This is a genomic window from Streptomyces sp. NPDC001137, assembly GCF_040298885.1.
Classification (GTDB): Bacteria; Actinomycetota; Actinomycetes; order Streptomycetales; family Streptomycetaceae; genus Streptomyces.
In genome coordinates, this window is sequence record NZ_JBEPBA010000005.1 from 283,247 (window position 1) to 340,917 (window position 57,671).

The 57,671-nt window shown below is 72.3% G+C and carries 50 protein-coding genes (2 of these 50 running past the window's edge); 31 read left to right on the plus strand and 19 right to left on the minus strand.

Features of this window, described 5'->3' with window-relative positions; translation table 11 throughout:
• The 4 genes in view from ABT254_RS12545 to ABT254_RS12560 are tightly spaced (at most 57 nt apart) and all read left to right on the plus strand, a layout consistent with a single transcriptional unit that may run on beyond the window.
• Positions 1-1,579: the final stretch of a sensor histidine kinase gene (locus tag ABT254_RS12545; RefSeq protein WP_351467570.1), read on the plus strand. It extends 1,634 nt beyond the left edge of the window; the window shows 1,579 of its 3,213 coding nt (coding positions 1,635-3,213); its start codon lies beyond the left edge, outside the window; it ends in the stop codon at positions 1,577-1,579.
• Entirely contained in the window at positions 1,576-2,034 is a 459-nt protein-coding gene (locus tag ABT254_RS12550) for a roadblock/LC7 domain-containing protein (RefSeq protein ID WP_351467573.1), read from the plus strand. The genes ABT254_RS12545 and ABT254_RS12550 overlap by 4 nt, the downstream gene beginning before the upstream one ends.
• Positions 2,035-2,091: 57 nt before the next feature.
• Positions 2,092-2,508 (plus strand): DUF742 domain-containing protein, encoded by a 417-nt coding sequence (locus tag ABT254_RS12555; RefSeq protein WP_351467576.1) that lies wholly within the window; start codon positions 2,092-2,094, stop codon positions 2,506-2,508.
• Complete coding sequence (locus ABT254_RS12560; protein WP_351467579.1) at positions 2,495-3,097, plus strand: GTP-binding protein; 603 nt, start codon at positions 2,495-2,497, stop codon at positions 3,095-3,097. The genes ABT254_RS12555 and ABT254_RS12560 overlap by 14 nt, the downstream gene beginning before the upstream one ends.
• An 89-nt stretch (positions 3,098-3,186) precedes the next feature.
• Here the strand turns inward: ABT254_RS12560 and ABT254_RS12565 are convergent, their stop codons facing one another.
• From ABT254_RS12565 to ABT254_RS12575, 3 genes are read right to left on the minus strand one after another with little or no spacing between them, the layout of a single operon-like run.
• A complete protein-coding gene (locus ABT254_RS12565) occupies positions 3,187-3,858 on the minus strand; it encodes an ABC transporter permease (protein WP_351467582.1) in 672 nt (223 codons plus the stop codon).
• Positions 3,855-4,565 carry an ABC transporter permease gene (locus tag ABT254_RS12570; protein WP_351467585.1) on the minus strand — a complete coding sequence of 237 codons (711 nt, stop codon included), beginning with the start codon at positions 4,563-4,565 and terminating at the stop codon, positions 3,855-3,857. The genes ABT254_RS12565 and ABT254_RS12570 overlap by 4 nt, the downstream gene beginning before the upstream one ends.
• Positions 4,562-5,689, minus strand: a complete 1,128-nt coding sequence (locus tag ABT254_RS12575; RefSeq protein ID WP_351467588.1) for an ABC transporter ATP-binding protein — start codon at positions 5,687-5,689, stop codon at positions 4,562-4,564. Before ABT254_RS12575 ends, ABT254_RS12570 begins: the two co-directional genes overlap by 4 nt.
• 310 nt (positions 5,690-5,999) lie before the next feature.
• Between ABT254_RS12575 and ABT254_RS12580 the strand changes: the two genes are divergently transcribed.
• From ABT254_RS12580 to ABT254_RS12590, 3 genes are read left to right on the plus strand one after another with little or no spacing between them, the layout of a single operon-like run.
• Positions 6,000-6,956 (plus strand): ATP-binding cassette domain-containing protein, encoded by a 957-nt coding sequence (locus ABT254_RS12580; RefSeq protein WP_351467591.1) that lies wholly within the window; start codon positions 6,000-6,002, stop codon positions 6,954-6,956.
• Complete coding sequence (locus ABT254_RS12585; RefSeq protein ID WP_351467594.1) at positions 6,953-7,750, plus strand: ABC transporter permease; 798 nt, start codon at positions 6,953-6,955, stop codon at positions 7,748-7,750. The genes ABT254_RS12580 and ABT254_RS12585 overlap by 4 nt, the downstream gene beginning before the upstream one ends.
• A gap of 35 nt (positions 7,751-7,785) precedes the next feature.
• On the plus strand, positions 7,786-9,015 hold the full coding sequence (locus ABT254_RS12590; protein ID WP_351467596.1) for a cytochrome P450: 1,230 nt from the start codon (positions 7,786-7,788) through the stop codon (positions 9,013-9,015).
• On the opposite strand, the gene ABT254_RS12595 is transcribed toward ABT254_RS12590, so the two are convergent.
• The 4 genes from ABT254_RS12595 to ABT254_RS12610 form a co-directional block, all read right to left on the minus strand.
• Positions 9,005-12,103 carry an ATP-binding protein gene (locus tag ABT254_RS12595; RefSeq protein WP_351467599.1) on the minus strand — a complete coding sequence of 1,033 codons (3,099 nt, stop codon included), beginning with the start codon at positions 12,101-12,103 and terminating at the stop codon, positions 9,005-9,007. The genes ABT254_RS12590 and ABT254_RS12595 overlap by 11 nt on opposite strands.
• Positions 12,104-12,233: 130 nt before the next feature.
• Entirely contained in the window at positions 12,234-12,971 is a 738-nt protein-coding gene (locus ABT254_RS12600) for an FAD:protein FMN transferase (RefSeq protein WP_351467602.1), read from the minus strand.
• Positions 12,972-12,976: 5 nt separating this feature from the next.
• Complete coding sequence (locus ABT254_RS12605; RefSeq protein ID WP_351467604.1) at positions 12,977-13,678, minus strand: FMN-binding protein; 702 nt, start codon at positions 13,676-13,678, stop codon at positions 12,977-12,979.
• 19 nt (positions 13,679-13,697) lie between these two features.
• Complete coding sequence (locus ABT254_RS12610; protein WP_351467607.1) at positions 13,698-15,035, minus strand: ferredoxin reductase family protein; 1,338 nt, start codon at positions 15,033-15,035, stop codon at positions 13,698-13,700.
• A 152-nt stretch (positions 15,036-15,187) separates the two neighbouring features.
• Here ABT254_RS12610 and ABT254_RS12615 point away from each other — a divergent pair, with 152 nt between their 5' ends.
• The 4 genes from ABT254_RS12615 to ABT254_RS12630 all read left to right on the plus strand — a co-directional run bounded on the left by ABT254_RS12615 (position 15,188) and on the right by ABT254_RS12630 (position 18,892).
• Entirely contained in the window at positions 15,188-15,877 is a 690-nt protein-coding gene (locus ABT254_RS12615; RefSeq protein WP_344401905.1) for a response regulator transcription factor, read from the plus strand.
• Complete coding sequence (locus ABT254_RS12620) at positions 15,874-17,313, plus strand: sensor histidine kinase (RefSeq protein ID WP_351467611.1); 1,440 nt, start codon at positions 15,874-15,876, stop codon at positions 17,311-17,313. Before ABT254_RS12615 ends, ABT254_RS12620 begins: the two co-directional genes overlap by 4 nt.
• An 88-nt stretch (positions 17,314-17,401) precedes the next feature.
• Positions 17,402-18,403, plus strand: coding sequence for an NAD-dependent epimerase/dehydratase family protein (locus tag ABT254_RS12625; RefSeq protein WP_351467614.1), 1,002 nt, complete (start codon positions 17,402-17,404; stop codon positions 18,401-18,403).
• 183 nt (positions 18,404-18,586) lie between these two features.
• Complete coding sequence (locus ABT254_RS12630; RefSeq protein WP_351467617.1) at positions 18,587-18,892, plus strand: hypothetical protein; 306 nt, start codon at positions 18,587-18,589, stop codon at positions 18,890-18,892.
• A gap of 4 nt (positions 18,893-18,896) precedes the next feature.
• Here ABT254_RS12630 and ABT254_RS12635 read toward each other — a convergent pair whose 3' ends face one another.
• Positions 18,897-20,009, minus strand: a complete 1,113-nt coding sequence (locus ABT254_RS12635; RefSeq protein ID WP_351467619.1) for a sensor histidine kinase — start codon at positions 20,007-20,009, stop codon at positions 18,897-18,899.
• Between the two features lie 2 nt (positions 20,010-20,011).
• The gene (locus tag ABT254_RS12640; protein WP_351467621.1) at positions 20,012-20,749 is read right to left on the minus strand and encodes a response regulator transcription factor; all 738 of its coding nucleotides are present in this window, start codon (positions 20,747-20,749) and stop codon (positions 20,012-20,014) included.
• 164 nt (positions 20,750-20,913) lie between these two features.
• Between ABT254_RS12640 and ABT254_RS12645 the strand changes: the two genes are divergently transcribed.
• From ABT254_RS12645 to ABT254_RS12655, 3 genes are read left to right on the plus strand one after another with little or no spacing between them, the layout of a single operon-like run.
• Positions 20,914-21,591 (plus strand): glycosyltransferase family 2 protein, encoded by a 678-nt coding sequence (locus tag ABT254_RS12645; RefSeq protein WP_351468072.1) that lies wholly within the window; start codon positions 20,914-20,916, stop codon positions 21,589-21,591.
• Positions 21,588-22,199 (plus strand): TIGR04282 family arsenosugar biosynthesis glycosyltransferase, encoded by a 612-nt coding sequence (locus ABT254_RS12650; RefSeq protein WP_351467624.1) that lies wholly within the window; start codon positions 21,588-21,590, stop codon positions 22,197-22,199. The genes ABT254_RS12645 and ABT254_RS12650 overlap by 4 nt, the downstream gene beginning before the upstream one ends.
• Positions 22,196-23,095 carry a methyltransferase domain-containing protein gene (locus tag ABT254_RS12655; RefSeq protein ID WP_351467627.1) on the plus strand — a complete coding sequence of 300 codons (900 nt, stop codon included), beginning with the start codon at positions 22,196-22,198 and terminating at the stop codon, positions 23,093-23,095. The genes ABT254_RS12650 and ABT254_RS12655 overlap by 4 nt, the downstream gene beginning before the upstream one ends.
• Positions 23,096-23,411: 316 nt before the next feature.
• Here ABT254_RS12655 and ABT254_RS12660 read toward each other — a convergent pair whose 3' ends face one another.
• The gene (locus ABT254_RS12660; protein ID WP_351467630.1) at positions 23,412-24,650 is read right to left on the minus strand and encodes a molybdopterin-dependent oxidoreductase; all 1,239 of its coding nucleotides are present in this window, start codon (positions 24,648-24,650) and stop codon (positions 23,412-23,414) included.
• 114 nt (positions 24,651-24,764) lie between these two features.
• Here ABT254_RS12660 and ABT254_RS12665 point away from each other — a divergent pair, with 114 nt between their 5' ends.
• The gene (locus ABT254_RS12665) at positions 24,765-26,117 is read left to right on the plus strand and encodes a hypothetical protein (protein ID WP_351467633.1); all 1,353 of its coding nucleotides are present in this window, start codon (positions 24,765-24,767) and stop codon (positions 26,115-26,117) included.
• A 97-nt stretch (positions 26,118-26,214) separates the two neighbouring features.
• On the opposite strand, the gene ABT254_RS12670 is transcribed toward ABT254_RS12665, so the two are convergent.
• Positions 26,215-29,073 carry an ATP-binding SpoIIE family protein phosphatase gene (locus tag ABT254_RS12670; RefSeq protein WP_450748295.1) on the minus strand — a complete coding sequence of 953 codons (2,859 nt, stop codon included), beginning with the start codon at positions 29,071-29,073 and terminating at the stop codon, positions 26,215-26,217.
• Positions 29,074-29,280: 207 nt separating this feature from the next.
• Positions 29,281-30,045 carry a sugar isomerase domain-containing protein gene (locus ABT254_RS12675; RefSeq protein WP_351467638.1) on the minus strand — a complete coding sequence of 255 codons (765 nt, stop codon included), beginning with the start codon at positions 30,043-30,045 and terminating at the stop codon, positions 29,281-29,283.
• A 161-nt stretch (positions 30,046-30,206) separates the two neighbouring features.
• Between ABT254_RS12675 and ABT254_RS12680 the strand changes: the two genes are divergently transcribed.
• The 6 genes from ABT254_RS12680 (at position 30,207) to ABT254_RS12705 (ending at position 39,543) form a co-directional block, all read left to right on the plus strand.
• The gene (locus tag ABT254_RS12680; protein ID WP_123968103.1) at positions 30,207-31,091 is read left to right on the plus strand and encodes a MurR/RpiR family transcriptional regulator; all 885 of its coding nucleotides are present in this window, start codon (positions 30,207-30,209) and stop codon (positions 31,089-31,091) included.
• A gap of 110 nt (positions 31,092-31,201) precedes the next feature.
• The gene (locus ABT254_RS12685) at positions 31,202-35,425 is read left to right on the plus strand and encodes a glycoside hydrolase family 38 N-terminal domain-containing protein (RefSeq protein WP_351467642.1); all 4,224 of its coding nucleotides are present in this window, start codon (positions 31,202-31,204) and stop codon (positions 35,423-35,425) included.
• Positions 35,422-36,129: a peptidyl-prolyl cis-trans isomerase gene (locus ABT254_RS12690; RefSeq protein WP_351467645.1), complete on the plus strand. Its 708-nt coding sequence runs from the start codon at positions 35,422-35,424 to the stop codon at positions 36,127-36,129. Before ABT254_RS12685 ends, ABT254_RS12690 begins: the two co-directional genes overlap by 4 nt.
• Before the next feature lie 143 nt (positions 36,130-36,272).
• Positions 36,273-37,646: an extracellular solute-binding protein gene (locus ABT254_RS12695; protein ID WP_351467647.1), complete on the plus strand. Its 1,374-nt coding sequence runs from the start codon at positions 36,273-36,275 to the stop codon at positions 37,644-37,646.
• 2 nt (positions 37,647-37,648) lie between these two features.
• Positions 37,649-38,668 (plus strand): carbohydrate ABC transporter permease, encoded by a 1,020-nt coding sequence (locus ABT254_RS12700; RefSeq protein ID WP_502971964.1) that lies wholly within the window; start codon positions 37,649-37,651, stop codon positions 38,666-38,668.
• Positions 38,665-39,543: a carbohydrate ABC transporter permease gene (locus ABT254_RS12705; RefSeq protein ID WP_351467650.1), complete on the plus strand. Its 879-nt coding sequence runs from the start codon at positions 38,665-38,667 to the stop codon at positions 39,541-39,543. The genes ABT254_RS12700 and ABT254_RS12705 overlap by 4 nt, the downstream gene beginning before the upstream one ends.
• Here ABT254_RS12705 and ABT254_RS12710 read toward each other — a convergent pair.
• Together ABT254_RS12710 and ABT254_RS12715 are read right to left on the minus strand one after the other, a co-directional pair.
• Positions 39,533-41,803: a glycoside hydrolase family 3 N-terminal domain-containing protein gene (locus ABT254_RS12710; RefSeq protein WP_351467653.1), complete on the minus strand. Its 2,271-nt coding sequence runs from the start codon at positions 41,801-41,803 to the stop codon at positions 39,533-39,535. The two genes, ABT254_RS12705 and ABT254_RS12710, sit on opposite strands and share 11 nt — an antisense overlap.
• A gap of 179 nt (positions 41,804-41,982) precedes the next feature.
• Positions 41,983-43,158, minus strand: a complete 1,176-nt coding sequence (locus ABT254_RS12715; protein WP_351467656.1) for an N-acetylglucosamine kinase — start codon at positions 43,156-43,158, stop codon at positions 41,983-41,985.
• A 15-nt stretch (positions 43,159-43,173) separates the two neighbouring features.
• Between ABT254_RS12715 and ABT254_RS12720 the strand changes: the two genes are divergently transcribed.
• Positions 43,174-44,445: a glycoside hydrolase 5 family protein gene (locus ABT254_RS12720; RefSeq protein ID WP_502971965.1), complete on the plus strand. Its 1,272-nt coding sequence runs from the start codon at positions 43,174-43,176 to the stop codon at positions 44,443-44,445.
• Between the two features lie 66 nt (positions 44,446-44,511).
• Here the strand turns inward: ABT254_RS12720 and nagZ are convergent, their stop codons facing one another.
• Entirely contained in the window at positions 44,512-46,011 is a 1,500-nt protein-coding gene (gene nagZ / locus ABT254_RS12725) for a beta-N-acetylhexosaminidase (RefSeq protein WP_351467659.1), read from the minus strand.
• A 145-nt stretch (positions 46,012-46,156) separates the two neighbouring features.
• On the opposite strand from nagZ, the gene ABT254_RS12730 reads away from it, so the two are divergent.
• The 3 genes from ABT254_RS12730 (at position 46,157) to ABT254_RS12740 (ending at position 49,145) form a co-directional block, all read left to right on the plus strand.
• A complete protein-coding gene (locus ABT254_RS12730; RefSeq protein WP_450748302.1) occupies positions 46,157-47,146 on the plus strand; it encodes a lysylphosphatidylglycerol synthase transmembrane domain-containing protein in 990 nt (329 codons plus the stop codon).
• Between the two features lie 201 nt (positions 47,147-47,347).
• The gene (locus tag ABT254_RS12735) at positions 47,348-48,505 is read left to right on the plus strand and encodes a hypothetical protein (RefSeq protein ID WP_351468084.1); all 1,158 of its coding nucleotides are present in this window, start codon (positions 47,348-47,350) and stop codon (positions 48,503-48,505) included.
• A gap of 100 nt (positions 48,506-48,605) precedes the next feature.
• Entirely contained in the window at positions 48,606-49,145 is a 540-nt protein-coding gene (locus ABT254_RS12740) for a hypothetical protein (RefSeq protein WP_351467662.1), read from the plus strand.
• A gap of 5 nt (positions 49,146-49,150) precedes the next feature.
• Here ABT254_RS12740 and msrB read toward each other — a convergent pair whose 3' ends face one another.
• The 4 genes from msrB to ABT254_RS12760 form a co-directional block, all read right to left on the minus strand.
• Entirely contained in the window at positions 49,151-49,558 is a 408-nt protein-coding gene (gene msrB, locus ABT254_RS12745) for a peptide-methionine (R)-S-oxide reductase MsrB (RefSeq protein WP_351467664.1), read from the minus strand.
• A gap of 14 nt (positions 49,559-49,572) precedes the next feature.
• Positions 49,573-50,961, minus strand: coding sequence for a UDP-N-acetylmuramate--L-alanine ligase (gene murC, locus ABT254_RS12750; RefSeq protein WP_351467667.1), 1,389 nt, complete (start codon positions 50,959-50,961; stop codon positions 49,573-49,575).
• Positions 50,962-51,113: 152 nt separating this feature from the next.
• Positions 51,114-51,569, minus strand: a complete 456-nt coding sequence (locus tag ABT254_RS12755) for an indole-3-glycerol phosphate synthase (protein ID WP_351468087.1) — start codon at positions 51,567-51,569, stop codon at positions 51,114-51,116.
• A 151-nt stretch (positions 51,570-51,720) separates the two neighbouring features.
• Positions 51,721-52,551, minus strand: a complete 831-nt coding sequence (locus tag ABT254_RS12760) for a pyrimidine reductase family protein (RefSeq protein ID WP_351467670.1) — start codon at positions 52,549-52,551, stop codon at positions 51,721-51,723.
• A gap of 37 nt (positions 52,552-52,588) precedes the next feature.
• On the opposite strand from ABT254_RS12760, the gene zapE reads away from it, so the two are divergent.
• From zapE to ABT254_RS12790, 6 genes are all read left to right on the plus strand, one after another.
• A complete protein-coding gene (zapE, locus tag ABT254_RS12765) occupies positions 52,589-53,695 on the plus strand; it encodes a cell division protein ZapE (RefSeq protein ID WP_351467672.1) in 1,107 nt (368 codons plus the stop codon).
• A gap of 153 nt (positions 53,696-53,848) precedes the next feature.
• Positions 53,849-54,241: a hypothetical protein gene (locus ABT254_RS12770; protein ID WP_351467675.1), complete on the plus strand. Its 393-nt coding sequence runs from the start codon at positions 53,849-53,851 to the stop codon at positions 54,239-54,241.
• A gap of 82 nt (positions 54,242-54,323) precedes the next feature.
• Positions 54,324-54,902, plus strand: coding sequence for a carbonic anhydrase (locus ABT254_RS12775; protein ID WP_351467677.1), 579 nt, complete (start codon positions 54,324-54,326; stop codon positions 54,900-54,902).
• Between the two features lie 8 nt (positions 54,903-54,910).
• Positions 54,911-56,368, plus strand: a complete 1,458-nt coding sequence (locus tag ABT254_RS12780) for a SulP family inorganic anion transporter (protein WP_351467680.1) — start codon at positions 54,911-54,913, stop codon at positions 56,366-56,368.
• Positions 56,369-56,479: 111 nt separating this feature from the next.
• The gene (locus ABT254_RS12785; RefSeq protein WP_351467683.1) at positions 56,480-57,292 is read left to right on the plus strand and encodes a slipin family protein; all 813 of its coding nucleotides are present in this window, start codon (positions 56,480-56,482) and stop codon (positions 57,290-57,292) included.
• Positions 57,293-57,386: 94 nt separating this feature from the next.
• Positions 57,387-57,671, plus strand: the 5' end (the start) of a protein-coding gene (locus ABT254_RS12790; protein ID WP_351467685.1) for a PhoX family protein. 1,107 nt of this gene lie beyond the right edge of the window; the window shows 285 of its 1,392 coding nt (coding positions 1-285); it begins with the start codon at positions 57,387-57,389; its stop codon lies beyond the right edge, outside the window.

Below are 57,671 nucleotides of genomic sequence, written 5' to 3' on the forward strand. Positions count from 1 at the left end.
GCCCGCGGGCAGCCCGGTCGAGGTGTACGTGCGGGACACCTCCGGCGAGGAGGCAGCCCTCTCGGGCGGTGCCACCATCGTCATCTCCGACCACGGCCTCGGTATGAGCGCCGAGCGGCTCGCCGAGGAGAACGCCCGGCTGATCCGCCGCGAGCGCCTCGACGTGGTGCCGACGAAGGTGCTCGGCCTGTTCGTGGTCGGCACCCTGGCGCGCCGCTGGGACGTCAGCGTCCTGCTGTCCCGCACACCGGGCGGCGGCCTGACGGCGGAGGTGACGGTCCCGTCGTCACTGCTGCTGACGATGAGCCCGGTGGAGGCCGCCTCCGGCAGGTCCGCGGGGCACCGGGGAGACGTGACGGCAGGGCCGGCGAAGGCTCTGGGCGAGGTTGCGTCGGGGTCGGCGGAGGCACGGGGCGACGCCACGACCGGGTCGGCGGGGCGGACTGCCGCTGAACGGCCGCTGTCCGGTGCCGTGTCCGGCCCGCGCCGGTCCGCTGCCGCCGAAGCCGCCGGAACGTCGTCCGAGGCCATGCGCCCCGGCGGACCGCTCCCGCGCCGGGTGCCCCGCCGGGAGACGGACCCTGCCGAGACTCCGCGCTCGACCGCCGCGGCCCCGGACGAGGCATCCACCGCGCCTGCACCGGACCCGACCTCGAACCCCGCACCGGCCACGCCCGCCCTGAACACAGCAGCGGACGTGACACCGACCACGGTCGCGCCGGGCGGAACCGCGGACACGGCACCCATCGCACCCACCACGGGAGCGGCACGGGACGCCACGAGCCCCGCACCCGCGCCGAGCACAGCCGCGGACGCGACAGCAGCCGCAGCCGCTGCGGGGACCACACCGGACGCCACATGGAGCGCACCAGCCATGGGCCCCACCACGGACACAACACCGAGCGCACCCACGCCAGGCACGCCCTCGAACGCGGCACCAGCCGCACCCTCCGCCGGGGCGGCACCGGACACAACACCGAGCGCACCCACGCCGGGCACAGCCGCGGACGCGACACCGAGCGCACCCGGGCGGGGCACGGGCACGGCCCCCATCGCACCCACGACAGGGACCGCACCGGACGCCACGCGCGCCGCGTCGGCCGCGGGCACGACCCCGGACGTGGCGGCGAGCGCGCCGGTGTCGGGCGTCGGGAGCGGTTCTTCCTCGCCGTTCGGCTCCGGGCAGGTCCCCCAGGACGTGAGTCACTCACGGTCCGATGACGCAACACCCGGCGGTTCCTCGGGCGTTGGCCCGGAGGTATCGTCTTCCCAGGCCACCCCGGGCGCGACAGCGCCGTCCGCCCCCGGCGGGACCGGCCAGGCGCCCTCGGGCGACGGCTCCTCGCGGCCCCTGCGTCGCCGCGTCCGCGGTGCCACTCTCCGTACGACCGTCGACGCCGCTGCCCAGCAGGCGGCACGGCAGGCCCCTCGGCTCGCCGACGCCGACGCCGTGCGGGACGCGCTCGACGAGTTCGAGGCGGCCGTGGAGCGCGCGCACCGCGACAGCGCCGCCGGCAGCCGGCCCGCGACCACCCACCCGCACGACCAGAAGCACCTCCCGGAAGGAGCCGAGCAGTGAGTACGCCGACTGGCGCCACGCCCGCCGAACTGCAGGCCGCCGCAGCCGACTTCACCTGGCTGCTCAACCGTTTCGCGACGGAGACCGCGGGCGTCGTCGACGCCATCGCGGTCTCGTCCGACGGGCTGCTCATCGCCGTCTCCGAGCTGCGCGAACCCGCGGACTCGGAGCGGCTGGCCGCGATCGTCTCCGGCATCACCAGCCTGGCCGCCGGCGCGTCCGGCAACTACGGCCTGGGCGCCCTCAACAAGGTCATCATCGACCTGGAGGGCGGCCATGTCCTGGTCTCCGCGATCGGCAGCGGCGCCGTGCTCGGCGTCGTCACCGACAAGGAGGCCAAGCTGGGCAACATCGCCTACGAGATGACCCTGTTCGCCAACCGGGCCGGCAGCGCCCTCAACCCGCAGCTCGTGCTCCAGCTCAAGAACAGCGTCGGCTCCGCGTCGGCACGCTGACCGGTCGCCACCCGGACCCGGGCTCCACGGGCCCGGCCGAGCAGGAAGACTTCACCCATGGCGGACGGCTCCCCACCTCCGGGCCGGGACCCGGTCGGTCCGGCCCCCGCCGTACGGCCGTTCCTGGTCACCGCCGGCCGGGTGGCGCCGACGGCGTCCGGCCGGCCGATGCCGGTCGAGACCCAGGTGGTGGCCACCGCCGAGGGCCTCGCCGTCCTCGACGGGCTCTCCTTCGAGCAGCACGACATCGTCGCCGCCTGCCGGCTGCCGCAGTCCGTCGCGGAACTGGCGGCCCGGCTGCGGCTGCACCTCAACGTCGTGCGGGTCCTCGCCGAGGACCTGCGCGCCGCCGGGCATCTGACGGTGTACGTGCCCGACGTCGACGTCACCCACGACGCATCCGTCCTGCGCAGGGTGATCGATGGCCTGCGGGCCATCCCGAACTCCCGAGGGGTACTGCGTGACACCGACTGAACCGGCCACCCTCGCCCCGGCCGACCAGGGGGCCGCCGTACGACCGCCGCTGCCGGTCAAGATGGTGATCGCGGGCGGTTTCGGCGTGGGCAAGACCACCGCCGTGGGGGCGATCTCCGAGATCGAGCCGCTGACCACCGAGGCCGTCATCACGGAGGTCGCGGCGGGCGTGGACGACCTCAGCCACACCCCGGCGAAGACCACGACCACGGTGGCGATGGACTTCGGGTGCATCACCATCGACCCGACGCTGAAGCTGTACCTGTTCGGCACGCCCGGCCAGGAGCGGTTCGGGTTCATGTGGGACGACATCGTGGAGGGCGCGGTCGGCGGCCTGGTCATCGTGGACACCCGCCGCCTCGACGACTGCTACGCCGCCGTCGACTACTTCGAGCACCGGCAGATCCCGTTCGCGGTCGCCGTCAACGCCTTCGACGGCAAGGTCGAGCACGGGCTGGACGAGGTCCGCTGGGCGCTGGATGTCTCCGACGGTGTGCCGGTCGTGGTGTTCGACGCCCGGGAGCGGGGCTCCGTGCGGGATGCTCTGCTGGTTGTGCTGGAGCTTGCGCTGGCGCGCACGGAGGGCTGACGCCCCCACCGGCCCCCGTTCGGCTGCGGGTCGGTGGGGGCTGATCGCGTCCCGCGGCGGAGCCGCTGATCGATACAGCCCCGCGCCCCTCAAGAGGCGCTTCTGCGTACCCCTGGTGACACTGTGAACCGCGCCACCAGCCCGAAGAACCCCAGCGTCAGCAGCGCCAGCACGGCCACCAGCGTCGCCCCGCCCACCACCTTCTCGTAGTTGCGCTGGTAGAGGCCGTCCACGATGTAGCGCCCAAGACCGCCCAGTGAGACGTACGCCGCGATGGTGGCCGTCGAGACGATCTGGATGGCCGCCGAGCGGAGGCCGCTGAGGATCAGGGGGAGGGCGACCGGGAGTTCGACCTGGAAGAGGATGCGCGGCTCGGCCATGCCCATGCCGCGGGCCGCGTCCACCGGGGACGGGTCCACGGAGCGCACCGCCTCGTAGGTGGTGACGAGGATCGGCGGGACGGCGAGGACGACCAGCGGGATCATCACCGGCGTCAGACCGAGCCCGAGCAGCACGAACATCAGCACCAGCAGGCCGAAGCTGGGCAGCGCCCGGCCGGCCGTGGCGACGAACGCCACGGTGTTGCCGCCGCGCCCGGTGTGCCCGGTGAGCAGACCGGCCGGCAGCCCGATCGCCGCGGCGATGGCGAGCGCGGTGAGCGAGTACTGGAAGTGCTCGCGCAGCCGGGTGGGGATGCCGTCGTAGCCGTGCCAGTGGGCGCTGTCGCTGAAGAAGGCGTTGATGAAGTGGAGGACGTTCATCGGGCGGCATCCTCCAGTGCGGCCTGCATCGGTTCGGGTTCGTCCACGGGACGGGGTTTGCGGGTGCCGCGCGGCATCCAGGGGGTCACGAGGACGCGGACGAGGACCAGCAGGGCGTCCGCGAGGATGGCGAGGACGGCCGTGCCGACGACGGACAGCCAGACCAGGCGCGGCTGGTGGTAGATCATGCCGTCGTTGAGCAGATTGCCCAGACCGCCCTGGTTGCCGATCAGCATGCCGACGCTGACCAGGGAGATGCTGGAGACGGTCGCGACCCGGAGCCCGGCGATGATCGCGGGCGCCGCGATCGGCAACTGGACCTGGAAGTAGCGGCGTACGGGCCCGAGGCCCATCGCCGTCGCCGCGTCCATGGTCTCCTGCGGCACGGACCGGACGCCGTCCACGATCGCCGGGACGAACACCACCAGGCTGTAGACGCCGAGCGGGATCATCACCGTCGTCTCGGTCTGGCCGGTGTAGTCGATGAGGACGACGAAGAAGGCGAGCGAGGGAATCGCGTACAGGATCGTCGTCACCCACAGCACGGGCGGGTACAGCCAGCGCAGCCGTACGCAGAGCTGGGCGACGGGCAGGGCCACCACCAGGCCGGCCACGACCGGGATCAGCGCCTCGCGCAGATGCAGCCCCACCAGACCCCAGTAGGTGTTCTGCAGGTCGCTCGGGATGTCGAAGAAGCCGCCGCTCATCCGACGACCTTCTCCGTACGGCCTTCCGCGTGGGCGGTGCGGATCGCCTCGGCGATGGTCTGCTGCGAGACGACGCCCGCGACCCGGCCGTCGGCGCCCACCGCCACGGCCCACCCGGTGGGCGAGAGCACGGCGCAGTCGAGCGCGGCGCGCAGCGAGTCCTTGCCGTGTTCGAAAGGACGCCCGAACGCGAGGAGCCGGGCGGGGTCGACGTCCCCAGCGGTCAGGGCGCCCGGCTCGCTCCAGCCGAGCGGCTTGCCGTCCACATCGGTGACGAGCAGGTACGGCGCTCCGTTCGCGCTGCGCTCGGCGATCTGCTCGGCGGTGGCGTCGACGGCCACGATCGGGGTGGTGAGCAGGTCGAGTCCCGCGGAGGAGAAGAACGACAGCCGCCGGATGCCGCGGTCCGCGCCGAGGAAGTCCTCGACGAACGCGTCCGCGGGGTTCGACAGCAGCTCGGCGGGCGGCGCGAACTGGGCGAGGTGACCGCCGGTGCGCATCACGGCGACCATCGTGCCGATCTTGACGGCCTCGTCGATGTCGTGGGTGACGAAGACGATGGTCTTGCCCAACTCCTCCTGGATTCGGAGCAGTTCGTCCTGCAAGCCCTTGCGCACCACGGGGTCGACGGCCGAGAACGGCTCGTCCATCAGCAGCACCGGCGGATCCGCGGCGAGCGCCCGGGCCACGCCGACGCGCTGCTGCTGGCCTCCGGACAGCTGGTACGGGTACCGCTTGGCGAGCGCGCCGTCCAGTCCGACCCGCTCCATCAGCTCCCGGGCCCGCGCCCGTGCCTTGTCCTTGCTCCAGCCGAGCAGCCGGGGCACGGTGGCGATGTTGTCGACGATCGTGCGGTGCTGGAAGAGGCCGGCGTTCTGGATGACGTAACCCATGGACCGCCGCAGCGAGTTGACCGGCTGCTGGGTGATGTCCTTGCCGTCGAGGGTGATCGTGCCCTCGCTGGGCTCGATCATCCGGTTGATCATGCGCAGGGTCGTCGTCTTGCCGCAGCCCGACGGTCCGACGAAGACGGTGATCGAGCGGTCGGGGATCTCCAGGGAGAGGTTGTCGACCGCGACCGTACCGTCGGGGTAGCGCTTGGTGACTGAATCTATGCGTATCAAGACGCCGTACACCCTTCGGTCTGGGCCGTTGCAGGCAGAGTCTAGACCTCTTGTGTTTCACGTTTCCTTCGGGAGTTTGGCCGGATCCGGTCCCAGCCTCGGCGTCCGTCCTCTCCCGACTGTGCCCGGGCTGTGAATCCGCTGATTCTCACCCTTCGCCCCGCACGCGCTCAGTGCTCCCACGGGCACGGCCCCGATCATCTCCCCCTTCCGGCGGCCCGCCCTTTCCCATGCCCGGGTTTCAGTCCGTCCGGCCCGCTGAAACCGCCGTGAAGCCGCCCTGAATCCGGCGTCCCGCACGCTCTGCGGCATGAACCAGACGACACCACCGGCCATCGAGGCCACCGGCCTGCGCAAGGCGTACGGCGACAAGGTCGTCCTCGACGGCATCGACCTGCACGTCCCGCGCGGCACGGTCTTCGCGCTGCTCGGCCCGAACGGGGCCGGTAAGACCACCACCGTCCAGATCCTGTCCACCCTGATCCGCGCCGACGGCGGCGGGGCCCGGGTCGCCGGCCACGGTGTCGCCGCCGCACCGCAGTCCGTACGGGCCGCGATCGGCGTCACCGGCCAGTTCTCCGCCGTCGACAACCTGATCACCGGCGAGGAGAACATGGCGCTCATGGCGGACCTGCACCATCTGCCCCGCCCCGAGGGCAGGCGCGTCGCCGCCGAACTCCTGGAGCGCTTCGACCTGTCGGACGCCGCGAAGAAGCCCGCCGCCACCTACTCCGGCGGTATGCGACGGCGCCTCGACCTCGCGATGACGCTGGTCGGCTCCCCCGAGGTGATCTTCCTCGACGAGCCGACCACCGGTCTCGACCCGCGCTCCCGGCACACCATGTGGCAGATCGTCCGCGATCTCGTCGACGACGGAGTCACCGTCTTCCTCACCACGCAGTACCTGGAGGAGGCCGACCAGCTCGCCGACCGCATCGCGGTCCTGAGCGGCGGCCGGATCGTCGCCGAGGGCACGGCGGAGGAACTCAAGCGTCTGGTCCCCGGCGGCCATGTCCGGCTCCGGTTCCTCGACCCGTCCCAACTCGCCCGCGCCGCAGCGGTGTTGGGCTCGGGGCTGCGCGACGACGAGGCGCTGACCCTCCAGGTCCCCGGCGACGGCGGCGTGCACACCCTGCGTGCCCTGCTCGACGCCCTCGACAGCGCCCGCGTCGACGTCGACTCCCTGACCGTGCACACCCCCGACCTCGACGACGTCTTCTTCGCGGTCACCGACCACCCCGAGAACGAGAAGGTGCAGGCCCGATGACCACCGCCGCCCCGCCCGCCCCGCACGTCCGCGACTCGCTCACCATGCTGCGCCGCAATCTGCTGCACGCCCGCCGCTACCCGTCGATGACGCTCCAGGTCGCGCTCATCCCCGTCTTCCTGCTGCTCCTGTTCGTGTACGTCTTCGGCTCGGCGCTCGGCGCCGGAATCGGCCAGGGCGGCGGCCGTACCGCGTACCTCGCCTATCTCGTCCCCGGCATCCTGCTGATGACCGCGGGCACCGGAAGCGTGCCGACGGCGGTCGCCGTGTGCACGGACATGACCGAGGGCATCGTCGCCCGCTTCCGCACCATGGCGATCTCCCGGGCGTCGATCCTGGTCGGCCATGTGGTCGGCAGTGTCATCCAGACGGTGTTCAACCTGGTCCTGGTGACCGCCGTCGCCCTCGCCATCGGCTTCCGTCCCGACGCGGGCGCCTTGGAGTGGCTGGCGGCCGGCGGACTGCTCGTTCTCTTCGTCTTCGGCCTGACCTGGCTGTCGGTCGCCCTCGGGCTGATCAGCAAGACCCCGGAGGGGGCCAGCAACGCCCCGCTGCCGATCTCGTTCCTGCTGCCCTTCGTCAGCAGCACCTTCGTGCCGGTCGACTCGATGCCGTCCTGGATCCGCTGGTTCGCCGAGTACCAGCCCTTCACCACGGTCATCGAGACCGTGCGCGGGCTGCTGACCGGGACGCAGATCGGGCACAACGGCTGGATGGCGGTGGCGTGGAGCGTGGGGATCGCGGTCCTCGGGTTCGTGTGGTCGCTCCGCCTGTTCGACCGCGACCCCAGCTGATCAGATATCACCAACCACCCGGAGAGGAACCCGAGATGACCACCGAGACCCCCGTCCACTTCACCCCCGAACTCGTCGAGAACCCGGTCGGCGCCTATGCCGCCCTGCGCACCCGCCCCGGCCTCGGCCACGTCGTCCTCCCCGGCCTGGACACCGCCGTACGGCTCGTCACCCGTCACGAGGACGTGAAGGCCGCGCTCACCGAACCGCGTCTGGTGCGGGACCGCTCGACGATCCCGGACTCCGAAATGCCCGATCCACAGGCCGAGTTGCTGGCCCAGGGCGCAGGCGGCCTCCCGGCCGAGTACGCGCAGTACCTCTCGGGCCACCTCGCGCTCTTCGACGGTGACGAACACACCAGACGCCGCAACCCGCTCACCCGCGCTTTCACCGCCCGCCGGGTCGCCGCGCTGCGCCCCTTCGTGGAGAAGACCGCACGGGAGCTGATCGAGACCCTCGCGGGGCGCGAACAGGCCGATCTGCTGGGGGAGTTCGCGTATCCGCTGAGCACCGCCGTCATCTGCGCGCTCGTCGGCGTGGACGCGGGCGACCAGGACAAGGTCTGCGGCTGGATCCGGGACTTCGCGTACGGCGACGGCAGCCGCGTCCTGGAAGGGCTCGGCGGCATCGTGGAGTACACGAAGGACCTGGTGGCGCGGCGCCGCGCCGAACCGGCCGACGACCTGGTCTCGGCGCTGCTGGCGGACGGCGGCATGACCGACGACGAGATCGTCACCACCTTCTTCCTGCTGATCAACACCGGGATCACCCCGCCCGCCCTGTTCCTCGCCCATGCCGTCCTCGCCCTCCTCGACCACCCGGACCAGCTGGAGCGGCTGCGCGCCGAGCCGGAGACGCTCGGCCGGGCGGTCCCGGAACTCCTGAGGTACGTCACGCTCGTCCGCATGGGAGCCACCCTGTACGCCACCGAGGAGTTCGTGTTCGCCGGCACCCGGCTGCGGAAGGGCGAGGCCGTCACGGTCGCCCTGTTCGCCGCCGACCACGACCCGGCGGCGTACGACGCCCCCGAACGTCTCGACGTCACACGGGAGTTCGGCCGGGGCGACGGCCACCTGGCCTTCGGGCACGGCCCGCACTACTGCATCGGCGCGGCGCTCGGCCGCCTGGTGACCGGCGTGGTCCTGGAGGAGCTCGTCGTACGACGGCCGGCCGCACCGGAGTTGGCGGTGGACCGGGCCGAGGTGCGGTTCGGGCACTGGCCCGGCGACGGCTTCCATCTGCTGGGTCTGCCGGTCAGGCTGTGACCCGCAGCAGCCCGAGGGCGGCCTCGCGCAGTCCCTCCGCGTCCAGGGCGGCGTACGTCGACACCGCGTCCTCGTAGGCCGCCCCGTCGGCGTTCCGGGCGTCCTCGCGGGCGCGTACCGAGGACATGGTGGGCTGGAAGTTGCGCAGGGCGCGGAAGCGTTCGGCGAGGGCGGTCAGACGGGCCCCGTGAGCGCCGTCGCCGTCGGCCAGGGCGACCGCGCCCAGGGCCAGCAGGAGCGCGCCGCACACCGGGAAGTCCACGGTCACGTAGTGCGGTGCGGCCGTCGGGCGGGTCAGCAGGGCGGTGAGGCGGGCGGGCAGCGCGGTGGCCAGCGGTGCCACCAGTTCGGTCCGGCCGTGCCGGGCGTGTGCGGTGAGGGCGACCGACTGGAGTTCCCACACCCAGCCCTCCATGACGAGTTCGTCGCCGAAGACCGGAGCCGAACCGTGCTCCAGCCGCTCCAGTGCCCGGCGCCACAGTCCGAGCCCCGTCTCGACGTCGCCCCGCGCGAGGGCCATCTCGGCGCGGGCGCCCAGGTCGGGGGTGAAGGCGTCGGAGGCGGTGCCCTCCGGCTGGTTCCGCAGCGCCTCCTCCAGCCAGTGCTCCGCCGCGTCGAGGTCACCGGTCTGCAGGTTGGCGAGCATCAGCCCCCACCGTACGCCGATCGTGTCGTTCCACTCGCCCAGGCTCTCCAGGGCCTCCAGCGCGCGCTCCATGGGAGCCAGGGCCTCGCCCCCACGCTCGGTCTGCAGGCACAGTTCGGCGAGACGGGAGGCCGGCCAGACCCGCAGCAGCGGGATGTCGACGTCGCCGAGCGCCTCGACCATGCGGCGGGCGGCGGCGAGCGCGAGGTCCGTGCGGTGCTCGCTCTCCCACACGTAGCCGGCCACGCAGTTGGCGACACCCGCGAGCAACGGCCGGTCGCTGTCGCACAGTTCGGCCAGTGCCGCATGGTCGGCGAGCACCCGCGGGAAGGCGCACAGCACCGCCGCGACGGCCCGCACGACCGTGTCCGGCTCGGCGGGCGGCAGCCGGCGCAGGGTGACCAGGGTGCGCACGGCGCCCGGTCCGACGCCCAGGAACAGGTTGGCGGTCAGCAGGGCGGCGGCGGTGCGCGTGGGCTCGACGTACTCGGGGCCGGGCCGGTAGTGCGACAGCGGCCGGGCGGTGTCCGCGGTGAGGGCGATCATCCGGGGGTAGTTGGTCTCCGTGGTCCACAGGCCGCCGAGCACGGCGGTGACCGCGGCGACGGTGTCGAGGTCGTCCCGGGCGAGCGCGAGGCGCAGCGCGTGGACGAGGTTGTCCTGCTCGGCGCGGATCTGCTGCCAGGACGCGAAGGGGTCGGTGCCGAAGGGCGCGTCGTGGTGGGCGGCGCCGAACTCCCTCGCCCAGCCCAGGAACCGCTCCGTGACGGACGCCTCGCGGTGCGCGGCGGCGAACTCACGAACCGTCTCCAGCATGCGGAAGCGGGAACCGTGGGCGGTGTCGGCGACCTTCAGCAGCGACTGGTCGACCAGCTCCTCCAGGGTCTCCCAGGCGTCGTCCACGAGTCGACCGGCCGCCTCGGCGGTGAATCCGGCCGGGAAGACGGAGAGGGCGGCCAGGGCGGAGCGTGTCGGCCCGTCGAGCAGGTTCCAGCTCCAGTCGACGACGGCGTGCAGGGTGCGGTGCCGCTGCGGGGCGTCCCGGGGGCCGCCCCGCAGCAGCGCGAAGCGGTCCTCCAGGCGGCGGGCGATCTCCGCGACGGACATCACCCGCACCCGGGCCGCGGCGAGTTCGACGGCCAAGGGAAGCCCGTCGAGACGGCGACACAGCGCGGCGACGGTGTCGGCGGGCATGTCGGCGTCAGGGCGGGCGGCGCGGGCGCGCTGCTCGAACAGCTCGACGGTGGTGGCGGGGTCCAGCTCGGGCAGCGGATAGACGGTCTCGGAGGACAGCCCGAGCGGCGCCCGGCTGGTGGTGAGGATCCGCAGGTCCCGGGTCCTCGACACCAGGGCCCGGACCAGGTCGGCGACGCCTTGCACCACGTGCTCGCAGTTGTCCAGGACGAGCAATGCGGGCCCGGAGCCGAGGATGCCGACGATGCCGGTGAACGGGTCGGCGCCGGAGGCGTCCAGCGCCGCGGCGACCTCGGCCGCGACGTCGGCGTCCCGGCGGACCCCGGCGAGCGGCACGAGGTGCACGACCCGTTGCTCGGCCTCCCGGGCGACGGCGCTCGCGAGGCGGGTCTTGCCGAGGCCGCCGGGTCCGACGACCGAGGTGACGCGGGCGCTGTGCAGCAGGCGGGTCACGGCGGCGACGTCGGCGTCCCGCCCGAGCAGCGGGTTGGGCTCGTGCGGAACACCGCGCCGTACGACGGGGGCCTCGCCGCGCAGCAGTTCCTGGTGGAGTTCCTGGAGGGCGGGCCCGGGGTCGGTGCCGAGCTCGTCGCGCAGGCGGCGGCGGTGGGCGTCGTACGTGGCCAGGGCGACGGCGCCGCCCGCGGTGGCCGTCTGGCAGCGCATCAGCTCCAGCAGGAGCTCCTCGTCGCGGGGGTGCGCGGCGGCCAGTTCGGCGAGGGGGCCGACGGCCTCGTCCCGGCGGCCGGTGCGCGAGAGCGCGAGGGCGTGGGAGCGGGCGAGGGCGTGACGGGTGGCGGCGCGTGCGGCGCGCAGTTCGCCGACGGGGTCGCCGAGGGCGCCCGCCGTGTCGGCCGGGGCGCCGTCCCAGAGGGCGAGCCCCTCCTCCGCCTCGGCGAGGGCGCCCGCGTGGTCCCCGGCCCGCGCCTTCTCGGCGGCCGCGGCGGCGAACAGCAGGACGGCGCAGGCGTCGACCTGGTCCTCGCGCAGGGTGAGCCGATAACCGGCGGGGGTACTGGCGACGACCCCGGCTCCCAGCTGCCGGCGCGCCCGCGACACCAGGATCTGCAGGGCCTTCGCCGGATTCTCCGGTTGCTCGTCCGGCCACAACCCGTCCACCAGCCGCCCGACCGCGCACCCGGCCCGCAACTCCCCGGCGAGCAACGCGAGCAACGCCCGCAGCCGCGGCGCGGTGATCTCCCGCCCGCCGAACGAGACGTCCGTCAGCAGCGTCAACTCGATGGTCACGGCGCCAGGTTAGTCAGCGCGACGACCACAGGCTCCCACCGAACAGCAAGCCCAGCGCCCACCGGGCACCACGAGCAGCGAGCCCGGCGACCGCCGAGTCACGCGGCCGACGAGTCACGCGGCCGACGAGTCACGCGGCCGACGACTCCGTGGTGATCGGAAAGCCTTCCGTGCGCAGCACCTGTTCGTCCGCGTCCACGGCGAAGACCTCGCAGCCCGGCAGTGAGGCGGCCCATTCGACGCCCGTCACCCCCAGCGCGAACGCCGCCGTCGCGACCGAGTCCGCCTCCGTCAGGGTGGCGGCCACGACGGTCAGACTGAGCAGCCCGGTGGCCGGGAGCCCGGTGCGCCCGTCGATGATGTGGTCGCCGCGCTCGTAGCGGGCCGAGGTGGCCACCGCCCCGTCGGTCAGCTCCAGGACGGTGCAGAGCTTGTCGGCGTACTCCGGGTGCCGTACGCCCACCCGCCAGGGGCCGCCGGCGGCGACCACGTCACCGCCGGCGTTCAGGACGAACCTCTGCGCCCCGGCCGCCTTCAGCAGCTCCGCCGCCCGCTGCACCGACCAGCCCTTGACCACCGCACAGGGGTCGAGCCCGCGGCCGGGCAGCCGTACGTCGAAGGCGCCGCCCGTCGCGATCCGGTAGTGCTCGCACAGGTCGAGCACCTCGGCCAGGTCGTCGCTGAGTTCGCCGCGCGCCAGCTCACCCCGGCCGTGGCGGGACACCTCGCTGTCCGGCTTGAAGGGGCTGAACCGGGCGTCGACCTCGCGCAACCACGCGAAGACCGCGTCGGCGGCCGACTCCAAAACGTCCTCGTCGTCGACCCGGAGCGAGACGGGGAAGCCCATGACGTGTTCGACGCCGTGCATCCGGATCAGCCCTTCGCGTCGATCGCGGCCTGGAGGGACTCCTTGTAGCCGTCGCTCGTGATCGTCGCGCCGGACACCGTGTCGATGTCAGCGCTCTGCGCCTTCAGCGTCTCCGCGACCAGCTTCGGCACCGCCGCCGCCGTCTGCGGATGGTTCGGCTGCTGCAACATCTTCACCGCGGTGATCTTCTCGCCGGAGAAGGTCACCTGCACCTGCACGGGGCCCTTCTCCGTCTCCACCGTCGAACCCGAAACCGTCTGCGCGGCGGAGGCGGAGGCCGAGGGGGACGCGGACGTCTTCGCGCTCGCACCGTTCGAGTCGATCGCGGCCTGGAGGGACTTCTTGTAGGCCTCGCTGGTGATGGTGGCGCCGGACACCGTGTCGATGTCAGCGCTCTGCGCCTTCAACGTCTCCGCGACCAGCTTCGGCACCGCCGCCGCCGTCTGCGGATGGTTCGGCTGCTGCAACATCTTCACCGCGGTGATCTTCTCGCCGGAGAAGGTCACCTGCACCTGCACGGGGCCCTTCTCCGTCTGGATCGTCGTGCCCTTGACGACCGTGCCGGACGAAGTGCCTGCGGAGGCGGACGCCGACGGCGTCGAGGCGGGTTCGGCGGTGGACGCCGTACCGCCGACCGACGGCTCGTAGCGCCAGACCGGGACCAGGCCCGCGATGCTCAGGACGACGACGGGGATGGCTCGCTTCACGATGTCTTTCCCGTCCTTCTCAGCCGGCCAGGCTGAAGCGCTCGAAGTGGATCTGCTGCTTGGGCACGCCCAGCTCGCCCAGGCTGCGCAGCACCGCGTTCATCATCGGCGGCGGACCGCACAGGAAGACGTCCCGGTCGCCGATGTCCGGCACCAGCCGCGCCAGCTCGCGCGGCGCCAGCTTGTCGGGGACCGGCGGTCCGGTGACCAGGTGCAGCTCGGCGCCCTTGGCCACCGCCAGCTCGCGCAGCTCCTCGTAGAGGACGGCGTCGCGGTCCGCGGCCACGCGGTAGATGACGACCGCGTGGCCCTCGATGTCCTCCAGGATGGCCCGGATGGGGGTGACCCCGACGCCGCCCGCGATCAGCAGGGAGGCGGACTTCGTACGGTGCAGCGTGGTGAAGGCGCCGTAGGGGCCCTCGGCGAACACACGCGTGCCGACCTTCACATGCCTCAGGGCGGCGCTGCCCTCGCCCGCCGCCTTGGCGGTGAGGCGCAGGGTGCGGCCGTCGGGGGCGGCGGAGAGGGAGAAGGGGTTGGCCTGCCACCAGCGGTCGCGGGTCAGGAACCGCCACAGGAAGAACTGGCCGGCCTGCGCGGGCATCCGGTCCAGGTCGCGCCCGGTCATGTAGATCGAGACGACGTTGTCGGACTCGTGAACGACCTCGGAGACCCGCAGCTGATGCCGCAGGTTCCGCCACAGCGGCAGGACCAGGCGGCCCAGGACGACCGCGCCGAGGGCCACGCCCCACACGCCGTACCAGTACGTCTTCGCGGCGGACGACGCGGTGAACGTCGTACCGACCGCGACCTGGTGCGTGAACGCGAGCACCACGGCGACATACGTGTAGAGGTGGATGAAGTGCCAGGTCTCGTAGGCGAGGCGGCGGCGGGCGTAGCGGGCCGAGACGGCGCCGACCACGAGGATGATGCCGAGCGCGACGATCGCGCGGAGCACGCCCTCCGTCGTCTCGGCGAGGTCGACGAGCTCGCTGACGGGGCCGACGCCCGCGCCGTCTGCGTAGCCGAAGCTGATGAAGACGGCGTGCGCGAGCAGCGTCCACAGCAGGGCGAAGCCGGTCCAGCGGTGCCAGGAGGTCAGCCGGTCCATGCCGATCCGGCGGTCCAGCCAGGGCAGCCGGGCCACCAGCACCAGCTGGAAAGCCATGATCAGGGCGCCGTACAGGCCGGTGAGGCGGCCGATGACGATCAGGGCGTTGGAGACGAAGCCCGCCTGGGCGAAGAAGTAGGCGACCACGGCCGCGTTCGCGGCGAGCACGGCGTACAGGCCCGTGCGGGCCACCACCCTGGGGCGTATCGCCGTGGGGGGCGCAGGGGGTGATTGGACGGTCGTCACGGGTCGGCAGCTCCTCGATCGGGTCCTGGGTGACCGAGCTTGGCTGGCGGGAGCTGTCGATAACCTGTCGTACAACTTACAAGTACTTATCGATGTGCCGGCTGTGCGCCCGACCACATGGTCCGACCGGGCGCGTACCGCACTATGAGCGGGTGGAAAAAGTACGCCTCCTGGTCGTGGACGACGACCCGCCCATCGCCGATCTCGTCGCGACCGTGGCCCGTTACGAGGGCTGGGACGCGGTCACCGCGAACTCCGGCGAGGAGGCGCTCCGGCTGGCCGGCGAGTTCCACCCTGACATCGTGGTGCTGGACCTGATGCTGCCCGACGTGGACGGCTTCGGTGTCCTGGACCGGCTGCGCGGCTCGGGCACGATGGTGCCCGTGGTGTTCCTGACCGCGCGGGACGGCGTCGCCGACCGGGTGGCGGGCCTGACCCGGGGCGGTGACGACTACCTGGTCAAGCCGTTCGCGGTGGAGGAGCTGATGGCCCGGCTGCGGACGGTGCTGCGGCGCAGCGCCGGGCCCGGCTTCCAGCGGTCCGTCCTCAGGGTCGCGGACCTGACGATGGACGAGGACACCCGCGAGGTGCGGCGCGGCGACAAGCTGCTCACGCTCACCCCCACCGAGTACGAGGTGCTGCGCTTCCTGATGCGCAAGTCGCCGACCGTGATGACCAAGGCGCAGATCCTCGACCATGTGTGGGAGTACGGCTTCGGGGGCCGTTCGAACGTCGTCGAGCTGGTCGTCAGCCGGCTGCGCCGCAAGCTGGACGACACGGGCGAGCCGCTGATCCAGACGGTGCGGGGCTTCGGGTATGTGATCCGGCAGGCGGCCGAGTGATCCGCCGGCTCCTCGGGTCGTACCGCAGGCTCCGCCTCGGCACCCGGCTGGCGCTGGGGCTCGGGGCGCTGGCGCTGGTGGTGTTCGCCGTGGTCGGCACGGCCCTGACGACCTATATGCGGGACTACCTGTCGAACCAGCTCGACGACCAGCTGGGGCTCGCCCAGGTCGCCCAGTCCAAGAACGTCGCGGAGACCGGCACCCTCCAGGGCAAGAAGTACTGGGGCTGGTACTACGCCGTGTACGACGTGTCGGGCGGCAAGGCGGTGCTCCGCAAGCCGGAGGAGGCCACCGACCTCCCCTCGGACATCGCGCCCCTCACCTCCCTGGCCAAGGCGCAGGGCGCCGCGGACACCGAGATCCTGCGCACCGCGCACCTCACCGGCGACGGCGACTACCGGCTGCGCGCCTGCGAGGTCGAGCCCGGTGTGGTCCTGGTCAGCGGCGCGCCGATGGCCGACATCGACGACACGGTACGGCGGCTGATCACGGTCCAGGTGGTGGCGTTCGGGCTGGCGCTGCTGGCGCTGGTGGTGTTCGGGCGCAGGATGCTCAAACGGGGTCTGAACCCGCTGAGCGACATGGCGCACACCGCGCACGGCATCGCCTCGCACGACCTGACCGAGTCGGCGGCCCGGCTGCCGCTGCGCGCCGACGAGCGGGGCGGCGGCCCGGAGGTCGAGGAGCTGCGCACCGCCTTCAACACCATGCTGGAGCACATCGACGACTCGCTGGCGGTGCGCGCGGAGGCCGAACAGCGGCTGCGCCGTTTCGTCGCGGACGCCTCGCACGAGCTGCGCACACCGTTGATGTCCGTACGGGGCTACGCGGACCTCTTCCAGTACGCCGCCGCCAACGCCCCCGAGGAGCGCGACAAGCACCTGGCCCGGCTGCGCGCCGAGGCGGCCCGGATGGGCGTGCTGCTGGACGATCTGCTGCTGCTCGCCCGCCTGGACGCGGCGGAGGTGGAAGCGCCGCTGCGGATGCAGGACACGGACCTGGTGGAGCTGGTGGACGAGGCGGCCGCCGCCTTCCGGGCGACCCATCCGCAGCGCCCCCTGAAGGTGATGTCCGGGCCGCCCTCGCTGAAGCTCCGTCTGGACCCGCACCGCATCCGCCAGGTCCTCGACAACCTGCTCACCAACGCGGCCGTCCACACGCCTGCCGGTACGCCGGTGTCGATGGCGGTGGAGGTGGCCGGGGGCAGCGCCGTCGTACGGGTCGAGGACGCCGGCCCCGGGATTCCGGCCGCCGACCAGGAACGGGTCTTCGACCGCTTCTACCGCGTCGACAAGGCCCGCAGCCGCGACCGGGGCGGCAGCGGGCTCGGCCTGTCGGTCGCCGGCTCCCTGGTCCGCGCCCACGGCGGCACGATCGAGCTGCGCAGCCGGCCGGGGTCGACGGTGTTCACGGTCGCGCTGCCGGTGCGGGCCTGACGCCGGGGGCTCCCAGAGGTCTTACGGACCCGTGACGTCCCGGGCGCGGCCCACGTGTCCCGGCAGGTCGCGGCCCTAGCGTGGCCGTATGCGAGTACTGGTCACCGGCGGGGCCGGGTTCATCGGGTCCCAGGTCGTGCGGGCACTGGAGGCACGCGGGCACGAACCGGTGGTGTACGACGTCCGGGCCGATCCCGCCTCGGACGTACGCAGTCCCACAGCCGTGCGCCGCGCCCTCACCGGGGTCGACGCCGTGTGCCACCAGGCGGCGATGGTCGGCCTGGGCACCGGCTTCGCGGACGCGGCCGACTACGTCTCCCACAACGACCTCGGCACCGCCGTCCTGCTCACCGCCATGGCCGAGGCGGGTGTACGACGGCTTGTGCTGGCCGGGTCGATGGTGGTGTACGGCGAGGGGCGTTACGCCTGCGCGCGGCACGGGGTGGTACGGCCGGGCCCGCGCACGGTGGCCGACCTGGACGCCGGCCGCTTCGAACCGCCGTGCCCGGTGTGCGGTGAGGCCCTGTCCCCCGGGCTGGTCGGGGAGGACGCCCCGGTCGACCCGCGCAATGTGTACGCGACGACCAAGCTCACCCAGGAACATCTGGCGGCGTCGTGGGCACGCGCCACGGGCGGCTCGGCGGTGTCACTGCGCTACCACAACGTGTACGGGCCGGGGATGCCCCGCGACACCCCGTACGCGGGCGTCGCCTCCTTCTTCCGCTCGGCGCTGGCCCGCGGTGAGTCCCCGAGGGTCTTCGAGGACGGCCGTCAGCGGCGGGACTTCGTGCAGGTGCGGGACGTGGCGGCGGCCAATGTGGCGGCGCTGGAGGCGGGTTCGGGCGAGGGGGCGCTGACCGCGTACAACACCGGCAGCGGCGAGGTGCACACCGTCGGCGAGATGGCTCGTGCGCTGGCCGCGGCGTACGGCGGCCCGGAGCCGGTCGTCACCGGGGAGTACCGGCTCGGCGACGTACGGCACATCACCGCGGACTCGGCGCGGCTGCGGGCCGAGCTGGGCTGGAAGGCCGAGGTGGGCTTCGAGGAGGGCATGCGGGAGTTCGCGCGGGCCGGAATGCGTGAGGCATAGGCCCCCGATGGACCGGTGGTGCTGCCCGCATTCACGAAGCGGCAGCGGGCAGCACCATCGCACACGGCAGCTGCCGTGGATGCGGGAGTTCACGCGGACGCACTGAGCGTGTCCACGCCGGGACGACGTCGTTGTCGTCGATCATGGCGCTGTTCGGTGCAAATCAGTTGAAAGGACCGCAGAATGCTCCGGAGTACTCTCCAGCCCACCCGCACCCGGATCGCCGCGCTGCTCGGCGCACCGGTGGTCGGCGTGTTCCTCCTCGCCCCGTCGGCCTTCGCGGACACGCCGCCGCCCGGCAAGAAGGTCGACAGCGCCACCGTCATCGACAGGGCCTGCAAGCACGCGAACGAGGACTCCGAGGACGCCGCGAACGGGACCTGCGAGAAGCTCGTCGCACCGCTCCTCTCGCACGCCATCGGCCCCGGCAGCGGGCTCACCTGCCGCGAGATCTCCGCGACCGACATCGAGTGCCGCCCCGAGAGGTGACCCTTCAGGCCTCCGCGAGTGGCAGGGTCACCTCGAAGCGGCAGCCGCCCGGGATGTTGCGGACCGTCGCGCGGCCCTGGTGCGCCTCCACGATGCCGCGCACGATGGCGAGGCCGAGGCCCGCCCCGGCCGGGGGAGTCCGGGCATGCGTGCCCCGCCATCCGGTGTCGAAGACGCGGGGCAGGTCCTCCTCCGGGATGCCGCCGCAGGCGTCCGTCACGGACACGACCACGCCGTCCTGTGAGCGCTCCGCGGCGATCGCCACCGTGCCGTCGGCCGGAGTCCGCCGGATGGCGTTGACCAGCAGATTGCCCAGTACCCGGCTCATCTCCCTGCCGTCCACCTCCACCGGCAGGGGCTCGACCCGGCCGCCGACCAGCCGTACGCCGTGCTCGCGGGCCAGCGGGTCGGCGCCCGCGAGCGCGTCGCCGACGAGGTCGTAGAGGGACATCCGGCTGGGGCTGAGCGCCAGCGTGCCCGCGTGGATGCGGGAGAGTTCGAAGAGGTCGCCGACCATGTCGTTGAGACGCTCGACCTCGGTGCGGATCTGCTTGAGGTAGCGGCCGGGGTCGGCGGCGACGCCGTCCTCCAGCGCCTCCGACATGGCGCGCAGCCCGGCGAGGGGGGTGCGCAGGTCGTGGGAGATCCAGGCGACCAGTTCGCGCCGGGAGGACTCCAGGGCTCGTTCGCGTTCCCGGGACTCCGCGAGTTTGGCGCTGGTGGCTTCCAACTCCCGGCTGAGGGCGGCGAGTTCGGCGGTGGCGGGACCGACGGGCGAGGTGAAGTCGCCGCCGTCGCCGAAGGAGCGGGCGGCCAGGGTGAGGGCGCGGCTGCGGGCGGCGACCCAGCGGCCCAGCAGCAGGGCGGTGGCCAGGGAGACCACCGCGGCCATCGCGACGACGGTCGTGACGACCTTCAGGTCGTGCCCGGACAGGAACATCGCCTGCGCGACCGCGAGGGTGCCCGCGAGCATCGCGGTGACGGCGACGGCGGCGACCACACCGAGGTGCAGGGCGAGCGAGCGGCGCCGGATCAGCAGCAGCACACAGGCGCCGAGCAGTCCGGCCGCGGCGGCGCCGAGGAAGGCGAACAGGGCGATGAGGAGGTTGGCGTGCATGGTCACGCCTCCGCTCGGGAGACGCCCTCAGTGACGTCTTCGGAGCCGTCGAAGCGGTAGCCGACGCCCCACACGGTCTGGATCAGCCGGGGCCTGCCCGGGTCGTCCTCGACCTTGCCGCGCAGCCGCCGCACATGGACGGTGACGGTCGACAGGTCGCCGAAGTCCCAGCCCCACACCTCCCGCATCAGGTCCTCGCGGCTGTAGACCCGGCCGGGGTGCCGCAGGAAGAAGGCGAGGAGGTCGAACTCCCGGATGGTGAGGGCGAGTTCGGCTCCGTTCTTGAGGGCACGGCGGGACGCCGGGTCGAGGGCGAGCCCGGCCGCCCGCAGCAGACCCGTCGGCTGGGAGGGCCGGGTGCGGCGCAGCACGGACTCGACGCGCAGGACCAGCTCGCGGGGGCTGAACGGCTTGGTGACGTAGTCGTCGGCGCCGACCTCAAGGCCCAGGATGCGGTCGTCCTCGTCGCCGCGCGCGGTGAGCATGATGACCGGCACCGGTCCGTGCCCCCGCATCCGCCGGCACACCTCCAGGCCGTCCATGCCGGGCAGCATCAGGTCGAGCACGACGAGGTCGGGCCAGTGTGCGGCGGCGCGGGCGAGCGCGTCGGGCCCGTCGCCGGCCCGGTCCACGACATACCCGGCGCGGTCGAGATACCCGGTGACGACCTCGGCGACGGTGGGGTCGTCGTCGACGACGAGGACCCGGGCGCCGCCCTGTCCGTACTGCTGCTGCTCCATGGAGCCAGCCTCGCACCCCTCGCGCGCGTAAGCCGCCGTCCGCCCCCTGACGTCCTTGTTTCGTAAGGAGCCGAAGCCCGATTTGTCCGATTCCCGTTCGTAGGGTGAGTGCCGTGACGCCCCCTTCCGACAAAGACGTATCCGACGTACGAGAACCGGGCGCGATGTCCGTGGACGTCGTACTCCCCTGCCTCGACGAGGCCGAGGCGCTGCCGTGGGTGCTGGAGCGCATCCCGCCCGGCTGGCGCGCGCTCGTCGTGGACAACGGCTCCACCGACGGCTCGGCGGACCTCGCCCGCACGCTCGGCGCGAGTGTCGTGCCCGAGGCGCGGCGCGGCTTCGGCGCCGCCTGCCACGCGGGCCTGACGGCGGCCACGGCGGACATCGTCTGCTTCTGCGACTGCGACGCCTCGCTGGACCCGGCCGACCTGGTGCCGTTCGTGGAGCGGATCCGGGCCGGGGAGGCCGACCTGGTGCTGGGCCGGCGCCGGCCGCGGACACTCGGCGCCTGGCCGATGCACGCCCGCGCGGGCAACCTCGCCCTCGCCCGTCTCCTCCGCCGCCGCACCGGCCTGCGCCTTCGCGACCTGGGCCCGCTACGGGCCGTCCGCCGCGAGCCGCTGCTGTCCCTGGCCCTCACGGACCGCCGCAGCGGCTACCCCCTGCAGATGGTCGTCCGTGCCGCCGACGCGGGCTGGCGGATCGCCGAGTACGACGTCCCCTACCGCCCGCGCGCGGGTGCCTCCAAGGTGACCGGCACCTGGCGCGGCACCTGGCAGGCGGTGCGGGACATGAGCCGGGTGCTGGCCGAACCGCCGGTCCGGGAAGGAGCCCGCCCGTGACCACCACCCTGCTGGTCATCGCCAAGGAGCCGCGGCCCGGGCGGGTCAAGACCCGCCTGACGCCGCCGTTCACACCCGAGGAGGCCGCCGGGCTGGCGGAGGCGTCCCTCGCGGACACCCTGGACACCGTCGCCCGGACCCCCGCCCACCGCCGGGTCCTGGTCCTGGAGGGCGAGCCGGGCCCCTGGCTCCCGCCCGGTTTCGAGGTCGTACGGCAGTGCCCGGGCGGCCTCGACGAACGCCTGGCCGCCGCCTTCGCGCACTGCGACGGCCCGGCCCTGCTCATCGGCATGGACACGCCCCAGGTGACACCGGAGCTGCTGACCGCCGACTTCGCCGACTGCGACGCGTACTTCGGCCTCGCGGAGGACGGCGGCTTCTGGGCCCTGGGCCTGGCCGACCCGGACCCGGCGCTCCTCCTCGGCGTCCCGATGTCGACCCCCCACACGGGCGCCGTCCAGCGCGCCCGGCTGGCAGGACTGCGCGTACGGGACCTGCCGCGTCTACGGGACGTCGACACGGCGCACGACGCCGAACTGGTCGCCAAGGCGGCACCGGGCGGCCGGTTCGCGACCGCGCTGGAGCGGCTCACGGAGGCCGGCCGATGAGCGGCACGACGGAACTGGCGGCACGGATCGGACGACAGGCGGGAGCTCCGCCGGACCACGGCACCTGGTCCTCCGACCCCTACACCCACGCCCTGCGCACCGGCCGGGGGCCCCTGTTCCTGCGACGCACCGACGGCTGGCTGCTCCAGCTGGAGGTGGAGCGCTGGTGCGCGGAGGCCGACGCGGCCGACCTGGAGGTACTACGCCGCTGCGAGGGCCCGGTACTGGACGTGGGCTGCGGTCCCGGCCGCCTGATCGCGGCCCTGAACAGGCAGAACGAAGCCCGCTACGGCTCGGCACCGTCCCTGAGGGGCGCCGGGCTGCGTCGATCAGCGGCTGCGCCGCGGGGCGCGACCGGCCACGACGGCGCAGCGGACGACGGACGGCCTCTCCCGGCGCTGGGCATCGACGTCAGCGAAGCCGCCGTCAGCCACACGGTCGCCCGCGGCGGCAACGCCCTGCACCGTTCCGTCTTCGAGCCGCTCCCCGCCGAGGGCCACTGGGGCACCGCCCTCCTGATCGACGGCAACATCGGCATCGGCGGCGACCCGCGCGCTCTGCTCGCCAGGATGTCCCAACTCCTCACCCCGGGCGGCCTGTTGATCGTGGAGACGGTCCCGGACCCGGACGTCGACGAACGGGTCCGGGTCCACGTCACCGACGCCCGGGGCGCCGCCGGACCCCCCTTCCCCTGGGCCCGGCTCGGCACATCCGCCCTCCTGCGGCACGCGAACCGCTGGCGCGCCGTCGATCAGTGGACGGCCGGCGGCCGCTGTTTCGTCGCCCTGCGCAGCCGCAGCAGGAACAGCACCGCCGAACCGCCGAAGAGCACGGCCGTCAGCAGCAGCCAGCGGGACAGGAAGCGGTCCGCGGACAGGCCGGTGGCGGACGCGTAGCGTGCCGTCACCTGCCCGCCGATCAGCGGGAACCAGACCAGCAGAAGCAGCAGCGACAGGGCGGCCGGCACCCGGACGTACCCCACCCACCCGCGCCGCGGGCCCGCCGCCTTCACGAGGGCGCGGTCCGCCGCCGCGTACAGCGGCAGCAGCACCAGGTCGTGCAGCAGCGCCGCGCCCACGAACCACAGCGCGACCCCGAACCAGTCCCCCGCGAGCAGTTGCACCCCCGCATAGGCGGCGAGCGCGAACGAGCAGGCCAGCAGCAGGATCTGGAGCGGGCTGCCGAGCGGCAGCGCGAACCGGGGGCGCCTCATCACAGGTCTCCGAACGTCATCCGCGCCACCCACTTGGTGTTGAGCACACCGGGCGCCGCGGGCACGATGACCCGTGCCGGATGGCCGTGGTCGGGGGTCAGCTCCTCGCCGTTGACGAACAGGGCGAGCAGGGAACGCGGGTCGGCGACCTGGTTGGCGCGCAGGGCGGCCCGCCGGAACGCGCCGTGCCGTTGCAGCGACTCCACGAAGACGTCCGGCGGATCGCCCTCGTACCCGACGAGGGCCGCGAGGTCCCGCAGCCGCACACCCCGCCACCACTGGTCGGAGGTCGACCAGCCCTCGACGCAGGCAATCGGCAACGCCGAGCTGTGCAGCGGGAGTCGAAGCAGATCGGCGCGGCTGAGCCGGACGGTGCCCGTGCGCCCGCCGACGGTCAGCCGCCACGCGTCCTCGCTCCGCTCGGCCGCACTGATGCCGGCGTACGCGGCGGTCTTGTTGATCTGGAAGCCGCCCGGCCCACTGCCGGGTTCGGCGCCCCCGTGCGGGGCGAGAACCGCGGACCACCGCAGCCCGTCGAAGTCCTGCCCGACCGTCGTGCCGAACAGCAGCAGCGAGCCGCCCCCGACCAGCCCGAGGGCGCCCCGCCGGGAGACGGTCGGGGGATCGGGGTCCGGAGACACCAACTCGCGTTCCTCCTCGGTCGGTTGGCGTGGCTGACGCATACCGCGCAGATTGCGCAGGGCCGCCGGGGTCTTCAGCACCGCGTGGGCGACGAACGCGGCGAAGAAGACCCACGCCCCGTAGAAGTGCAGCGGGTAGAAGGAGCCCGGGAAGACATAGTCGAGCTGGACGTTCAGCACGCCGGTGACGAACTCGAACAGGCCGCCGCCGACCAGCAGCAGCAACGAGATCCGCTCCAGGGCATGCGCGAGGGAGCGCGCGGGCGGCAGCGTGAACAGCTTCGGCACCACCGACCACAGCTTGGCCAGCAGCACGGGAATCAGAGTGATCCCGAGGGTGACGTGCACGCCCTGGGTGAGCCGGTACAGCCAGTGCGGATCGGTCGGCCAGGAGAAGAGATAGAAGCCGAGGATCCCCTTGTCGGGGGTCTTGTCGTTCACCCGCGCCAGGTCCGGGTTGTAGGCGGCGTACGACAGCAGTCCCGTCACGAACAGCACGGTGATGCCGCCGAGCAGGACGATGCCGAGGACCGAGGTGAACCACGGGCCGCGCAAGGGGCTGCGCCAGAAGGAGGGCGAGAAGGGAGTCCGTCTCATGCCCCGACCGTAGGTCCGGCGCACCCCCGAAACGGGTCCGCGAACCATGACGAAACTCTGACGTCCGTGCATGTCAGCCGTCCGGTCGAGGCCCCGCGGCCTAGCGTGTGCGCCGTGAACCGCGACCTGAGCCGAGACCTCTACGCCGCCGCGGCCGCCGCACTGCTCGTCGTGACGGCCGCGGTCGTCGGCACCGGAATCGAGCACCGCGACGGCTCACTCCGCGTCGCGTGGCCCCCGCTCCTGGCGACCTGGGACCCGCACATCGGCCCCGGCACCCCGGCGGCGATCGCCGTCGCGGCGGCCGTGGTGGCCTACGGCCCCACGCTCGCCGCCCGCCTGCCCTGGCGCCCTCTGCTGCTCGCGACCTGGGGGACGGCACTGGCGTGGACGTGGTCCCTCGCCCTGGTCGACGGCTGGTACCGCGGCATCGCCCAACAGCTGACGACCCGCTACGAATACCTCCAGGTCATCGACCGCTTCCACGACGTCCCCGCCACCTTGCGGGACTTCACCCACCACATCATCGGCGGCCTCCCCGGCAGCTGGCCCGCGCACGTGGCAGGCCATCCCCCGGGAGCCACCGTCACCTTCGTCCTCCTCGACCACCTCGGGCTGCGCGGCGGCGGCTGGGCGGGCGCCTTCGTCATCACCATCGGTACGACCGCGGCGGCCGCGGTCCTGATCGCCGTACGGGCACTGACCGACGACCACCTCGCCCGGCGCGCGGCCCCCTTCCTCGCCCTGGCCCCGGCGGCGGTGTGGGTGGGGACCTCCGCGGACGGCTACTTCACGGCGGTGGCCGCCTGGGCGACCGCGCTGCTGGCCCTGGCGGTGACGGGCCACCACCCGCGCTGGACGGGCCTCGCCTCGGGTCTCCTCTTCGGGCTGACCGCCTACCTCTCCTACGGGCTCACCCTCTTCGCCCTGATCGCCGCCGCGGTCCTCCTCCACGGCACCCTCCCCCACTCTCGGCTCCGCTCGAGCGGGGGGACCCCCATGCCCCGCCCCCTCCCCTTCCTCCTCACCGGACTGGCCGTGGTCCCGGCCGTGTTCACGGCGCTGGGCTTCAACTGGTGGGAGGCGTACGGCCTGCTGGTCACCCGCTACTACCAGGGCGCGGGCGGCGTCCGCCCCTACGGCTACTGGGTGTGGGCCAACCTGGCCTGCACGGTCTTCATCGTCGGCCCGGCCACCGCCGCGGGCCTGCGCCGCACGGCCACCACCCTCACCCACCGCACCCAGGCCCCCGCCTTCCGCCTGGCCGTCCTGGTGACCGCCACCCTCCTCGCCCTCCTGATCGCCGACGCCTCCGGCATGAGCAAGGCGGAGACGGAACGCATCTGGCTCCCGTTCGCCATGTGGCTCCTGCCGAGCTGCGCGTTCCTGACAGGGGCACGCGGCTGGCTGGCGGCACAGGCCGTGCTGGCGCTGCTCGTAAATCACCTGCTGCTGACGGGCTGGTGACCCGCGCCCCGATAGGGGCGCGGGGAACTGCGCGACAAGCCACGACGACGCCGCGGACAAAAGTCGACCCAGCGCGGCACAACCCGCGGAGCGCACCTCACGGCAGTGCCTGCTCCGTCCAGATCACCTTGCCGTAAGGCGTATACCGCGTCCCCCACCGCTCGGTGAGCTGAGCAACCAGGAACAGCCCCCGCCCGCCCTCGTCCTCCGAACGAGCGCGCCGCAGCCGCGGCGACGTACTGCTCCCGTCCGAGACCTCGCACAGCAGCGCGCGATCGCGCAGAAGACGGAGCTGCACCGGCCCGGTGGCATGACGGATGGCATTGGTGACGAGTTCGCTGGCGACCAGTTCGGTCGTGAAGGCGAGTTCGTCCAGCCCCCACGCGGCGAGCTGACCGGTGACCGCGGTACGGGCACGGGAGACGACCGCAGGGTCACTGGGCAGCACCCACTCGGCGACCCGTTCCCGGCCGAGGACGTGAGTCCGGGCGACCAGCAGCGCCACGTCGTCGCTCGGCCGGTCCGGCAGCAGCGCGTCGAGGACCGCCTCGCAGGTGTCCTCCGGTGACCTGCCGGGAACGGCCAGGACGCTGCTCAGCCGGTCCAGGCCGGAGTCCATGTCGCGCAGCCGGTCCTCGACCAACCCGTCGGTGTAGAGCACGAGTTGGCTGCCCTCGGCGAGTTCCAGCTCGACGGTCTCGAAGGGCATGCCGCCGAGGCCCAGGGGCTGGCCGGGTGGCAGGTCGACGAACTCGACCGTGCCGTCCGGGGCAACGACCGCGGGCAGGGGGTGCCCGGCGCGGGTGAGGGTGCAGCGCCGGGACACCGGATCGTAGACGGCGTAGAGACAGGTCGCTCCGACGATGCCGGAGTCGGCCTGGGTGCTCTCCACCGCCCAGCCCTCGCCGTGGTCGAGCCGTCCGACCAGGTCGTCGAGGTGGGTGAGGAGGTCGTCGGGCGGCATGTCCAGGGAGCAGAAGTTGTGCACGGCGGTACGCAGCCGGCCCATGGTGGCGGCGGCGTGCAGGCCATGGCCGACGACGTCCCCGACGACCAGGGCGACGCGGGCGCCGGACAGCGGGATGACGTCGAACCAGTCGCCGCCGACTCCGGCCTGCGCCGGCAGATAGCGGTAGGCGACCTCGACGGCGCTCTGCTCCGGGCGGCCCCTGGGCAGCAGGCTGCGTTGCAGGGCGAGGGCGGTGTTGTGCTCGCGGGTGTAGCGGCGGGCGTTGTCGATGCAGGTCGCGGCGCGCAGGACCAGCTCCTGGGCGAGGGAGAGGTCGTCGTCCTCGAAGGGGGCGGGCCGCTCCGAGCGGTAGAAGCTGACCACGCCGAGCGTGGTGCCGCGGGCCCGCAGCGGCACGGTGATCAGGGAGTGGACGCCCGCCGCGAGCACCCGCCCCATCCGCTCGGGATCCTGCGCGATCCAGCCGCCCGCCTCCGCCAGGACGGGCTCCATGACGGACTGCGTGAGCTCCAGACAGCGGGCCTGCGGCGTGGACGGGACGTACTCGACGGCGTCGCCGACGTCGTACAGATTCGCGGGCTGCTTGCGTACGGCGCGGATGGCGACCCGGCGCAGCGCCGTCCGGCCGCCGAGCGCCACCGGCTCCTCGCCGCGCAGCACCGCGTCGGGCAGGTCGACGGCGACGAAGTCGGCGAACCGGGGCACGGTCACCTCGGCGAGTTCCTCCGCGGTGCGGGTGACGTCGAGGGTGGTGCCGATCCGCACGCCCGCGTCGTGCAGCAACTCCAGCCGCCTGCGCGCGAGTACGGCCAGCCGGCCGACGCCGGGCTCCCCTACGAGCAGCAGCCGGCTCTCCACGCCGTCGCGGATGTCGCCGACGGTTTCGGCGGGCTGTGGCGGCGGGGCCGGAGGTACGACGGCCCGTACGACGACGGAGGGCCGGGAGACCGTCGGGGCCGTCGCCTCGCGCCCGGCCACCGGTGTCCCGTTCGTCCCCGGGGTCGCCACCGGCACCGGCCCGGCGACCGGTGGCGACGTCGGTAGCCCCAGCCCGCTGAGCCGTGGCCCGCCCAGGATGCGCGCCTCCACCGCGACGCCCGTCTCCCCTGCCGCGCCCATGACCTGACGCCGCAGCAGCGTGGCGATACGGCCGCCCGAGAGGGGAACCTCGTCGAGGGTGCGGCCCGGCGAGGCCATGAGTTCCTCGGCCCGCTCGCGCAGTACGGCCAGGTCGATCCGCCCTAGGCCGTCGCCGTCGTACCCGCCGCGGTCGCCGTCGCCCGGCGCCGGACGGCCGGGCGGGCGTGCCGCTCCGCGCACGTCGAGGGCGGCCCGCCGGTAGGCGGCGAGGAGTGCGCGTTCCCGTTCCGTGGCCTGTTCGAGGAGGCGGCCCTCGATGTCCCGGGCGGCCGCCCGGACCAGCCGCAGCATGGTGATGTCGCCGTCGTCGCGCAGGCAGGTGAGGTCCAGGACGGCCTCGATGCGGCCGCTCAGCGGATTGCGGACGGGTGAGCCGGCGCAGGCGAAGGGCTGCAGACAGTCGGCGAAGTGCTCACGGCCGACGACATAGATCGGTCCGCGCTCGGCGAGGGCGGTGCCGACGCCGTTGGTGCCGACCACCGGCTCGGAGGCGTCGAAGCCCGGGGCGAAGTTCACCTCGTCCAGCCGGTCGCGCAGCCGCAGGTCGCCGTCGAGGCGCCGCACCATGCGGCCCCGTGCGTCGCACAGCGCGATCGACATGCCCATTTCCGCCAGGGAGGCGCTCAGTTTCGTCAGCACCGGGTCGGCCGCGCGCAGGAACCGTTCGTCCAGCGTCAGGCCCTGCTCATAGGAGACGAGCAGATGGCCGGGTTCCAGCCCCGCGGAGCGGCAGCGCTTCCAGGATTCGAGCACCGAACCCCGGACGTCCGCCTCGACCCGCGCACCCGCCAGGAAACGTTCGTGGGCATCGACGAGTCCGCCGATGTCGTCCCAGGCGACGGACACCGAGATCACTTCCTTACCTGGAGCAGGCCCGGTCACGCACCGCCGATCGGCACGCCCGGGCGTGGTCCTCCAAGCGCTTTCACCCTAGCTCCGCTGTGACCCACACCACAACATCACGCACTTCCGCCCGAAGACGGAGATCGGCTCCTACAGCGGCTCCGCCGCGGGGCGCGCCCGGCCCCCGCAGAGCCGCAGACACACTGAGGCCTAACTGGCGGTACGCCGAATCCTCCCGGCGTACCGCTTCTCCAACTCCAGGTTCCCCTCGAACCCACCGGGCACATTGGCCGACACATACACGGGCGGCCGCTCACCGGACTCGAGCAGCAGCTTCGAAGCCTCGGCGACAGCCATCTGCACCAACATCACCCCGGTGAGGGTGGACAGCGCGCAAACCGCCCCGCCCCCGGGAAGCTCCAGCAACGCGTCCCCCCGCGGCGCCCGGTTGTCCAGCACGACATCGGCCAGATCGGCGAGCTTCTTCCCGCTCGGGTGGCCGGCGGGGACGGCCCTGGTGTGGGTGAGGGAGGTGATGGCCAGAATGCGGTGCCCCCGCTCCTTGGCGGCCAGCGCCATCTCGACGATCACGTTGTTGACGCCGGAGTTGGAGATGATCACGAAGAGGTCCTGGGGGCTCGGCGCCGCAAGGTGGTAGAGCCGCTCGGCCACACCGGGCTCGCGCTCCAGGAGCGGATCGTCGAGAACGCTCGGGGCGTCACCGCCGTACAGGACGAGGTCGGCGATCTGGAGCCGGTTGGTGGGGACCAGACCGCCCGCCCGGCCCGCGACTTCGAGAACCAGCGCCTGGGAGTGGCCGGTGCCGAAGGCCTGGATCACGCCGTCCGAGCGGACGCAGTCGGCGATCAGTCCGGCGGCGGCCGCCACCTCCTCGCGTGCGGACTCGGTGATCTTCGCCAGGACGGCCAGGCTCTCCTGTGCGAAGCCCTCCGCGCTCACAGACTCGACGGACACGCGACACTCCCCACTGGTGGATTGAACCACCCCACCCGACTCCATAGATGAATCAATAAATCACATGGGTCATGCAGCAAGCAATGCGACGGTGCCGTGGCTCGCTTTCGTGGTCCTGGTATTCAATCCATCCGCCTATGGGTGGCTGATACCTTCTCTTCATGCCCTCGACGGACGTCACCACACTGATCCGCACCGAGCTTCCCCGGCTGGCCGGATCCCTTCGCAAGGTCGGCGAGCTGATCCTGGAGGATCCGGCCGCCGTGACCCACTGCTCGGCCGCCGAGCTGGGCCGCCGCACCGGCACCTCCCAGGCGACGGTGACCCGCTTCTGCCGCGCCATCGGCCTCGACTCCTATCAGCATCTGCTGATCGAGCTGGCCCAGGAGCGCGGGCGCGGCGAGGTCTCCGACTGGGGCTCCGCCGAGATCGGGCCGGACATCTCGCCGGACGACAGCCTGGAGCGGGTCGTCCAGGTCGTCGGCAGCGCCGACCTGCGTGCGATCCAGCAGACCATCGACCGGATCGACCTCGACGCGGTCGAGCGCGCGGCCCAGGCGCTGGCCAAGGCCCGGCGGATCGATGTGTACGGCGTCGGCGGCAGCGGCACGGTGGCACAGGAGACCGAGACCCGGCTGTTCCGCATCGGCTGCGCGGTCCGGGGCTGGACCGAGGTGCACGGCGCGGCCACCTCCGCGGCCCTGCTCACACCGGCCGACGTGGCCATCGGCATCTCCCACTCCGGTGCCACCCGCGAGACCCTCGAACCGTTCGAGATGGCCAAGGAGCGCGGCGCCACCACCGTCGCCATCACCACCGACCCGCGCTCGCCGCTCGCCCGGGCCGCCGACATCCGGCTCATCTCGGCCACCTCGGAGACCAGCTTCCGCACGGGCAGCATCGGCGGCCGGCACTCGGTCCTGATGATCGTCGACTGTCTCTACGTCCGGGTCGGCCAGCTCTCCTACCAGCGAGCCAGCGCCTCGCTCGCCCTCACCGACCACATCGCCCCGCAGCATGCGGTGAAGTCGCGCCGGACGAGGTGAAACCGGCCCGTTATGCATGGATGAACCACCGAGAATGCGTGAAGGTGGTTGTTTGAATCATCCCGGCGGTGCCAGGATGGGGCTCCCCCGAGCATTCTCGTAGGAGACCCATGCGCGTCACCTCTGCCGAGTCGACCGAGCTCTTCGCCGGGACGACCGAGCATCCGCGCCAGGTGATGGCCGTCGAGCTGAGCCACGCCCCGGGCCGCACGGTCCGCATCACCGTCGCCGGTCCGGGCGTCTCGGGGACGACGGTCGCGACGACGGGCGACGACGGTACGGTCCGCGCCGAGATACCCGTGACGACGGACCTCGCCCCCGGCGCCGGCACCCATGTCACGGTCACCGCCGAGGATGCCGTAGACCCCACGCAGGCTGGTGCGCTCACGGTTCCCTTCACGGCCGCGGAGCCCGGCTGGACCATGTTCATGGTCAGCCACTTCCACTACGACCCCGTGTGGTGGAACACCCAGGCCGCCTACACCGAGACCTGGGACGTCGCCGACGACCCGGCCTCCACCGGTCTGCCGGCCCGGACCTTCGACTCACGGGGCCAGTCCGGGATGAGCCTGGTCCGCGCCCACTGCGACCTGGCCCGCCGCGACCCGGCGTACACCTTCGTGCTCGCCGAGGTCGACTACCTCAAGCCGTACTGGGACTCCTTCCCGGAGGAGCGCGCCTTCCTCCGCGAGCTGATCCGCACCGGCCGCGTCGAGATCATGGGCGGCACCTACAACGAGCCCAACACCAATCTCACCGGCGCCGAGGCCACCGTACGCAACGCTCTGTACGGCGACGGGTTCCAGCGCGGGATCATGGGCTCGTCGCCGGAGACGGCCTGGCAGCTCGACGCGTTCGGGCACGACCCGCAGTTCCCGGGGCTGATGGCGGACGCGGGGATCAGCTCCAGTTCGTGGGCGCGCGGGCCGTTCCACCAGTGGGGGCCCACTCTCTCCGTCTTCGGCGAGGAGCCGCGCGATCCCGGACGGATGCAGTTCCCCGCCGAGTTCAGCTGGATCGCCCCGTCGGGGCGCGGGCTGCTGACGGCCTACATGGTCAACCACTACGGCGCCGGCTGGGCGATCGACAACGCGCCCACCCTGCCGGCGGCGGAGGCGGCCGCCCTCAAGCTGTTCCGGGGCTTGAGGTCGGTCGCCCTCACCCGCAACGTCCTGCTCCCGGTCGGCGGTGACTACGCGCCACCGTGCCGCTGGGTGATGGACATCCACCGGGACTGGAACGCCCGTTACGTCTGGCCGCGCTTCATCAGCGGCACACCGCGCGACTTCTTCGCCGCCGTGCGCGCCGAGCTCGACGCGGAGGGCCGCAAGGCGTCCCCGCAGACACGGGACATGAACCCGGTCTACACCGGCAAGGACGTGTCCTACATCGACACCAAGCAGGCCCAGCGGTACGGCGAGACGCTGCTCGCCGACGCGGAGGCCTGGGCGACGCTCGCCTCGCTGGTCGCCGGGCACCCGTACCCGGACGCGGCGCTCGACAAGGCGTGGCGGCAGCTGATCTACGGCGCCCACCACGACGCCATCACGGGCTCCGAGTCCGACCAGGTCTACATCGACCTGATGACCGGCTGGCGCGAGCTGGCCGACCTGGCCGAGACCGTGCACGCCGACGCCACGCAGGCGCTGGCCGACCGGGTCACCCCGGGCGAGGGCACCGACCTGGTCGTCTTCAACTCCGCGACCTGGCAGCGGCGGGACGTCCTCACGGTCGACGACCCGGGGCTCGTACCCGCCGGCCTCCCCGCGGTGCGCGAGAACGGTCGACTCCACGTCGTGGTACCGGAGTTGCCCGGCATGGGGCTCAAGGCCCTCCCCCTCACCGAGGGCACCGTCCCCGGGTGGGCGCCCGGCGGGGGCACCACCATCCGCAACGAGTTCTACGAGGTGACGGTCGACCCGGCGCGCGGCGGCGGCGTCAGCAGCCTCCGCGCGCTCACCGAGGGCGGCCGGGAGCTGTTGCGCGCCGGGGACATCGGCAACGAGCTCGTCGTGCAGGAGGAGTACCCCAGGCACCCGCGGTTCGGCGAGGGGCCCTGGCACCTCACGCCGACGGGCACCACCGCCGCACGCAGCCGTGACGTGGTGGCACAGGCCGAGGTCGAGCACTCCCCCGCCGGCGCACGGATCACCGTCCGCGCCGACCTCGGGCTGTTCCGCTACACACAGCGCCTGACGCTGTGGACCGGCGTTCCGCGCGTCGACGTGACGACCACCATCGACGGCTACGACGGCGCCGACCGGCTGATCCGGGTGCGCTGGCCCTCCGACGTGCAGGGCGGGCTGCCGGTGCACGAGGTGGCGGACGCGGTGATCGGGCGCGGGTTCGGCTTCGTCGACGTGGACAGCGAGGAGTTCCCGTGGACGCTGGACAACCCGGCCCACACCTGGTTCGCCCTCGGGTCGACGGCGCGGGTCGAACTGCGCGACGACACGGGCACGTTGCTCGGCCGCCGGTCGATCGGGGTCGCCGAGCTGGTGTACGCCTCCTGGGACGAGGCCGGTGAGCTGGGCACGCCGCTCGCGGCCGCCCTGGTGCGCGCCGGGGTCACGGCGACCTCGACGATCGCCGACGGGCCGCGCTACGGCGACCTGGAGGTCGACTCCAACCTGCCCGACATCCGGATCGCCGTCGGCGGCCCGGACCGCAACTCCCTCGTCGCCGAGGCACTCGGCTGGGATCCGGCCGCGGGGCGCGAGGTGCAGCGGCAGCTCGCCGAGGGCGGCGTGGCGACCGTCTGGGTCGCGCCGCGCGCCTCACTGCGCGAGGAGTGGGTGCCCGGGGCCGACCTGCGCGATCTCGAACGGCTGCCGCTGCTGGTGGTGGCGGGCGCCGACGCCGAGGGGGACGCGAAGGCGGTCGACGCGTTGATCGCCGACCTGGACGACGCGACCGTCACGGCCACGGCGGCCGGCGGCGGCGAGGCCCTGCCGCCGGGCGACGCCTGGGACGGGCGCGGCTTCGCCGTCCTCAACCGCGGCACCCCGGGCTGTGTCGTCACCTCCTCCGGTGACCTCTACATGTCACTGATGCGCTCCTGCACGGGCTGGCCGTCCGGCATCTGGGTCGACCCGCCCCGCCGCACGGCCCCCGACGGCTCGGGCTTCCAGCTCCAACGCTGGTCCCACACCTTCGAGTACGCGGTGGTCGGCGGCGAGGGCGACTGGCGCGAGCAGCAACTGCCCCGCGTGGGCCATGAGTTCAACCACCCGCTGAGCGCCCGAGTACGACGGGCATCGGAAGCCGCCTCTCTCCCGAGGGAGTTGAGCCTGTTGCGCCTCGAACCGGCGGGCGAGGTGCTGCTCGACGCCCTCAAGCCGGCCGGTTCGCCGCTCGCCCGCGGGAGCGTCGCACCGGCGGACCCACAGCGCGGGGTCGTCGTGCGGATGCACGAGGTCAACGGCCGTCCGGTACGGGCGCGAGTGCACGGACCGCGGCCCTGGACGCGGGGCGCCCGCACCGACGTACTGGAAACACCCGGGGAGCAACTCGCGCCGGACGAACAGGGAGTGCTCTCCCTCGGCCTGACCGGGTTCGAGGTCACCACGGTCCTGGCCACGCCCACCGAGGGCTCCCGCAGCGCGTACGACCCCGGAGTCGCCGCGCACGAGCCCGCGCAGCCGGTCCACACCCGGTACTGGCTCCACAACTCCGGCCCCGCACCCCGCGGCAACATGCCGGTCGCGGTGTACATCTCACCGACGACGCTCACCGCTTCCGGCGGCCCCTTCAACGCGACCGTCCGGATCTCCTCGGAACTCACCGACGCTCCCGTCTCGGGCACGATGACCATCGAGGCCCCGCCCGGCTGGTCCGTTGAGCCCGCCGCACTGCCGTACGCACTGGCCCCCGGCGGCTTCACCCTCACCGAGGTCACGGTGACACCGCCGCCCGACGCACCACCCGGCCGGCACTGGCTGGCGGCACGGCTGTCGTACGAGGGGCAGACGTACGAGGACGTCGTAGCGGTCGACGTACCGGGCGAACCGGCTGGACCAACTCTGCTGACGGACCTGGGAGTTGACCGGATCACGGTCAGGAGCGGCGAACGCGCCCACGTCCCGGTGTCCCTGCACAACACCACCCACGGCCCCATCAACGGCACCCTGTGGGCCGTGTCCTCCTGGGGCACCTGGCCCGGGGTCACACCGGGCTGCCAGGGCTTCACGATCGCGGCCGGGCAACAACTGGACTGCACGATCGACGTGAACGGCACCACGATCCCCCCGGGCTCGTACTGGCTACTGGCAAAGACTGCCTGGCACGGCCGAGTGGCCTACACGAAGGCCGTAGAGCTGGAGATAACGCCATGACAGACCACGCGGCAGTAGTACAAGGCGAGCCGGTCCCCAAAAGCCGCGTAGACGCTTTCCTCGAGACTGTGCCGGAGCGCCCCTTCAGGGGCGCGGGGCTGCATTCATCAGCGGCTCCGCCGCGGGGCGCGACCAGCCACGACGGCGAGTCCGACAAGCACCGACATCACGAGGCACTATCTGCCCCGGCGCGAGCCGAACGGCAACGCCGACGTTGGGCCACGCAGGTGGTCGTCGCCGACGAACTGGCCCGCAGGGCCGTAGCGGAACGGGGCCTGCCCCCGGTGGCAGAGGTGTCCCCGACACAACTGCTGGCCGTGGCCGAAAACGACGTCGCAGACATGGGCAGCATCGTCGCAGCCGCCCTCGCCCACTCCCCCGCCGCCCGCACCCTCCTCGCCGAACTGGAGGCCGAGCAGCACGTCCCCGAGGAAGCCGTACAGGACTACTACGACCGCAACCGGGACCGCTTCCTCACCCCGGACGCACTACGGCGCGGAGTCGACCCGTTCGGTCGGGCGACACCCTCCGACTTCCTGCCGTTCGAGCAGGTCCGGCAGGCTGTCGAAGGCGAGCTGCGACGCGCGGCGGGCCGCCGCGCCTTCTTCGCCTGGTTCGACCAGGCACGGGCCGACGTGGTGTACGCCGCGGGGCACGAGCACCCCGGCGACCCCGCGCACCCGGACCACGAGCACCGCCACTGAGTCACGGGCGGAACCACCGGCGGAACCGAAACGCAACACGGCAAACCATTGACCTCCGATGAATTCTGGTCCACCTTTTCATCAATCGGAGTCGAAGTTGGTTGATTGAACCAGCCTCTCGGCTGGGTCCCAGGAGGGTGGACATGCGCGCTGGAAGACTCACCGCATCCGTGGCGGGAATCATCGCCCTGACGCTGACGGCGGCCGGCTGCGGCCTTTCCGGCGGCTCGAGCGGCGGGGACGGCACCGCCGGGGGCTGCAAGGTCGACAAGGGCAACGTCGGCTCGGGCAAGCTGACAGGTGACGTCAAGGGCCAGATCACCTTCCAGACGACGAACCTGAAGAAAGACTTCGGGAGCTTCTTCAACGGAGTGATCGCCTCCTTCGAGAAGGCCCACCCCGGCGCCAAGGTCAAGTGGATCGACGACCCGGGCGACAACACCTTCACCCAGCGGACCGTCGCCGACGCCCAGGCCTGTACGTTGCCGGACGTCATCAACGTCAACGCCCCGACCGCCACCGCCCTCACCAAGGCCGGCTACCTGCTGAACCTGAGCGTGAAGGACCCGCAGGTCGCGAAGCCGTTCGTGCCGTCGTTCTGGAAGTCCGCCACCTTCAAGGACGCCTCCGGCTCGGCGATCCACACCACGCTCCCCTGGTACACCGGCGGCGTCCTGCTGACGTACAACAAGGACCTGCTGAAGAAGGCGGGCATCGACCCGGCGAAGCCGCCGACGACGCTGTTCGGACTGTTCGCCGACTACGAGAAGGTCGCCAAGGCGGGCAAGGGCAAGTTCTACGCGACGATGGCCAACCCGATCTGGCGGATACCGTCGGACTTCGACCAGATGAACATCAAGACGCTCTCCGCGGACGGCAAGTCCGCCGTCTTCGCCGATGACCCGAGGACCACCCAGTGGGTGGCCTGGATGGCGAAGCTGTACAAGGAGGGCGCGATGCCGAAGGACTCGCTGTCCTCCAGCAACGACCCGTCCACGCTCTACAGCCAGGGCAAGGTCGCCTACGGCTCGACGAACCCGAGTTTCGTGCGGTTCGTGAAGCAGAACAGCCCGTCGATCTACGCCAGGACGGCCGTCGGCCAGCAGCCCTACGACGCGCTCGGCCGCGCCTCCGCCGGTGCCCCGCAGTACATCTCGGTCGCGGCGACCAGCAAGCACGCGCCGGTGGCGCTCGCCTTCGCCGAGTACCTCACCAACGCCGAGAACCAGACGGCCTGGTGCAAGGACCCCAACGTGGTGATCTTCCCGACGACCACGGACTCGCTGAACGACCCGTTCTTCCAGAACGTCACCGGCAGCGACCCGTTCTCCCAGGCCCGCAAGCTGGTCGCCGACCAGCTCAAGACGGCCTACACCAACCAGACCAACCTCTCCCCGGCCGTGCAGAACGCGATCGTGGGACAGGTGCAGCTGGCCATGCAGGGCAAGAAGAGCCCCGCGCAGGCCGTCAAGGACGCCCAGGCGAAGGCGAACGAGCTGCTGAAGCAGGCGGGCTGAGCGTGGCGACCGAGACCGCTGAGCCGGTGACCGTGCCTGGTACGCGGCGTACTGCCGCCGTGCCGGGCACGGCCCCGTCCCGCATCCGCCGCATCGGCCGGGCCCTGCTGCCCGGCCCGGTGCCGGGCGCCAACGGCGCGGCCCTGTACCGCCGTTGGTGGCTGCCCTGGCTGTGGACCGCGCCCGCGATCGTGTGCGCGGTGGTGTTCGGGGTGTTCCCGTTCCTCAACACCGTCCTCCTGTCGTTCACCAACGCCAAGCCGCTCGGCGGCGCCGCGAGCTTCGTCGGGCTGGACAACTACACCCGGATGCTGGGCGACTCGGACTTCTGGCTGGCGACCCGCAACAGCATCCTGTACGCGGTCGTCGTCGTCCCGCTGATGGTGCTGCTGCCGCTGATGCTGGCCGTGCTGGTGGAGAAGAACCTGCCCGGCATCGGCTTCTTCCGCTCCGCCTTCTACACGCCCGTCCTCGCCTCCAGCGTGGTCGTGGGCCTGAGCTGGCAGTGGCTGCTGGCGGACGACGGGCTGGTCAACACCTGGCTCGAGAAAGCCCACTTGATCAAGTCCGCCGTCCCGTTCCTCTCCGACTCCTGGCTCATCCTCTTCTCCGCGATGGGCCTGACGCTGTGGAAGGGACTCGGCTGGTACATGATCTTCTACCTGGCCGCGCTCGGGAACGTCCCCAAGGAGCTGCACGAGGCGGCTCAGATGGACGGCGCCGGCGCGGTCCGCCGCTTCTGGCACATCACCGTGCCGGGCGTGCGCCAGGCGATGATGCTGGTGGGCACGCTCACCGGCATCGGCTGCCTCAGGGTGTTCACCGAGATCTTCATGCTGGGCAGCTCCACCGGCGGCCCCGGCGGCGCCGACCGCACCCTCCCGTTCTACATCCGCGACGTCGGCCTCGACCCGATCACCGGCAACGCCGGCTACGGCTCCGCGGTCAGCGTCGCCCTGTTCGTACTCACCCTCGGCCTGACCCTGCTCGCGCAGCGCCTGACGAAGGAGGACGAGGCATGACGACCGCCGTCGAGAAGCCCCGGCGGCTGATGCCGCGCTGGCGGGAGTACGGCCGCCCCCGCGAACTCGTCGTCCGCTATCTGCTGCTGCTCCTCGTGCTGGGCATCACGATCGGCCCGCTGGTCTGGCAGTTCCTCGCGTCGCTGAAGGGCGTGGGCGAGGACGTCTTCGGCGCGGACGCCTCCCTGCTGCCGCACCACCCCACCCTGCGGGCCTACCGCGAGGTCTTCGACCAGGTCCCGGTGGCCACGTACATCCGCAACAGCCTGATCGTGGTCGTCCTGTCCATCACCAGCCAGCTGGTGTTCTCCACCACGGCCGGCTACATGCTCTCCAAGCCCGGCTGGAAGGGCCGCAAGGCGGTCTGGGTGGTGCTGGTCGCCTCCATGATGTTCCCCTTCGAGTCGATCATGGTGTCGCTGTTCCTGAGCATCCGCGACCTGGGGCTGGTCGACAACCTGGTGGGTGTGTGGCTGCCCGGGTTCGTCGGCGCCATCAACGTGCTGCTGATGCGCGGCGCGTTCCTGGCCGTACCGCGGGAGATCGAGGATTCCGCGATGCTGGACGGCGCCAACGAGTGGCAGCGGTTCCGGTACCTCTATCTGCCGTCCGCGTGGGGCGCGATCATGGTGGTCACCATCAACACCTTCATCAGCGCCTGGGACGACTTCCTCTGGCCGCTGATCGTGCTCCGCTCGGAGAACCACATGACGCTGACGCTGGGCCTGTCCCGGCTCCAGAGCTCGTCGTTCGGCTACGACCAGCGGATGGTCATGGCCGGTTCGGTGATCTCCGTCATCCCGGTGCTGGTGCTGTTCGTGATCACCCAGCGGTGGTTCTACAAGGGCGTCTCGGCGGGAGCGGTCAAGCTCTGACGGCCGTCAGGTCCAGCACGGCGGGTACGGCGGTGAGCGCGGCCCGCGCGGACTCCGCGACCCGGATCTCCACTGTCCTGGTCCCGGCGAGTCGGTCCCTGTCGAGCGGCAAGGTGACCGAACGGCACTCGCCGGGCACCAGGTCGACACCCTCGAACGCGAACAGTTCGAGGGTGCGCGGCCAGGTGGACGTGATCAGCCGCCGCAGATAGACCTGTACGACGGTACGACCCTGCCGCGCGCCGGTGTTGGTGACGTCGACGGTGACGGTGTGCCCGTCCGTGCGCGGCGCGCCGTACGCGAAGCTCGTGTACGACAGCCCGTGCCCGAAGGAGTACAGCGGCTCGGCGCTCTCGTCCACGTAGCCGCCGTACTCGGTGTCCTTGTGGTTGTAGTGGACGGGGAGCTGGGCCGCCGAGCGGGGCATCGAGACGGGCAGCCGGCCGACGGGTGCCGCGTGTCCGAGCAGCACCTCGGCGATGGCGTCGCCGCCCCAGGGGCCCGGATACCAGGCGGTGAGCAGGGCGGCCGGGGTCTCGGGCACGAGATGCGGGCGGCCCTGGACCAGGACGACGACGGTCGGCGTGCCGGTCGCCACGACGGCGTCGAGCAGGACGTACTGGGCCCTGCCCAGCCGCAGCCCCGCGAGGTCGGCGCCTTCGCCGCAGGTCATCTCCGAAACGGCCGTGAGCGCGGCCCCGTTGGCGGCGAAGTCCGTCTCGGGGCTACGGGCGCTGCTGCCGCCCAGCACCAGGACGGCGATGTCGGAGGCGGCGGCCGCGGCGACCGCCTCGGGGATGCCGGAGAGATCGCCGCCGGTGAGGGCGCAGCCGCGGGCGTAGCGGATGTCGGTGCCGGGCGGGGCCAGCTTGCGCAGCCCGTCGAGGACACTGCTGCCGGTGCGCTGCGGGGCGGTGTAGTCGCCGGACTGGTGGGCGCAGGTGGCGGACTGGGGTCCCAGGACGGCGATACGGGAGACGGTCGCCGGTATCGGGAGGGCACCGCCGTGGTCGTGGAGGAGGGTGACCGAGGCACGCGCGAGGGCGGTGCTCAGGGTGCGGCCCTGCTCGGCCGACGGCAACTCACCGCCTCCGTAGGGCCGTTCGAAGAGCCCGAGACGGAACTTCAGGCGCAGGACGCGGGCGACGGCGGCATCGAGGACGGACTCCTCGACGAGCCCCCTCTCCACGGCCTCCTCCAGATGCGTGAAGCCCTCGTCCCACAGGCTCAGATCGACACCCGAGTCGAGGGCGAGGGCACCCGCGGAGACCTTGTCGCCGGTGATGCGGGCCAGCCGGTCCACGGCCAGCCCGTCGGCCATGACCAGCCCGTCGAAGCCCCAGTTCTCCCGAAGGAGCCCCGTGAGCAGGGCGCGGTTGCCGGAGCAGGGCATCCCGTCGACCTCGTTGTACGCGGCCATGACGGCGGCGGCCCCGGCGCGGACGCCCGCACGGGCGGCGAGCAGGTGGATCTCGTGCAGTTCCCGCGGGCCGAGGTCCGACTCGGCGGAGTTGCGGCCGCCGACGGTGGCGCCCTGCCCGGCGAAGTGCTTGAGCACGACGGGTGCCTTGTCGGCGGCGAAGAACTCGGCGGGCTCCCCCTGCATGCCGCGCACCAGTGCCCGGGTCATCCGGGCGGCGAGGTACGGGTCCTCACCGAAGCACTCCTCGGTACGGCCCCAGCGGGGGTCGCGGACGATGTCGAGCGCCGAGACCAGCGCCAAGTGGCCGCCACGGGCGCGGAGTTCGGCCGCGGCGTGCGCGGCGGCACGCTCGTACAGCGCGGGGTCCCAGGTGGCGCCGACCGCCAGGTTGACGGGGAGGACCGTGCCGTCCAGGGCCATGTGGCCGTGCGGCACCTCCTCCACGAACAAGGCGGGTATGCCGAGCCGGCTGCGTTCGAGAACGTGCCGCTGCACCAGCTCCGCGAGAGCCGCGCTGTCCTGGCCGCCGGGCCCGCTGCCGTGGTCGACGCCGGACCAGGCGTCGGCGCGCATCAGCCCGTAGAGGGCACCGAGCCCCTCGAAACGGTCGGTCTCGGCGTACAGGGCTTCGGTGAGTTCGTAACCACCGCCGGGGCTGCGGCGGTAGGCGTCCCAGCCGTACATGCGCTGGTTGAGCTGACCGACCTTCTCGCGCAGGTTCATACGGGCGAGCAGGTCACGGACACGGGCGTCGACGGGGGCGTCGGGGTCCCGGTAGAGGGGACGCCCCGGTTGCCTGTCGTCGGCGCGGTCGGCCGCGCGCTCCGGCTTCGGCATGCGGCCGGTCCTTTCGTCGCTTGCGGAGGGGACTTCGGGGGTCCCGTTCGGACGTGGCGGGTGCCGGTCCGGCGTCATGGGTGTCGGTCCGGTGCCGTGGGGGCTGGTCGGCATGGGTCGGGCTTCGCGGGTGGTGTCGGTCGGACTGCCGGGGTGTCGGTCGGCTGTGTGGGTCTCGGTCACAGGAGGAGGCGGGCGAGGGCGACGGAGCCCGCGCAGCCGTCGGCCACCCAGTCGAGGCTGAGGCCGAGGGCCTGGAGGCGGGTGGTGAGAGGGGCGGTGAGGGGGCCCTCGGGGCCGAGGAGACCGCCGGTCGCGACCACGCGCTCACCCGGCTGCGGCTCCAAAGCCCGCACCGTATCGGTCAGTTGACCGGTGGCTTCGTCGAGGATCGCCTCGGCCACCGGGTCCTTCTCCCGGGCCGCCTCGGCCACCAGCGGAGCGAGCCGGGCCAGCCGCGTCGGCGGTTCGGCCATGACGACGGGGAGCAGATGCATGCGGTAGGCCTCACGGTCGGCGAGCGACCAGACGGCGGAGCCGCCCTCCGGCACTGCGGGGGTACGCGCAGCACCACCGAAGCCACCTTGCCGTCCGGCATCCGCGCCAGGACTGCCACCGGTGACAGCCGGACCAGGGCCCCCGTGAGGCGCCCCCGGGGCGGGCCCTCCGAGCGGCGCCCAGGGCGCCCCTCCGCGCCGCGGCAGCACCTCCTCCGGCAGCCCCAGTGTCCGCCCCACCGTCTCGGCCAGGGCGGTCGCCCCACCCCGTCCGTCCGCCATCCGCAGGGCGACCCTGACCGCCTCGCGGCCGATCCAGAAGCCGCTGCCGTCGTCGCCGAGGAGCCAGCCGTCGCCGTCGACGGTGGCCGTGCAGCGGCGGCCGGTGATGCGCATGGCGACCGCGCCCGTGCCGGCGACCAGGGCGAGCCCGTCGGCCGGGGTGCCGGGGGCGGAGGCGAAGGCCGCCTCGATGTCGCTGCTGATGCCGATCGAGCCGGTGGTGATGCCGAGCCGGCGGAGGGCGGCCGTCAGGGCGGTGAGCGCGTTGAGGCGGCCGGGGTCGTCCTCCGTCGCCCCCGTGGCGCCGGCGAAACCGCCGGCCACCGCCGCGACCCGGCCCCGCGCGGACTCCGGCACCGCCCGGGCGACGGCCTCGGTGAGGTGGTCGGTGAGCCGCGGCAGCGGGACGGTGAGGGCGTTGCCCGGACCGGCGGCGCCCTCGCCGAGCACGCGGCCGTCCGCCGCGGCGGCGAGAACCGCGCGGGTGCGGGTGCCGCCGGCGTCGAGGCCGAGCACCAGTTCCGGTTCACCGGAGCCCCGGTCGCCACCGGACTCCTGGTTGAAATCGTTATTCATCATCGACCATGGTGGTTGATACATTCAGCGAGGACAAGCCCCCGACCCCCGCGGGGTCGGCGACCCGAGGAGGATCCCATCCCTACGCTCCGCTTCGGCGTCAACTACACGCCCCGTCGCGGCTGGTTCCACGCCTGGCACGACTTCGACCCGCGGCACGCCCGTGAGGACCTGGCCCAGATCGCGGGGCTGGGGCTCGACCACATCCGGGTCTTCCACCTCTGGCCGCTGCTCCAGCCCAACCGCACCCTCATCCGCACGGCCGCCGTCGACCAGCTGGCGCAGCTGGTCGACCTCGCGGCCGAGGCCGGCCTCGACGTCATGGTCGACGGCGTGCAGGGCCATCTGTCCAGCTTCGACTTCTACCCGGAGTGGACCCGCAGCTGGCACCACCGCAACGTCTTCACCGACCCGGAGGCCGTCGAAGCGCAGGCCCAGCTGCTGCGCACGCTCGCCCACGCCCTCGCCGACCGCCCGAACCTCATCGGCGTGCAGCTGGGCAACGAGCTCAACAACCTGGTCGAGCACAACCCGGTGACGCCGGCCGAGGTCGACCACTACCTCGACACGCTGCTTGCGGCCGCCCGCGAGGGCCTGCGCCCCGGGCAGCTGGCCACGCACTCCGCGTACGACGCCGCCTGGTACGGCGACGACCACCCGTTCACGCCCGAGGCCTCGGCCCGCAAGGGCGATGTGACGACCGTGCACCCCTGGGTGTTCTCCGCCGACTGCGCCCGCCGTTACGGGCCCGCCTCCTTCGAGGTGCGGCACCTCGCCGAGTACGGCACGGAACTCGCGAAGGCGTACGCCGGCGATCCGTCCCGCCCCGTCTGGGTCCAGGAGACGGGCGCCCCCGAACCGCACATCCCGGCGGCCGACGCCCCGGGCTTCGCCCGCGCCACGATCCGCAACGCAGCCGACTGCGAGGGTCTTTGGGGCGTGACCTGGTGGTGCTCCCACGACGTGGACCGCTCCCTGGCCGACTATCCGGAGCTGGAGTACACCCTGGGCCTGTTCGACGCGGCGGGCCGCCCCAAGCCGATCGCCGAGGCCCTGGCGGAGACGGTCGCCGAGCTGCGCGCGAAGCCCCCCGTTCCTCAACCTCGCGCCGCCGCCCTGGTGTTGGACTGCACGCCCGGCACCCGCTCCGTCTCCGGCCCGGGCGGCACGTACTTCGACGCGTGGATGCGCCTGCGCAAGCAGGGCGAACGCCCGGCGGTGCTGCTGGCGGAACGGGCGCACGACAAGGGGTACTTGGCAACGCGGGGGATCGTGCAGTTCCTTTAGGGGCGCGGGGCCGTGTCGACATGCGGCTCCGCCGCGGGGCGCGACCAGCCCCACCGGCCCGCGGGTTCAGCCCACTTCCCGCAGACCGCTCAGCACCTCGGCCACGGCCCGCAGATTGACCCGCCCCCGCCCGTAGGAGCACAGGTCGCCCCCCTCCGGCAGCCCGGTGTCCACCCGCACCGCGTCCGGCCGCCGGGCCAGCAGAGCCTCCCGGAACCAGGCCTGCCAGGGATGCAACCCGGCATCACAGGTAGCCACGACCAGCGGCGCAGTCGCACAGATCCGCAGGATCCCATCGACCAGGGCGGCCGGATCCGCCGGCTCCCCGCTCACCGCCGTACCGTTCGCCGTGGGGTCGAGGGGCCGCAGTTCGGTCAGGAGGTCCTCGCCGCCCCAGTTGAGGGCCGGGTGCGGCGGCGGGAAGAGGTCGACGACGTGCGCGCCGCGTACCGCGCGCGGCAGCGCCCGGCTGCGTACCGCGCGGCGCGCCGCCTCCAGACCGGCCCCGGCGTCCCAGGCGGCCACCACCCCGGCCGGGGTCGCGTACCGCTGGGCGAGCCGCCGCACCCGCCCGGCCGCCTCCCACACCCGCTCCTCGGAGAGCCGGCCGCAGTCCACGGCGTGGAGCACCGCGTCCCGGCAGCTCAGGGTGACCTCCAGGTCCGGCACGGCGACGATCACCTGGTCCGCGCCCGCGGCGAGGGCTATGCGCGCGCCGGCCGCCTCGCCGTAGCGGTCGGCGATGGCCTTCATCTCCAGGGCGTCGCTGACCAGCACACCGTCGAAGCCGAGGTCGTGGCGGAGCAGGTCGCCGAGGATGCGGCGGCTGAGGGTGGCGGGGCGGTTGGCGTCCAGCGCCGGGTAGACGACGTGGGCGCTCATCAGCATGGGCACACCCGCGGCGACGGCCGCGCGGAACGGTTCCAGGTCGGCGCGCAGCTCGGCGGCGGGCCGCGGGTCGACCGCGAGGTCGTGGTGGCTGTCGGTCTCGGTGCCGCCGTGGCCGGGGAAGTGCTTGGCGCAGGAGGCGATGCCCCGTGCCTCGGTGGCGGTGATCCAGGCGCGCAGATGACGGGCGGCGAGCTCCGGGTCGGCGCCGAAGGAGCGGGTGCGCACGATCGGGTTGTCCGCCCGGCGCTGGAGGTCGGCGACGGGGGCGTACGAGGCGGTGATGCCGAGGGTGGCGAGATGACCGGCGAGGGCGTCGGCGCACCGGGCGGTCAGGTTCGGGTCGTCGGCGACGCCGAGGGCGTAGGAGCCGGGGACCTCGGGGGCGCCGGCGGCGACCAGATGGCCGATGCCGCCGCCCTCGTTGTCGATGGCCACCAGCAGATCGGGGCGGATGGCCCGCAGCGCGTCGGTGAGCTCGCGGACCTGCTCCGCGTCGCGCACGTTCCGGGTGAACAGGATGACGCCGCCCAGGCCGCGGTCGATGAGCCGCTTGAGGGTGTCGGGGAAGGTCGTCGTGCCCTCGAAGCCGGCGACGAGACAGCGGTGGACCGCCTCGTCCAGGTCGGAGGAGACGGAGGACAGGGCCGGGCCCACGGACAACTGCTCGGAGGTCACCTCATGGATTGTTCTGGCTTATTCATCCGGAAGTCAACACTTCACTGGATGAATGATTCACCAACAGGGCGGTCGTCGCCCACCCGCCCGCGCCCCGTCCGCTCCCGGACACCGGGGCGTCACACCCGGCGGGAACGGTTCCGCCGTGTCCCTGCTCCCGCTCGACGACGCCGTCCCGCTGCCGTCCCCGATCCGCTTCGGTGCCCCCCGCCTCCTCCGCAGCGCCCTGGTCCTGCTCCCCGTGCTCGCGATCGGCGCCTGGGCGGCGGTCGACTGGCGGACCGTGTACGACGGCACCGCCCGGCTGGGCTCAGCCGACCCCGGGTGGCTGCTGCTCGCGCTGTTCCTCACCTGCCTGGGCTGGCTGTCCGCCCCCTGCATCCGACAGGGCGCGCTGCCGGAGCGGCTCCCGGCCGGGCTGCTGATCGCTTCACAGTTCGCCGCCGGCGCCGCCAACCACGTACTGCCGGCCAGTATCGGAGCCCACGCCGTCACCCTGCGCTTCCTCCAGGGCCGCGGCATACCGCTGGCCCGGGCCACCGCCTCGCTCGCCCTGTACTCGGCGGTCAAGCCGATCGCGAGGACGCTGGTGCTCCTCGTCTTCCTGGCCGCCTTCCCCGACGTGCTGCTGACCGGCAGACTCGTGCCGGACCGGCGGACGTCGCTCCTGGTCGCCGGAGCGGTGGCCCTCGCCCTGATCGCCACCGCCCTGCTCGTGACGACCGTACGGCCGCTGCGCCGCCCCCTCCTCGACGCCCTGCGCTGCGCGCTCACCGACGTACGACTGCTGCACACCCGGCCCGCGCGGATCCTCGCCCTGTGGGGAGGGTCGGCCGCCGCCCCGCTGATCCAGGCGAGCGTGCTCTTCGCGGTCGGGGCGGCGGTCGGGCTGTCGCTGTCCTGGTTGCAGGTCGCCTTCGCGTTCCTGGCCGCGAACACAGCGGTCGGGGCCGTGCCCGCACCTGGCGGCATCGGCCCCGTGGACGCGGCGGTCGTGTTCGCCATGGTCGCGCTCGGAGCACCCATGAACCTGTCGGCGACCGCCGTCATCGGCTACCGCGTCCTGACGGTCTGGCTGCCACTGCTTCCGGGGGCGCTGGTGCTGTCGGCACTGGTGCAGCGGAAGGTGCTGTGAGGCCACCGTCGGCCCCGCACAGGCAACCCCCCGGGCCGAGCCCCCCTCTACAGGGGTGATGGGGCAGCACCCGCGACCTCGGCCGTCCCGATGCCGGGCGCGGGCCGAGGGGGAGGACGGAGCGTGCGGAAGCGGAAGACGGTGACAGCCGTGCCCGGGGACGGGGCACGGATCGGCCGTATCGGCGGCTACCCGGTTCGCCTGCACATCGCGCTGCTGGCCCTGTGGACGGCGGCCTGGTTCGTGGTGGCCGAGCGCCACGGAGCCGTGTCCTGGCACTACCTGAGAACCGGTCAGCAACTGCTCTTCCACCAGATCCCCGGCGGCGGCCTCGCCCTCTACGCCAACCACCCCGAGTTACAGATCGGCCCGGTCAGCTTCCTGGTCGCCGGGCTGTTCGCCCCGTTCCCCGCCGAACTCGGCGAGAAGCTCGCCGACGCGTTCATGTCCGGTCTGGGCCTGTACATGCTGGTACTGGTCGGCCGCGCCGCCGCCGACCACTACCGGGGCACGGGGCTCAACCACAAACGCCTCCAGCAGCGTGTGCTGATCGCCGGAGCGGCCTTCATCCCCATGTGGGTGGAGGTCTCGGTGCGTTTCGCGCACCTGGACGACGTCCTGGCGCTGTTCTTCACCACCCTCGCCGTACGGGCGCTGGTGCGCGGCAAGGCGACGGCCGTGGGCGTCTTCCTGGCCCTCGCGGTGGACTCCAAACCCTGGGCGGTGGGCTTCCTGCCCCTGCTGCTGGCGCTGCCGCGCCCCGCCCGCCTGCGCTCCGCCGTCTGGGCGGCCGGACTGGTGGCCGTGGCGTGGCTGCCCTTCTACCTCACCCACCTGGACACCCTGGCCGCCGCCCGCTTCACGATCCCGAACCAGCCCGCCTCGGCCCTGCGCTGGTTCGGCGTGCACGACGCCGCCACCCCCTGGTGGGACCGCCCCGCCCAGATGGCCCTCGGTATCGCCCTGGGCGCCCTGGCCGTCCGCCGGCACCGCTGGCCGGCGGTCGTGCTGCTCGCCGCCGACGCCCGCATCGTCCTCGACCCGAGCGTGTACACGTACTACAACGCCTCGGTCCTCCTCGGCACCCTGATCTGGGACTCGATCGGCCAGCGCCGGCTGGTCCCGTGGGTCAGCTGGCTCGCCCTCATCTCCCTGTACGGCAGCGCCCTGTTCATCCCCTCGGACTCCGCCCAGGGCCTCATCCGCCTGGCCTTCGCGGCCGGTTCCGCCGCCTACGTCCTGTACTGGCCCCAGCGCCCACCGCGCAGCAGACGCCACGGACGCGGGGCACCGGGCCGGGCTCACCCCGCGAGACGACTCGACCGTCCCGCCGCGTCGGACGCGGCACAGAGCCGCTGATGAACCACCACTGAACGGAAGCGGTGACTCCGCGCCGTCGGCGGGCAGAAATGCCCCGAGGCGGCCACCGACGCCTCAACACCACTACGGGGGTGCTGACTTGACCGTCATCGTCGGCCTGGTTCACCGCAAGCGAGTACATCTGGCCGGGGACTCCGCGGGCAGTGACGACTACCGGCTCACCATCTGCCGCGACCCCAAGGTGTTCACCAACGGACCCTACGTCCTCGGGTACACCACCTCCTTCCGCATGGGCCAGTTGCTGCACTACGCCCTCGAGGCCCCGCACCCGGAAGGTGCCCTCTACCGCTTCATGGCCACGACCTTCGTCAACGCGGTCCGCAGCTGCCTCAAGGACGGCGGCTGGGCGCGCAAGGAGTCCGAGCAGGAGCAGGCCGGCAGCTTCCTGGTGGGCGTCCAAGGCCGGCTCTTCGCCGTCCACGGCGACTACCAGGTCAGCGAGTCCGCCGACGGTTACGCCGCGGTCGGCTGCGGCGACGAGTACGCCCTCGGCGCCCTCCACGCCACCGCCGGCCTCGGCATGAAGCCACGTGAACGCCTCACCGCCGCCCTGCGCGCCGCCGATCACCACAGCGGCGCGGTCGCCGCCCCCTACACGTACGCCAGGACGGCGGACTAGGACGGTCAGCCCTCGTCAGGGGTCAGGCGCAGGGAAATGGAGTTGATGCAGTACCGCTGGTCCGTGGGCGTCGGATACCCCTCGCCCTCGAAGACGTGCCCGAGATGCGACCCGCAGCGCGCGCACCGCACCTCGGTGCGCACCATGCCGTGCGAGCGGTCCTCGATCAGCTCGACCGCGTCGGTGTCCTTCGGGTCGTAGAAGGACGGCCAGCCGCAGTGCGACTCGAACTTCGTGGTGGAGGTGAACAGTTCGGCGCCGCACGCGCGGCACGAGTACACACCCGTGGTCTTGGTGTCGGTGTACTCACCCGTGAAGGCGGGCTCGGTGGCGGCCTGGCGCAGCACGGCGTACTCGGCAGGGGTCAGCTCCGCACGCCACTGCTCGTCCGGCTTTTCGACGTCGTACGACATGAAGCTCAGCCCCTTTACTTCGCGAGACGGTCCAGGATGCGCGGTCCGAGGTCGGTGACGTCGCCCGCGCCCATGGTGAGAACGAGATCACCCGCCTTCGCCATTCCCGCCACGACCTCGGGCACCCGATCCTTGTCGTGGACGGGCGTCACCTGCCCGCCCGCGGCCCGCGCCGCCTCGATGATCAGCTCGCTCGTCACCCCGGGGATCGGGTCCTCACGGGCCGGATAGATGTCGAGGACGACCGAGGCGTCCGCCAGGGCCAGCGACTGCCCCATCTCCTTGCCGAGCTCCTGTGTCCGCGAGAACAGGTGCGGCTGGAAGACGACCAGGATCCGCGCCTCGCCCACGGCGGCGCGCATGGCTTCCAGGTCGGCGGTCATCTCCGTCGGGTGGTGGGCGTAGGAGTCGACGACCTGGACCCCGGCCGCCTCGCCCTTCAGCTGCAGCCGGCGCTTCACACCGGTGTACGCGGCCAGGGCCGGCGCCAGCTCGGCGGCGGGGACGCCCAGCGCGACGCCCGCCGCGAGGGCGGCCACGGCGTTGTGCGCGTAGTGACGGCCGGGCACGGACACGGTGAAGGTCAGCTCCCGGCCGTCCAGCAGGACCGTGACCTCGCTCTTCAGCCCCTGCGGGACGACCGACAGGACCCGTACGTCGGCGTCTTCGGCCTCGCCGTACGTCACGGTCCGCACCGAACCGGCCAGCCGCCGGGTCAGCTCGCGCGCGCCCTCGTGGTCGGAGGAGATCACCAGCGTGCCGCCGGGCACGATCCGTCCGGCGAACGTCTCGAAGGACTCGTAGATCTCGTCCATGGACGCGTAGTTGGCGTGGTGGTCCAGCTCGACGTTGAGGACGATCGCGACCTCGGGCGCGTACTTGTGGAAGCTGCGGTCCGATTCGTCGGCCTCGGCGACGAAGATCTCGCCCTCGCCGTGCAGGGCGTTGGAGCCGGGCGCGTCCAGGTCGCCGCCGATCGCATACGACGGGTTCAGCCCCAGCTCGCTCAGCGAGACGGCCAGCATGGAGGTCGTGGTCGTCTTGCCGTGCGTCCCCGCGACGGCGATCGGGCGCAGCCCGTCCATCAGACCCGCGAGGGCGTCGGACCGGTGCACCACCGGAATCCCCAGCTCGGCGGCCCGGGCCAGCTCCGGGTTGTCCTTGCGGATCGCCGACGACACGACCACACAACTGGCGTCGTCGGCGAGATGCTCCGCCGCATGCCCGATGTGCACGGTCACACCCAGCGCCCGCAACGCCTCGGCGGTGGCGGACTCCTTGGCATCACTACCGGCCACCTTGGCCCCACGCTGGGCGAGGATCTTCGCGATGCCCGACATTCCGGCGCCGCCGATGCCGATGAAGTGCGGTCGGTCCATGGCGGGGGGAAGGCCGGGTGCCATGCGTGTCTCCCTGTGCGGCTGGTCTTTCGGATGTTCAGCGCCCCAGCCTATTGCCTCCGGGGAGAACACCCCCCTGAGGGGCGCGGGGCTGTATCGATGTGCGGCTCCGCCGCGTGGGCGCGACCAGCCCCCACCGACCCGCACCCGAAGATCTACGCCTTGCTGTGCGAGAACAACTTCAACACCGGCACCCCCACCTTGTGCCGAGCCCGAGAAGCCCAGTCCCGATGAAAGAACTCCTCCACGTAGTGGGGATCGGTGAGCACGATGACCTCATCGGCGTCGATCTCGTCGACGAGAGCCTTCAACGCATCCAACGGATGATCCTCGATCAGCCGCCCCTCAGCGGAGCTGCCCGCAGCCGTGAGCGCCTGCAGCGACACCTCGAGCGCCCGCTCACCGAAGTCCTTCGCGGCGGCCCCCTCGGGGACGTCCCCCTCGCGCGCGACCTCGTCCAGCTCGCCGAGCGCGACGTCGTCGATGGCCCGCAGCAGGCGGTCCGCCTGATCGCCGCGGGGCTGGAGCAGCACGTGGAAGGAGACCTCCTCGTCCCCGTGCAAGCTGGTGACGAACTCCACGTCTGCGGACGTCAGGGCCTTCTCGATCATCAATACGCTTGTGAACACCGGGCGCCCCTTCTGCGGAAGCCATCCTGCCCCGTGAGGTCACGGGGACTGCGAGATTCAGTGTGCCCGCCCCGGGCAAAGCGGAACGGTAGGTTCCGCCGTTTTCGGGACCGGCGGTACCGCTGAACGATTCTCAGGGCCGCTGGTAGCGGGTGAAGAGGAAGCCCTCCTCCTCCAGCAGCGATGCGAGGACGAAGCGGTGCGGAACCGCGACCGACGGACCGCCCGCGATGCGCTGCGCGTCGCCGGCGGTGAGCATCGGGGAGACGGCGAGGCAGAGCTCGTCGAGCACCCCGGCGGCCACCAGCTGGCCGAGCAGCCGCGGACCCCCCTCGGTCAGCAGCCGCGTGTGGCCGAGCTCGCCCAGGGCCCGTACGGCGCGGGCGGGCTCCACGCCGACGCCGTCACCGGCGATCACCACCTGGGCGCCCGCCTTCTCGGCGGCGGCGACCCGGTCCGGGGCCGCCGCGGCGCCCGTGAGGACCAGGGTCGGCACCACCGGCGAGGTGAACAACGGAAGGGAGAAGTCGAGGTCCAGGCTGGCGCTGACCACCGCGATCGCCGGCGCCGGCGACTGCCCGGCCGCCTGCCGCAGCTCCGCGAACTCCGCACGCGCGCGTGCGGGCCGGTATCCCTCCTGACGTACCGTTTCCGCACCGACGACCACGACGTCCGCCAGCCCGCGCAGGGTGCCGAAGATCCGCATGTCGGCCGCGCTGGAGATCGGCTGCGAGCGGCCGTCGTGCTGCGCGGCCCCGTCGAGGGTGGACACCATGTTCGCCCGCAGCCAGGGGACGGGCCGTCCACCGGCGGTGGGCTCCGGGTAGGCGTAGGCGGCGGCGAGTTCGGCGAGGCTCCACTCGCGGTCGGCCGGGACTTCGGGGCCACCGGCCCCACCCTCCTCACCGGGAGTTCCAGGAGCTTTCGGCACTGTCTCGTCGGTCACAGGGAACAGGCGTCGCATGTCGTGCAGTGTGGCACGGCGCTTAGCATGGGGAACCGTGTCGTCCTCCCCTTCCGCCCCCGGCCTCGGCCCGATAACCGACGCGGCCCCGGTGTCCCTGTGCGCCCGTGCCCCGCACGTCCCCGCGGACCGCCTGGTCGCCGAGATGGTGCCGCCGCCGCGCTTCGACTCGGTCCGCTTCAGCACCTACATACCGGACCCGAACCAGCCCAGCCAGACCGAGGCCGTCCGCGTCCTCGAGGGCTTCGCGGCCGGACTCGGCGGGGCGCACGCCGTCGGCGGCGGAAAGCGCGGCTTCCTCGGCTTCGGGAGGCCGAAGGCGCCGAAGCTCCCGCCCGGCCCCCGCGGTGTCTACCTCGACGGCGGTTACGGCGTCGGCAAGACCCACCTGCTCGCCTCCCTCTGGCACGCCACCCCGGCGGAGCCCGCGCTCAAGGCGTTCGGCACCTTCGTCGAGCTCACCAACCTGGTCGGCGCCCTGGGTTTCCAGCAGACCGTGCAGACGCTCAGCGGCCACCGCCTCCTGTGCATCGACGAGTTCGAGCTCGACGACCCCGGCGACACCGTCCTCGTGTCGACCCTGCTCGGCAGGCTCGTCGACGCGGGCGTGGCGCTCGCCGCCACCTCCAACACCCTCCCCGGCAAGCTGGGCGAGGGCCGTTTCGCGGCCGCCGACTTCCTGCGCGAGATCCAGGGCCTGTCCGCCCACTTCCGCGCCCTGCGCATCGACGGCGAGGACTACCGCCACCGCGGCCTGCCCGAGGCGCCGGCGCCGTTCTCGGACGAGCAGGTGACGAAGGCGGCGTACGCCACGCCGGGGGCCTCGCTCGACGACTTCCCGCACCTCCTCGACCACCTCGCCAAGGTCCACCCCAGCCGGTACGGCGCGCTGACCGACGGCCTGAAGGCCGTCTGCCTCACCGACGTCCGCCCCGTCCCCGACCAGTCGACGGCCCTGCGGCTCGTGGTGCTCGCGGACCGGCTCTACGACCGCGAGGTGCCGGTCCTCGCCTCCGGCCTGCCCCTCGACCGGCTGTTCAGCGAGGAGATGCTGAACGGCGGCTACCGCAAGAAGTACTTCCGGGCGATCTCCCGGCTCACCGCGCTGGCGCGGGATGGCAAGGGACTCGCCGAGAGCGACTAGTTCACGCCACCTCACCAGCGCATTTCAGGCTCTCTTCAGCTGGAAACGTTGAGTTAACCCTGCAAACAACTTTGCAGGGTTAACGTGTTTCTTGACCGGTGATTGACCATTCCTTGGTTGATGCAAGAGGCTGAGTGGGAGGAAGGGGGGCGCATGTTCCGAGGTGCGACGACCCGTACGGTCCTGGCCCTGCTTGCTACCGCCCTGCTTGCCCTCACCTTCTTCGCACCCACCACGTCCTTCGCAGCCGCGCACACGGCCCGTCATGCCGTAGCCAAGGATCTGCCCGGAACCAAACTCTCCGGCAAGGCACTGCGTGACGAGGCGGCGACGTTCCGCGACTGCGGAGTCCCCGGGATCCCGACCGGTCCCCTGCGTCCCCGCGAGCGTCATGTGAACACCGGATGCACTCCGGAGGAGCCCGAGCGCCCCCTGCCGGCGCAGGACCCGGCCCTCGTGCACATGGCGGTCGCCAACCGCGCCCCTCATCCGTCGAGACCCTCGACATCCCACTCTCCGGCGGCACTTCAGGTCTTCCGCTGCTGAGAGAGAAGCAGAACAGCGCAGTTCCCCCACATCTGTCCTGCCCACACCGACGCGCCGTCGCGGCGCGCCAGGAGGAGTCATCATGCAGCCCCTCATCGACAACGCCCGTACGTTCGGACAGCGCCCTGAGGAGTTCGCCAAACTCGCCGAAGGCCAGTCCCCGCAGGTGCTGTTCATCACCTGCTCCGACTCCAGGGTCGTCCCGGCCCTGATCACCGGCGCCCGCCCGGGCGAGCTCTTCGAGCTGCGCACCGCGGGCAACATCGTCCCGCCGTTCGCCTCCCAGCACCCCACCAGCGAGGCGGCCACCATCGAGTACGCCGTGGAGGTGCTCGGGGTCGACGACATCGTCGTCTGCGGCCACTCGCACTGCGGCGCCGTCGGTGCCCTGGTGCGCGGCGACGACCTGACCGCCGTCCCCGCCGTGCGCGACTGGCTCGCGCACGCCACCCCGCGCCCGGCAGGCGCGGTCGAGGACCCGGCCGTCACCGAGGGCGTGCAGAGCCACGTCCTGACGCAGCTGCTGCGGCTGCGCTCGTACCCATTCATCGAGAAGAAGCTGAAGGACCGTCAACTGTCCCTGCACGCCTGGTACTACGAGGTGCACACCGGCGCCGTCCTGGCGCACGACCCGGCCGCCGACACCTTCAAGGCCCTGTGAGCGCCGCGATGACGACCAAATACCCTTACCTGAGGCAGGACTTCCTCGCCTCCATAGTCGTCTTCCTGGTCGCCGTGCCGCTGTGCGTCGGCGTGGCGGTCGCCTCCGGCGTCCCGGCGGAGCTGGGCCTCGTCACCGGCATCGTGGGCGGCCTCGTCACCGGGTTCCTGCCCGGCAGCAGCCTCCAGGTCTCGGGGCCGGCCGCCGGTCTGACCGTGCTCGTCTTCGAGGCGGTCAGCGAGTTCGGGGTCGGCACGCTCGGCGTGATCGTGCTGATGGCCGGTCTGCTCCAGCTCGCCATGGGCTTCCTCAAGATAGGCCGCTGGTTCCGGGCGATATCCGTCTCCGTCGTCGAGGGCATGCTCTGCGGCATCGGCCTGGTGATCATCGCCGGGCAGATCTACGCGGCGGCCGGCCTGAAGGCCCCGTCGACCGGCATCGGCAAGATCGCGGGCCTGCCGGGGGCTTTCACCGACGCCCTCGGCAGCACCGAGGCCCTGGCCTCGCTCGCGATCGGGGCGGGCACCATCGCCGTCATCGTGCTGTGGAAGAAGCTGCCGAAGGCGGTGCAGTCGGTGCCGGGCGCCCTCGCGGCGGTGGTCCTGGCCACGGTCGCCACCCTCGCCTTCGGCCTGCCCGTCGCCACCGTCACGGTGGAGGGCCTGTTCGGTGTCATCCAGGTGCCCGGGGCCGGAGCCTTCGGCGAGCTGGCCACCCCGGCCATCTGGGGCACGATCGTCGCGTTCGCGCTGATCGCCTCGGCGGAGAGCCTGTTCAGCGCGGCGGCCGTGGACCGGCTGCACGACGGTCCGCGCACCGAGTACAACAAGGAGATGGTCGCCCAGGGCGTGGGCAACACGGTGTGCGGTCTGCTCGGCGCCCTGCCGATGACGGCGGTGATCGTGCGCAGCTCCGCCAACGTCAACGCGGGTGCGAAGACCAAGGCCTCGCGGGTGCTGCACGGCGCCTGGCTCCTGCTGTTCGCCGCCGCGCTGCCCTCCGCCCTCGGGCTGGTCCCGATTCCCGCCCTGGCCGGCATCCTGGTGCACGCGGGCTGGAAGCTGATCCCGTTCCGCCAGATCTCGGCGCTGTGGCGCAGCCACAAGGGCGAGGCGCTGATCCTCGTGGTCACGGCCGTGTCGATCGTCGCGGTGAACATGTTCGAGGGCGTGCTCATCGGTCTGGCCCTGTCCGTGGTGAAGACCGCGTGGGAGGCCTCGCACCTCAGGACCGAGGTCGTCGACAAGGGAGCCGGTCCCATCCAGGTCCACCTCTCGGGCAATGCCACCTTCCTGCGGCTGCCGAAGATCCTCGACAGTCTGGAGGCGCTGCCCCAGGACCGCCCCATCGAGCTGGACCTGTCCGGCCTGCACCACCTGGACCACGCCTGCCGTACGGCGCTGGAGAGCTGGGCCGAGCGGCACAGCGCGGTCGGCACCGAACCCGTGCGGGTCACGGCGGCGTAGCCGTACGACCCAGCCGTATCACCATGCCCGGTCCGAGACTCGACCAGCGTCTCGGGCCGGGCATATCGTTACAGGAACGTACAAAAGTGGCCTCTCGAAGAGGAGGTCGACATGCTCGAAGAGCTGCTGGGAGCGGCCGTGGCCGCCGGCGCCGCGGGCCTGGTGTATCTCGCGGCCGCGGCACGGGTCGTCAAGCAGTACGAGCGCGGGGTGGTCCTCCGGCTCGGACGGCTGACGGGCGGGGTGCGCGAGCCGGGGTTCACGCTGATCGTTCCCGGGATGGACCGGCTGCGTAAGGTCAACATGCAGATCGTGACCATGCCCGTGCCCGCGCAGGAGGGGATCACGCGCGACAACGTGACCGTGCGGGTGGACGCCGTCGTGTACTTCAAGGTCGTGGATGCGCCGGCCGCGATCATCAACGTGGAGGACTACCGCTTCGCCGTCTCGCAGATGGCGCAGACCTCGCTGCGGTCCATCATCGGCAAGAGCGAGCTGGACGATCTGCTCTCCAACCGCGAGAAGCTCAACGAAGGCCTCGAGCTGATGATCGACAGCCCCGCGGTCGGCTGGGGCGTGCAGATCGACCGGGTCGAGATCAAGGACGTGTCGCTGCCGGACACGATGAAGCGTTCCATGGCCCGGCAGGCGGAGGCGGACCGTGAGCGGCGGGCCCGGATCATCAATGCGGACGCCGAGTTCCAGGCCTCCAAGAAGCTGGCCGAAGCCGCCAAGCAGATGTCCGATCAGCCTGCCGCGCTCCAGCTGCGGCTGCTGCAGACGGTGGTCGCGGTGGCCGCCGAGAAGAACTCGACGCTCGTGCTGCCCTTCCCCGTGGAGCTGCTGCGGTTCCTGGAAAGGGCGCAGGAACACCAGCCGCCGCCTTCGCCGGCGCCACCGCCCGACCACCAGATCGAGACGTGACACGTGTTACCCGCGTGGTTCCCGAGCTGCGCGCCGGGTGATAGACACAGCGACGTCACAGTTCCTGTCCGCCAACAGGAAGGTTGCACCCTTCATGTCTGCAACACGACGTCAGATCCTCGCCCGCTCCGGTGCCCTGGGAGCGGGCATCGCTTTCACCGGGGCCCTGTCCGAACTGTTCGCGGGAACAGCCGACGCCCAGGGCCTGGGCCACACCGGTTACGGCCCCCTGGTCCCCGACCCGAACGGCCTGCTGGACCTCCCGGCGGGCTTCCGCTACCGGGTCCTCTCCCGTGAGGGCGACCAGCTCCGCTCCGGCGAGGGCCCGGTGCCCTCCCACCACGACGGCATGACGGCCCTGCCCGCGAAAGGCGGGCGC

Coding starts and splice junctions, on each gene's coding strand:
- msrB (WP_351467664.1), bottom strand. CDS start 49,558: ATGTCGTACGACGTCGAAAAGCCGGACGAGCAGTGGCGTGCGGAGCTG.
- ABT254_RS12645 (WP_351468072.1), top strand. CDS start 20,914: ATGTCCGTGGACGTCGTACTCCCCTGCCTCGACGAGGCCGAGGCGCTG.
- ABT254_RS12685 (WP_351467642.1), top strand. CDS start 31,202: ATGCGCGTCACCTCTGCCGAGTCGACCGAGCTCTTCGCCGGGACGACC.
- ABT254_RS12655 (WP_351467627.1), top strand. CDS start 22,196: ATGAGCGGCACGACGGAACTGGCGGCACGGATCGGACGACAGGCGGGA.
- ABT254_RS12585 (WP_351467594.1), top strand. CDS start 6,953: ATGACCACCGCCGCCCCGCCCGCCCCGCACGTCCGCGACTCGCTCACC.
- ABT254_RS12565 (WP_351467582.1), bottom strand. CDS start 3,858: ATGAACGTCCTCCACTTCATCAACGCCTTCTTCAGCGACAGCGCCCAC.
- ABT254_RS12785 (WP_351467683.1), top strand. CDS start 56,480: ATGCTCGAAGAGCTGCTGGGAGCGGCCGTGGCCGCCGGCGCCGCGGGC.
- ABT254_RS12555 (WP_351467576.1), top strand. CDS start 2,092: ATGGCGGACGGCTCCCCACCTCCGGGCCGGGACCCGGTCGGTCCGGCC.
- ABT254_RS12715 (WP_351467656.1), bottom strand. CDS start 43,158: ATGAATAACGATTTCAACCAGGAGTCCGGTGGCGACCGGGGCTCCGGT.
- ABT254_RS12590 (WP_351467596.1), top strand. CDS start 7,786: ATGACCACCGAGACCCCCGTCCACTTCACCCCCGAACTCGTCGAGAAC.
- ABT254_RS12770 (WP_351467675.1), top strand. CDS start 53,849: ATGTTCCGAGGTGCGACGACCCGTACGGTCCTGGCCCTGCTTGCTACC.
- ABT254_RS12630 (WP_351467617.1), top strand. CDS start 18,587: ATGCTCCGGAGTACTCTCCAGCCCACCCGCACCCGGATCGCCGCGCTG.
- ABT254_RS12625 (WP_351467614.1), top strand. CDS start 17,402: ATGCGAGTACTGGTCACCGGCGGGGCCGGGTTCATCGGGTCCCAGGTC.
- ABT254_RS12775 (WP_351467677.1), top strand. CDS start 54,324: ATGCAGCCCCTCATCGACAACGCCCGTACGTTCGGACAGCGCCCTGAG.
- ABT254_RS12705 (WP_351467650.1), top strand. CDS start 38,665: ATGACGACCGCCGTCGAGAAGCCCCGGCGGCTGATGCCGCGCTGGCGG.
- ABT254_RS12660 (WP_351467630.1), bottom strand. CDS start 24,650: ATGAGACGGACTCCCTTCTCGCCCTCCTTCTGGCGCAGCCCCTTGCGC.
- ABT254_RS12710 (WP_351467653.1), bottom strand. CDS start 41,803: ATGCCGAAGCCGGAGCGCGCGGCCGACCGCGCCGACGACAGGCAACCG.
- ABT254_RS12580 (WP_351467591.1), top strand. CDS start 6,000: ATGAACCAGACGACACCACCGGCCATCGAGGCCACCGGCCTGCGCAAG.
- ABT254_RS12760 (WP_351467670.1), bottom strand. CDS start 52,551: ATGCGACGCCTGTTCCCTGTGACCGACGAGACAGTGCCGAAAGCTCCT.
- ABT254_RS12780 (WP_351467680.1), top strand. CDS start 54,911: ATGACGACCAAATACCCTTACCTGAGGCAGGACTTCCTCGCCTCCATA.
- ABT254_RS12680 (WP_123968103.1), top strand. CDS start 30,207: ATGCCCTCGACGGACGTCACCACACTGATCCGCACCGAGCTTCCCCGG.
- ABT254_RS12570 (WP_351467585.1), bottom strand. CDS start 4,565: ATGAGCGGCGGCTTCTTCGACATCCCGAGCGACCTGCAGAACACCTAC.
- ABT254_RS12635 (WP_351467619.1), bottom strand. CDS start 20,009: ATGCACGCCAACCTCCTCATCGCCCTGTTCGCCTTCCTCGGCGCCGCC.
- ABT254_RS12755 (WP_351468087.1), bottom strand. CDS start 51,569: ATGATCGAGAAGGCCCTGACGTCCGCAGACGTGGAGTTCGTCACCAGC.
- ABT254_RS12640 (WP_351467621.1), bottom strand. CDS start 20,749: ATGGAGCAGCAGCAGTACGGACAGGGCGGCGCCCGGGTCCTCGTCGTC.
- murC (WP_351467667.1), bottom strand. CDS start 50,961: ATGGCACCCGGCCTTCCCCCCGCCATGGACCGACCGCACTTCATCGGC.
- ABT254_RS12690 (WP_351467645.1), top strand. CDS start 35,422: ATGACAGACCACGCGGCAGTAGTACAAGGCGAGCCGGTCCCCAAAAGC.
- ABT254_RS12695 (WP_351467647.1), top strand. CDS start 36,273: ATGCGCGCTGGAAGACTCACCGCATCCGTGGCGGGAATCATCGCCCTG.
- ABT254_RS12600 (WP_351467602.1), bottom strand. CDS start 12,971: ATGCACGGCGTCGAACACGTCATGGGCTTCCCCGTCTCGCTCCGGGTC.